At 69.4% G+C, this 52,754-nt stretch carries 72 protein-coding genes and 1 pseudogene (3 of these 73 running past the window's edge); 6 read left to right on the top strand and 67 right to left on the bottom strand.

Features of this window, described 5'->3' with window-relative positions; all coding sequences use genetic code 11:
- Positions 1-3 carry the 5' end (the start) of a hypothetical protein gene (locus tag N5079_RS19855; protein ID WP_261585430.1) on the bottom strand. The gene continues 390 nt to the left of window position 1, outside the view, so 3 of the gene's 393 nt are visible here — the first part of the coding sequence; it begins with the start codon at positions 1-3; the stop codon falls past the left edge of the window.
- Positions 1-809 carry the 5' portion of an N-acetylmuramoyl-L-alanine amidase gene (locus tag N5079_RS19850; RefSeq protein ID WP_261585429.1) on the bottom strand. 1 nt of this gene lie to the left of the window's left edge, so 809 of the gene's 810 nt are visible here — the first part of the coding sequence; its start codon is at positions 807-809; only part of the stop codon is in view: it crosses the left edge, with 2 bases visible at positions 1-2. The genes N5079_RS19855 and N5079_RS19850 overlap by 4 nt, the downstream gene beginning before the upstream one ends.
- Before the next feature lie 563 nt (positions 810-1,372).
- Positions 1,373-1,693, bottom strand: a complete 321-nt coding sequence (locus N5079_RS19845) for a hypothetical protein (protein WP_261585428.1) — start codon at positions 1,691-1,693, stop codon at positions 1,373-1,375.
- Positions 1,694-1,768: 75 nt separating this feature from the next.
- Positions 1,769-2,299, bottom strand: coding sequence for a hypothetical protein (locus N5079_RS19840; RefSeq protein ID WP_261585427.1), 531 nt, complete (start codon positions 2,297-2,299; stop codon positions 1,769-1,771).
- Positions 2,300-2,761: a hypothetical protein gene (locus tag N5079_RS19835; RefSeq protein WP_261585426.1), complete on the bottom strand. Its 462-nt coding sequence runs from the start codon at positions 2,759-2,761 to the stop codon at positions 2,300-2,302.
- Complete coding sequence (locus N5079_RS19830) at positions 2,755-5,151, bottom strand: LamG domain-containing protein (protein ID WP_261585425.1); 2,397 nt, start codon at positions 5,149-5,151, stop codon at positions 2,755-2,757. Before N5079_RS19830 ends, N5079_RS19835 begins: the two co-directional genes overlap by 7 nt.
- Before the next feature lie 5 nt (positions 5,152-5,156).
- Positions 5,157-8,114, bottom strand: a complete 2,958-nt coding sequence (locus N5079_RS19825) for a hypothetical protein (protein ID WP_261585424.1) — start codon at positions 8,112-8,114, stop codon at positions 5,157-5,159.
- 168 nt (positions 8,115-8,282) lie between these two features.
- On the bottom strand, positions 8,283-8,588 hold the full coding sequence (locus N5079_RS19820; protein WP_261585423.1) for a hypothetical protein: 306 nt from the start codon (positions 8,586-8,588) through the stop codon (positions 8,283-8,285).
- Position 8,589: 1 nt separating this feature from the next.
- Complete coding sequence (locus N5079_RS19815) at positions 8,590-9,156, bottom strand: hypothetical protein (RefSeq protein WP_261585422.1); 567 nt, start codon at positions 9,154-9,156, stop codon at positions 8,590-8,592.
- Positions 9,153-10,178 carry a phage tail tube protein gene (locus tag N5079_RS19810; RefSeq protein WP_261585421.1) on the bottom strand — a complete coding sequence of 342 codons (1,026 nt, stop codon included), beginning with the start codon at positions 10,176-10,178 and terminating at the stop codon, positions 9,153-9,155. The genes N5079_RS19815 and N5079_RS19810 overlap by 4 nt, the downstream gene beginning before the upstream one ends.
- 3 nt (positions 10,179-10,181) lie before the next feature.
- The gene (locus N5079_RS19805; RefSeq protein ID WP_261585420.1) at positions 10,182-10,394 is read right to left on the bottom strand and encodes a hypothetical protein; all 213 of its coding nucleotides are present in this window, start codon (positions 10,392-10,394) and stop codon (positions 10,182-10,184) included.
- A 9-nt stretch (positions 10,395-10,403) separates the two neighbouring features.
- Entirely contained in the window at positions 10,404-10,865 is a 462-nt protein-coding gene (locus N5079_RS19800) for a hypothetical protein (RefSeq protein WP_261585419.1), read from the bottom strand.
- A complete protein-coding gene (locus N5079_RS19795; protein ID WP_261585418.1) occupies positions 10,865-11,962 on the bottom strand; it encodes a head-tail connector protein in 1,098 nt (365 codons plus the stop codon). The genes N5079_RS19800 and N5079_RS19795 overlap by 1 nt, the downstream gene beginning before the upstream one ends.
- Complete coding sequence (locus N5079_RS19790; RefSeq protein WP_261585417.1) at positions 11,959-12,174, bottom strand: hypothetical protein; 216 nt, start codon at positions 12,172-12,174, stop codon at positions 11,959-11,961. Before N5079_RS19790 ends, N5079_RS19795 begins: the two co-directional genes overlap by 4 nt.
- A 12-nt stretch (positions 12,175-12,186) precedes the next feature.
- On the bottom strand, positions 12,187-13,728 hold the full coding sequence (locus N5079_RS19785) for a hypothetical protein (protein WP_261585416.1): 1,542 nt from the start codon (positions 13,726-13,728) through the stop codon (positions 12,187-12,189).
- Positions 13,729-13,762: 34 nt separating this feature from the next.
- Positions 13,763-14,137 (bottom strand): hypothetical protein, encoded by a 375-nt coding sequence (locus N5079_RS19780; protein ID WP_261585415.1) that lies wholly within the window; start codon positions 14,135-14,137, stop codon positions 13,763-13,765.
- Positions 14,138-14,475: 338 nt separating this feature from the next.
- A complete protein-coding gene (locus N5079_RS19775) occupies positions 14,476-14,943 on the bottom strand; it encodes a hypothetical protein (RefSeq protein WP_261585414.1) in 468 nt (155 codons plus the stop codon).
- A 13-nt stretch (positions 14,944-14,956) separates the two neighbouring features.
- Positions 14,957-15,649 (bottom strand): hypothetical protein, encoded by a 693-nt coding sequence (locus tag N5079_RS19770; RefSeq protein ID WP_261585413.1) that lies wholly within the window; start codon positions 15,647-15,649, stop codon positions 14,957-14,959.
- Positions 15,650-15,718: 69 nt separating this feature from the next.
- Positions 15,719-16,009, bottom strand: a complete 291-nt coding sequence (locus N5079_RS19765) for a hypothetical protein (protein ID WP_261585412.1) — start codon at positions 16,007-16,009, stop codon at positions 15,719-15,721.
- Positions 16,010-16,021: 12 nt separating this feature from the next.
- Entirely contained in the window at positions 16,022-16,429 is a 408-nt protein-coding gene (locus tag N5079_RS19760; RefSeq protein ID WP_261585411.1) for a hypothetical protein, read from the bottom strand.
- Positions 16,430-16,490: 61 nt separating this feature from the next.
- Positions 16,491-17,951 (bottom strand): phage major capsid protein, encoded by a 1,461-nt coding sequence (locus N5079_RS19755; protein WP_261585410.1) that lies wholly within the window; start codon positions 17,949-17,951, stop codon positions 16,491-16,493.
- Positions 17,952-18,902 carry an HK97 family phage prohead protease gene (locus N5079_RS19750; protein ID WP_261585409.1) on the bottom strand — a complete coding sequence of 317 codons (951 nt, stop codon included), beginning with the start codon at positions 18,900-18,902 and terminating at the stop codon, positions 17,952-17,954.
- Positions 18,903-18,919: 17 nt separating this feature from the next.
- Entirely contained in the window at positions 18,920-20,278 is a 1,359-nt protein-coding gene (locus tag N5079_RS19745) for a phage portal protein (protein ID WP_261585408.1), read from the bottom strand.
- A complete protein-coding gene (locus N5079_RS19740) occupies positions 20,275-20,463 on the bottom strand; it encodes a hypothetical protein (RefSeq protein ID WP_261585407.1) in 189 nt (62 codons plus the stop codon). Before N5079_RS19740 ends, N5079_RS19745 begins: the two co-directional genes overlap by 4 nt.
- A gap of 23 nt (positions 20,464-20,486) precedes the next feature.
- Positions 20,487-22,016 carry a hypothetical protein gene (locus tag N5079_RS19735; RefSeq protein ID WP_261585406.1) on the bottom strand — a complete coding sequence of 510 codons (1,530 nt, stop codon included), beginning with the start codon at positions 22,014-22,016 and terminating at the stop codon, positions 20,487-20,489.
- Complete coding sequence (locus N5079_RS19730) at positions 22,013-22,294, bottom strand: hypothetical protein (RefSeq protein ID WP_261585405.1); 282 nt, start codon at positions 22,292-22,294, stop codon at positions 22,013-22,015. The genes N5079_RS19735 and N5079_RS19730 overlap by 4 nt, the downstream gene beginning before the upstream one ends.
- A 283-nt stretch (positions 22,295-22,577) precedes the next feature.
- Positions 22,578-23,015, bottom strand: a complete 438-nt coding sequence (locus N5079_RS19725; RefSeq protein WP_261585404.1) for an ATP-binding protein — start codon at positions 23,013-23,015, stop codon at positions 22,578-22,580.
- Positions 23,016-23,308: 293 nt separating this feature from the next.
- Positions 23,309-23,443: a hypothetical protein gene (locus N5079_RS19720; protein WP_261585403.1), complete on the bottom strand. Its 135-nt coding sequence runs from the start codon at positions 23,441-23,443 to the stop codon at positions 23,309-23,311.
- Positions 23,444-23,600: 157 nt separating this feature from the next.
- Here N5079_RS19720 and N5079_RS19715 point away from each other — a divergent pair, with 157 nt between their 5' ends.
- Positions 23,601-23,960 carry a hypothetical protein gene (locus tag N5079_RS19715; RefSeq protein ID WP_261585402.1) on the top strand — a complete coding sequence of 120 codons (360 nt, stop codon included), beginning with the start codon at positions 23,601-23,603 and terminating at the stop codon, positions 23,958-23,960.
- On the opposite strand, the gene N5079_RS19710 is transcribed toward N5079_RS19715, so the two are convergent.
- From N5079_RS19710 to N5079_RS35590, 33 genes are all read right to left on the bottom strand, one after another.
- Complete coding sequence (locus N5079_RS19710; protein ID WP_261585401.1) at positions 23,942-24,181, bottom strand: hypothetical protein; 240 nt, start codon at positions 24,179-24,181, stop codon at positions 23,942-23,944. The genes N5079_RS19715 and N5079_RS19710 overlap by 19 nt on opposite strands.
- A 71-nt stretch (positions 24,182-24,252) precedes the next feature.
- The gene (locus N5079_RS19705) at positions 24,253-25,134 is read right to left on the bottom strand and encodes a PIN domain-containing protein (protein WP_261585400.1); all 882 of its coding nucleotides are present in this window, start codon (positions 25,132-25,134) and stop codon (positions 24,253-24,255) included.
- A gap of 56 nt (positions 25,135-25,190) precedes the next feature.
- A complete protein-coding gene (locus tag N5079_RS19700) occupies positions 25,191-25,952 on the bottom strand; it encodes a hypothetical protein (RefSeq protein ID WP_261585399.1) in 762 nt (253 codons plus the stop codon).
- Between the two features lie 176 nt (positions 25,953-26,128).
- Positions 26,129-26,533 carry a hypothetical protein gene (locus N5079_RS19695; protein ID WP_261585398.1) on the bottom strand — a complete coding sequence of 135 codons (405 nt, stop codon included), beginning with the start codon at positions 26,531-26,533 and terminating at the stop codon, positions 26,129-26,131.
- A 208-nt stretch (positions 26,534-26,741) separates the two neighbouring features.
- Complete coding sequence (locus N5079_RS19690) at positions 26,742-27,236, bottom strand: hypothetical protein (RefSeq protein ID WP_261585397.1); 495 nt, start codon at positions 27,234-27,236, stop codon at positions 26,742-26,744.
- Positions 27,233-27,517 carry a hypothetical protein gene (locus N5079_RS19685; protein ID WP_261585396.1) on the bottom strand — a complete coding sequence of 95 codons (285 nt, stop codon included), beginning with the start codon at positions 27,515-27,517 and terminating at the stop codon, positions 27,233-27,235. The genes N5079_RS19690 and N5079_RS19685 overlap by 4 nt, the downstream gene beginning before the upstream one ends.
- Positions 27,510-27,734: a hypothetical protein gene (locus N5079_RS19680; RefSeq protein WP_261585395.1), complete on the bottom strand. Its 225-nt coding sequence runs from the start codon at positions 27,732-27,734 to the stop codon at positions 27,510-27,512. The genes N5079_RS19685 and N5079_RS19680 overlap by 8 nt, the downstream gene beginning before the upstream one ends.
- Positions 27,727-28,404, bottom strand: coding sequence for a hypothetical protein (locus N5079_RS19675; protein ID WP_261585394.1), 678 nt, complete (start codon positions 28,402-28,404; stop codon positions 27,727-27,729). Before N5079_RS19675 ends, N5079_RS19680 begins: the two co-directional genes overlap by 8 nt.
- Entirely contained in the window at positions 28,397-28,738 is a 342-nt protein-coding gene (locus tag N5079_RS19670; RefSeq protein WP_261585393.1) for a DUF4326 domain-containing protein, read from the bottom strand. Before N5079_RS19670 ends, N5079_RS19675 begins: the two co-directional genes overlap by 8 nt.
- Positions 28,731-29,612, bottom strand: a complete 882-nt coding sequence (locus N5079_RS19665) for a DUF5131 family protein (protein WP_261585392.1) — start codon at positions 29,610-29,612, stop codon at positions 28,731-28,733. Before N5079_RS19665 ends, N5079_RS19670 begins: the two co-directional genes overlap by 8 nt.
- A gap of 1 nt (position 29,613) precedes the next feature.
- Entirely contained in the window at positions 29,614-29,946 is a 333-nt protein-coding gene (locus N5079_RS19660; RefSeq protein ID WP_261585391.1) for a hypothetical protein, read from the bottom strand.
- On the bottom strand, positions 29,943-30,338 hold the full coding sequence (locus N5079_RS19655) for a hypothetical protein (RefSeq protein ID WP_261585390.1): 396 nt from the start codon (positions 30,336-30,338) through the stop codon (positions 29,943-29,945). Before N5079_RS19655 ends, N5079_RS19660 begins: the two co-directional genes overlap by 4 nt.
- A gap of 26 nt (positions 30,339-30,364) precedes the next feature.
- A complete protein-coding gene (locus N5079_RS19650) occupies positions 30,365-31,699 on the bottom strand; it encodes a replicative DNA helicase (RefSeq protein WP_261585389.1) in 1,335 nt (444 codons plus the stop codon).
- Complete coding sequence (locus N5079_RS19645) at positions 31,696-32,295, bottom strand: ATP-binding protein (RefSeq protein WP_261585388.1); 600 nt, start codon at positions 32,293-32,295, stop codon at positions 31,696-31,698. Before N5079_RS19645 ends, N5079_RS19650 begins: the two co-directional genes overlap by 4 nt.
- The gene (locus N5079_RS19640) at positions 32,292-33,149 is read right to left on the bottom strand and encodes a hypothetical protein (RefSeq protein WP_261585387.1); all 858 of its coding nucleotides are present in this window, start codon (positions 33,147-33,149) and stop codon (positions 32,292-32,294) included. Before N5079_RS19640 ends, N5079_RS19645 begins: the two co-directional genes overlap by 4 nt.
- Before the next feature lie 77 nt (positions 33,150-33,226).
- Positions 33,227-33,418 carry a hypothetical protein gene (locus tag N5079_RS19635; RefSeq protein WP_261585386.1) on the bottom strand — a complete coding sequence of 64 codons (192 nt, stop codon included), beginning with the start codon at positions 33,416-33,418 and terminating at the stop codon, positions 33,227-33,229.
- Positions 33,418-33,762, bottom strand: coding sequence for a hypothetical protein (locus N5079_RS19630; RefSeq protein ID WP_261585385.1), 345 nt, complete (start codon positions 33,760-33,762; stop codon positions 33,418-33,420). Before N5079_RS19630 ends, N5079_RS19635 begins: the two co-directional genes overlap by 1 nt.
- Entirely contained in the window at positions 33,762-33,983 is a 222-nt protein-coding gene (locus N5079_RS19625) for a helix-turn-helix domain-containing protein (RefSeq protein ID WP_261585384.1), read from the bottom strand. Before N5079_RS19625 ends, N5079_RS19630 begins: the two co-directional genes overlap by 1 nt.
- Positions 33,980-34,396, bottom strand: coding sequence for a WhiB family transcriptional regulator (locus tag N5079_RS19620; protein ID WP_261585383.1), 417 nt, complete (start codon positions 34,394-34,396; stop codon positions 33,980-33,982). Before N5079_RS19620 ends, N5079_RS19625 begins: the two co-directional genes overlap by 4 nt.
- Positions 34,393-34,836: a helix-turn-helix domain-containing protein gene (locus tag N5079_RS19615; RefSeq protein ID WP_261585382.1), complete on the bottom strand. Its 444-nt coding sequence runs from the start codon at positions 34,834-34,836 to the stop codon at positions 34,393-34,395. Before N5079_RS19615 ends, N5079_RS19620 begins: the two co-directional genes overlap by 4 nt.
- Positions 34,836-36,794: a DNA cytosine methyltransferase gene (locus N5079_RS19610; protein WP_261585381.1), complete on the bottom strand. Its 1,959-nt coding sequence runs from the start codon at positions 36,792-36,794 to the stop codon at positions 34,836-34,838. The genes N5079_RS19615 and N5079_RS19610 overlap by 1 nt, the downstream gene beginning before the upstream one ends.
- On the bottom strand, positions 36,794-36,994 hold the full coding sequence (locus tag N5079_RS19605; RefSeq protein ID WP_261585380.1) for a hypothetical protein: 201 nt from the start codon (positions 36,992-36,994) through the stop codon (positions 36,794-36,796). The genes N5079_RS19610 and N5079_RS19605 overlap by 1 nt, the downstream gene beginning before the upstream one ends.
- On the bottom strand, positions 36,991-37,146 hold the full coding sequence (locus N5079_RS19600) for a hypothetical protein (RefSeq protein ID WP_261585379.1): 156 nt from the start codon (positions 37,144-37,146) through the stop codon (positions 36,991-36,993). Before N5079_RS19600 ends, N5079_RS19605 begins: the two co-directional genes overlap by 4 nt.
- Positions 37,147-37,488 carry a hypothetical protein gene (locus tag N5079_RS19595; protein WP_261585378.1) on the bottom strand — a complete coding sequence of 114 codons (342 nt, stop codon included), beginning with the start codon at positions 37,486-37,488 and terminating at the stop codon, positions 37,147-37,149.
- Positions 37,485-37,697: a hypothetical protein gene (locus N5079_RS19590; protein ID WP_261585377.1), complete on the bottom strand. Its 213-nt coding sequence runs from the start codon at positions 37,695-37,697 to the stop codon at positions 37,485-37,487. Before N5079_RS19590 ends, N5079_RS19595 begins: the two co-directional genes overlap by 4 nt.
- Positions 37,694-37,876, bottom strand: coding sequence for a hypothetical protein (locus N5079_RS19585; RefSeq protein ID WP_261585376.1), 183 nt, complete (start codon positions 37,874-37,876; stop codon positions 37,694-37,696). Before N5079_RS19585 ends, N5079_RS19590 begins: the two co-directional genes overlap by 4 nt.
- Positions 37,873-38,508 (bottom strand): HNH endonuclease, encoded by a 636-nt coding sequence (locus N5079_RS19580; protein WP_261585375.1) that lies wholly within the window; start codon positions 38,506-38,508, stop codon positions 37,873-37,875. Before N5079_RS19580 ends, N5079_RS19585 begins: the two co-directional genes overlap by 4 nt.
- A complete protein-coding gene (locus N5079_RS19575) occupies positions 38,505-39,098 on the bottom strand; it encodes a hypothetical protein (protein ID WP_261585374.1) in 594 nt (197 codons plus the stop codon). Before N5079_RS19575 ends, N5079_RS19580 begins: the two co-directional genes overlap by 4 nt.
- Positions 39,095-40,111, bottom strand: a complete 1,017-nt coding sequence (locus tag N5079_RS19570) for an ATP-binding protein (RefSeq protein ID WP_261585373.1) — start codon at positions 40,109-40,111, stop codon at positions 39,095-39,097. Before N5079_RS19570 ends, N5079_RS19575 begins: the two co-directional genes overlap by 4 nt.
- On the bottom strand, positions 40,108-40,242 hold the full coding sequence (locus tag N5079_RS19565; RefSeq protein WP_261585372.1) for a hypothetical protein: 135 nt from the start codon (positions 40,240-40,242) through the stop codon (positions 40,108-40,110). The genes N5079_RS19570 and N5079_RS19565 overlap by 4 nt, the downstream gene beginning before the upstream one ends.
- Positions 40,239-40,415 carry a hypothetical protein gene (locus tag N5079_RS19560; RefSeq protein WP_261585371.1) on the bottom strand — a complete coding sequence of 59 codons (177 nt, stop codon included), beginning with the start codon at positions 40,413-40,415 and terminating at the stop codon, positions 40,239-40,241. Before N5079_RS19560 ends, N5079_RS19565 begins: the two co-directional genes overlap by 4 nt.
- Positions 40,412-40,984: a hypothetical protein gene (locus N5079_RS19555; RefSeq protein ID WP_261585370.1), complete on the bottom strand. Its 573-nt coding sequence runs from the start codon at positions 40,982-40,984 to the stop codon at positions 40,412-40,414. Before N5079_RS19555 ends, N5079_RS19560 begins: the two co-directional genes overlap by 4 nt.
- A gap of 348 nt (positions 40,985-41,332) precedes the next feature.
- Positions 41,333-41,596 carry a helix-turn-helix domain-containing protein gene (locus N5079_RS35590; protein ID WP_410007808.1) on the bottom strand — a complete coding sequence of 88 codons (264 nt, stop codon included), beginning with the start codon at positions 41,594-41,596 and terminating at the stop codon, positions 41,333-41,335.
- Positions 41,597-41,729: 133 nt separating this feature from the next.
- Here N5079_RS35590 and N5079_RS19550 point away from each other — a divergent pair, with 133 nt between their 5' ends.
- Positions 41,730-42,227 (top strand): helix-turn-helix domain-containing protein, encoded by a 498-nt coding sequence (locus N5079_RS19550; protein WP_261585369.1) that lies wholly within the window; start codon positions 41,730-41,732, stop codon positions 42,225-42,227.
- A gap of 31 nt (positions 42,228-42,258) precedes the next feature.
- On the opposite strand, the gene N5079_RS19545 is transcribed toward N5079_RS19550, so the two are convergent.
- The 6 genes and pseudogenes from N5079_RS19545 to N5079_RS19520 all read right to left on the bottom strand — a co-directional run bounded on the left by N5079_RS19545 (position 42,259) and on the right by N5079_RS19520 (position 48,418).
- Positions 42,259-42,648 carry a hypothetical protein gene (locus N5079_RS19545; protein WP_261585368.1) on the bottom strand — a complete coding sequence of 130 codons (390 nt, stop codon included), beginning with the start codon at positions 42,646-42,648 and terminating at the stop codon, positions 42,259-42,261.
- Between the two features lie 553 nt (positions 42,649-43,201).
- The gene (locus N5079_RS19540; RefSeq protein WP_261585367.1) at positions 43,202-43,597 is read right to left on the bottom strand and encodes a GntR family transcriptional regulator; all 396 of its coding nucleotides are present in this window, start codon (positions 43,595-43,597) and stop codon (positions 43,202-43,204) included.
- Between the two features lie 92 nt (positions 43,598-43,689).
- A complete protein-coding gene (locus N5079_RS19535; RefSeq protein ID WP_261585366.1) occupies positions 43,690-45,129 on the bottom strand; it encodes a recombinase family protein in 1,440 nt (479 codons plus the stop codon).
- 30 nt (positions 45,130-45,159) lie between these two features.
- Positions 45,160-45,972, bottom strand: a pseudogene (locus tag N5079_RS19530) (TadA family conjugal transfer-associated ATPase); the annotation flags it as partial.
- On the bottom strand, positions 45,969-47,009 hold the full coding sequence (ssd, locus tag N5079_RS19525; protein WP_261585365.1) for a septum site-determining protein Ssd: 1,041 nt from the start codon (positions 47,007-47,009) through the stop codon (positions 45,969-45,971). The pseudogene N5079_RS19530 and the gene ssd, both read right to left, overlap by 4 nt.
- A gap of 632 nt (positions 47,010-47,641) precedes the next feature.
- Complete coding sequence (locus N5079_RS19520; protein WP_261585364.1) at positions 47,642-48,418, bottom strand: Fic family protein; 777 nt, start codon at positions 48,416-48,418, stop codon at positions 47,642-47,644.
- A 210-nt stretch (positions 48,419-48,628) separates the two neighbouring features.
- Here N5079_RS19520 and acs point away from each other — a divergent pair, with 210 nt between their 5' ends.
- The 4 genes from acs to N5079_RS19500 form a co-directional block, all read left to right on the top strand.
- Positions 48,629-50,605, top strand: a complete 1,977-nt coding sequence (gene acs, locus N5079_RS19515; RefSeq protein ID WP_261585363.1) for an acetate--CoA ligase — start codon at positions 48,629-48,631, stop codon at positions 50,603-50,605.
- 106 nt (positions 50,606-50,711) lie between these two features.
- On the top strand, positions 50,712-51,929 hold the full coding sequence (nhaA, locus tag N5079_RS19510) for a Na+/H+ antiporter NhaA (protein WP_261585362.1): 1,218 nt from the start codon (positions 50,712-50,714) through the stop codon (positions 51,927-51,929).
- Between the two features lie 23 nt (positions 51,930-51,952).
- Complete coding sequence (locus N5079_RS19505) at positions 51,953-52,417, top strand: phage holin family protein (RefSeq protein WP_261585361.1); 465 nt, start codon at positions 51,953-51,955, stop codon at positions 52,415-52,417.
- A protein-coding gene (locus N5079_RS19500; RefSeq protein ID WP_261585360.1) for an alpha/beta fold hydrolase crosses the window boundary here: on the top strand, positions 52,407-52,754 show its start. The gene runs 573 nt beyond the window's last position; 348 of the gene's 921 nt are visible here — the first part of the coding sequence; its start codon is at positions 52,407-52,409; its stop codon lies beyond the right edge, outside the window. The genes N5079_RS19505 and N5079_RS19500 overlap by 11 nt, the downstream gene beginning before the upstream one ends.

The following is a 52,754-nucleotide window of genomic DNA, read 5'->3' as shown; positions in this document are numbered from 1 at the left end:
CACGATGATTTCTCCTTCGTGGTGTCCGGCTCCCAGACCCACGTCAGGAGCCAGGTTTCCGCGTCGACCACGCCCGTCACGGGCATGCCGACCTCGCGCTGGATCGCCTCGCACGCCCGCCGGGAGTCCGCGCCGTACCAGCCGTCCACGGCCAGCGACGGGGAGAACCGGCGGGCCTTGGCCTGCCACGTCTTGACGTCGTCGCCGCGCAGCATCGGCGAGGCCACGCGCAGCGTCCGCTCGAACTCCGGCACCGGGTTGTCGTCGTGCTCGGGCGTCGGGACGGGCTTTGGCTCCTCCCCCTTCACCAGGTCCATGAAGTGGTCCCAGGGGAACGCCTCACCCGGGTCGGTGTGGTCGGTCTTGCGGAAGGCCTTGCTCACATCGGCGTGCCCGCAGATTCCGCGGCGGCCGGCCTTCACGTCGGCCACGCTCAGCTGGCGCAGCGGGACGTCCCAGCGGGCCGCGATCTGCCGTACAAGGCGGGCCGCCTGCTGCAGCATCGCCTCGTGGGCGGCATCACCCCAACGCGACCCCGGGCCCTTCTGTGGGTCGCACAACTCCACACCGATCGACCCGGTATTCGGGGGCGCGTGCCAGCAGATGGTCCGCTCCGTGTAGCACTGGATGACCTCGCCCGGGTCCACGACGTAGTGGGCGCTGCCACCGGCGCTGTCCGACTGGAAGAACACGGCGACCGAGCGGGCGCCGCCCCTGACGCAGGGGGACACGGTGGCGTGGATGACGATCCGGTTCACAGCAGACTGCTGGCCGGAGGTGTGCCGCGGGTTGCCTGCGATCATCTTCATGGGTCACGTCCCATCCGCTCGGCAGGTGTAGGTGGTGGATCCCGGACTGGCCGGCGTGCACGTCCAGGTGACCCCGGCAAGGGTGTACGTCCATGAGGACGGCGGCGGCCCCTGCTCGCCGCGAGGCCCCGGGTCGCCCTTCTCACCCTGGGGTCCGCGGTCCCCCGCTGGACCTGTAGGTCCCGGCGGTCCGCTGGGGCCCGCCGGCCCGGGACTTCCCTGCGGGCCCGGCACACCAGGGCGGCCGGGAAGACCAGACGCCCCCGCTTTGCCTGTCGGCCCCGGAGAGCCGGCCACGCCCTGCGGCCCGCGCGGTCCCATCACACCCTGCGGCCCCTGAGGGCCAGCGTCGCCACGCGCCCCGGGAGGGCCGGGGCTCACCCTCGGCACGCCACCAAGCTGGGTGACCTGCCGGGCCAAAACCTCACGGTCCGCCTCGGCCTGCCGCAACCGGTCGCTGAGCGACCCCACCTGGGTTGAGACGTAGAAGAACAGGACGCCGAAGCCCAACACAGCGACCACGACCACCCAGTACCGGCGGACGCGCCTTGCATGTTCCGCCATCACGGGCCTTTCAGTGCGATCCAGATCTGCACGGCGATCCCCAGCAGCACCAGGACGGCGGGCAGCAACCCCGCGTACACGGCCTGACGGGCGTTGGTGCCCCGTTTCTCGGCGGCGGCGTCGATGCTGCGTCGCAGCGCCTTCATCTCCTCGGTGAGGGTCCTGCCGAGCTCGGCTACGTCTTTCTCGATCTCGGCGAAGCGGCGGTCGTCGTAGCGCCGGTCGGCGGCGTACTCGGTGCGTGTGACGAGTTGCGCGGTCACGGCGGTCAGGCCATCGATGCGGCGGAGGAGTTCACCGGCTGACGGCTCATCGGCCACATCGCCCCCTTGTCTGCTGGAGAGGTGCCTGACATCCCTGCGTGGTGGTGTGGGCCTGCGAGCTGTGCGCAGCGGCTAGGGGTTCATCCACCGGATGTAGAAGTAGTTGACTGTCGTGTCGATGGTCCTGTTCCAGGTCAGGGACCCGCCTGTGTCCTGGTAGGCGAGCACCTCGACGTAATCGTTGACGGCCAACTGGACGACAGCAGACGTGATCAGGGACGCGACACCATTGGACGCCATGCCGTCCAGCAGTTCGCCGTAGTCGGTGGTGCCGTTCTTCCTGAACTTGAGGCCTCGCAACGTGCCCGACGTGCTGCTGTTGAACGAGCCTGTGGTTATGAGCTTGTACCAGCCCGCCGTCTGAGCGGTGAACCTGCTGGGGTTGGTGCTGTTGCTGTGGCCGCCGTCGTTGTCGTACTGCTCACTCGCCCACGAAATGGCCCCCCATGTGGCATGCGTGAGGGACTGGTCTGCGCTCGCCCACAGAAGCGCGGTCGGCGGCGATAGCAGGAAGTTCAGGTTGTCGCGGAGTTCCGCGTTCAGCTTCGCCCCGGTGAGAAGCTCGCCGACCGTCCAGGTGCGGGGGTTAGGGAGGGTGGCCACTTAGACCTCCAGCCCCTGCATGCCTCGACATGACGGGCACACGCCCGCACCGTCCGCCAGGTGAGGGCGGCACGCCGCGCACGGCCAGAACTGCAGAGTCGTCGGCAGCGACTCCAAGTTCACCGTGAGACGCTCCGCGCCTTCCGGCCATACCAGCGCGACCGTGTGGCCCTGCCCTCCCCCAGCGCACTCGGTGCACCAAAACCACGTCGAGTTCGCCGGGAGGTTGAATGCCGCACCGCACCCGTGCGGGCAGTCCGCGATCCACCGCCCGTCGTCTACCCGCGCCCACGCCGAGATGGTGGGGTTGTGCCCGGTCGGGCGGGGCACAGGCGGCTGCCCAGTCATCGCCTTGCGAGAGTCGGCGAGCGCCCAGTACGCCTCCCACGACGTGAGCGGCCGAGGGGCGAAAATCGCCTGGTCGAGGAACCGCAAGGGGGCGCGGACGACCACGTTCACCATCCCAGGTAGTTAGCGTCGAGCGTCCCGTACACCGGGTCGTCGAGGATGAACAGCGAGGTGTTCCGGACGGGCGAGGTGTCGAAGGTGAAGCTCCACGTCTGATCCGTGATGGACTCGGCGACGCCCTCACACCACAGGTCCAGGCTGCTCGCAGGGGCCTCGCTGGGCAGGCTGGTCACCTGCAAGCGCTGGCCGATCTCGCTGGCGAGCATCTGCGGCCACACTGTGCCGATGAAATGGGCGTCCACCCGGATCTGTCCGGCCCTTGGCTGCGGCGTGCCGTACGTGGACAGCGTGTAATTGGCCCTGTCGATCGCCTCACTGTCGGTGTAGAGCAAGGTGTCGATGGATGCGGTGTAGGAGCCCTCGTTTGCGCTGATCGACGCCTGGTTGATCGCTCTGGTGACGGTCTTGCCGCTCCGCGACACCTGCAAGTCGTTGATCAGGAGCTGGTCGTCCATGGTGAAGTTGAGGTCGTCGCCGCATTGGTCGGCGGTGAGTGTGAAGGTTGGCGTAGACGGGAGTTGCCGCCGTGACCGGCCGTGCATGGTCGCCGTGTCGTCCCCAGAGATGAAGAAAATTCCGCCTTCGGACTTGGCGACCATCTTGAACGCCGCCAGGGGCGACTGCTCCGTGGAGGGGTGGCGGTCCATCTGCGAGGACCCGACGTCGAACGCTGTCCTGGTTACGCCCGACCAGGTGGCGATCCGCCCCGCCCGGGCCCCGGACAGTTCACCCGCGAAGGCGGTCCGTGCCCCGTACATGTTGGTGACCTGAGCGGCAGACAGGACGGTGTTCCATCCGGCCACGCTCGCCAACAGCCCCTTCATGAGCTGCGGCGGGTCCAGAGCGGTTCCGGGGAGCCCGCCCACTCGGACGCGCGGTAGGGACGGCCACACGGTGACGGGCGTGGCGTTGGTCGTGTTGATCGCGAGGGTGCCGTCAACATACGCCTTGATCAGTATGTTGCCGCCGGTCAGCTGCAGTGTCACCACGACAAGATGCAGGCTGTTTTCAAGGTTGAACGACGTGGTGGTGGACACGTAGGAGCCGGACGCTGTGCGGACGCCGACTGTCAGGGTGTCGCTCGACGGGTTGTAGTTCACCCGCACGTGGGTGGTGTCCGACCCGTCGTCGGCGTAGATGATCCGGGAGTCGATGCTCCACGGGGTGATGAAGTTGACCCAGGCCGCGAGGGACATGCCGGCGGTACCGCCCAGGGCGGTGTACAGCATCGGAACGCCGAGAAGCTTCCCGTCCGTGGTGGTGGCCGGGTTGAGCATCACTCCGGTGCTGGCGTCTGGTCCGCCCTTCGTCTCGAAGGTGAGCGCATCCTCGACCGCGATGCCGGTCGTCTGAGTAATCAAGTCCGGCTGATTCACGATGGCGAGGTTTCCCGCGCTCGTGGCATCCTCGGGCTCTCCCAGCGGGTAGTAGAACACCGGGCTTGCCGACAGGATCTCCTCGGCCAGCGCGCCCCGAAGTTTGTCGCGAGAGAGCAGCTTCTGCCGGTCCGTCGCCGAGATCTGTACTACGCCCAGCACCCCGTTGGACCACGAGTGCGGCCACTTGTCGACGAACCCGGTGAACCGGATGTACTGCTGGCCGGGGTCCACCCAGGCCGTCGGTGACGCGGCCTGCTCGAACTGCCACGCCCCCGTGTAGATGACAACCGCGCCGCCCGTGGATGCGGTGGAGACCAGCACGATGCGGGCCCACACAGCCCCCGCCGGGGCGGTCGGCGAGTAGGTGATCACCTGAAACGACGTGGTGAGCGTGACCCCAGTCCCGGTCGTGTCGGAGATCTGCGCGCCGTTCTTGTCATACCAGCGCACCCGCAACGCCATCGTGGCCGCGAAACTGGCGTCCCGCCGGGCCTGGCACTGGATCGAGTACGTCACCCCGGCGGTGACGTTGTACGCCTCATCCGTCGGGGAAGCGATGCTCTTCGTCCCGATACGCAGGAACGTGCCGTTCGAAAGGGTGCCCGCGATCCACCGGATCGAGGTCGTTTGCCCCGCCGGGAACACACCCGTGTCCACCACCAGGCTTCCCTGGCTGCCGGAGAACAGGCTGATGTCGCTGCCCTTGGCCTGCCCGGACAGCAGCAGGTTGACCCCGCCCGGCCACTTCGCGCGGATGCGGATCATCCGGTTCAGCTTCACGTTCGGGTAGTACGGCGAGGCGGCGCGCCCAGCCGTGAACCGGCCATCGGTGTTATCCAGGGCGAGCGCGAGCGTCCCCGGCTGCACCTCGTCCAGTTCGTGCGAGCGGCGGCGGGAGATCCGCACCCCGTTCCACCACTGCACGTACTGGGTAACGTCTGTCCACAGCGGCGACCCGTCGGCGGTGTCCTTCGTGAACGCGATCTCACAAAACAACTGCGGCATCACCGTCAGCCCACCACCCCGAGGTTGAACCCGCGCGCCGGGGCCTGGTTGATCGCCCTGACGACCATGCGGATGATGTCGTCCTCGCCGACCAGCGGCTGCCCGCCGAAGTTGACGTTGATGATGGTTGGCGAGCCGCCGGCCGCCACCACCGGCACCTGGGAGGCGGCCAACGCCGGGGTGATAGTCGCACCGATGGACGCCATCCCGACCATCCGCTCGGCGGCGGACCGCACCAGCCCGGATGCCCTGCCCATGCCCTCCGCCAGGCCCTCACCCAGCGACATGCCGGAGTACAGCGTCCACCCGCGCCCGCTGAACGGGCCTTCCTTGGCTGGGGAGAACGGGAACAAGCTGCGGATCTGGTTGAGAATGTCCGCCGCCGCGTTGTACGCGCCCTGCAGCATGCTGTACAGCCCGTCGATCAGGCCCTGGATGATGCTGCGGCCGCTGTTGTACAGCAGTGAGCCGAGGTTGCCCAGGGCGCTCACGATGGCGCCCGGGATGCCGCGAACCGAATTGACCAATTCACCGAACTTCCCGATCGCGGCGTCCTTGGCGTTGCCAAACCAGTTGGCGAGCATCCCTGGTAGGTTGCCGAACCAGGCGAGCGCGTTGCCGATCCAGTCGACGCCGTTGCGGAACCACTGCGTCATCCCGTTGATCAGGTCCGGGATGATCGAGTGTCCGACGAGGGTGTCGTACAGCCATTGGAACGCCCCGACGACCTTGTCGACGAGCCACTTCACGGCGTCCACGAACAAGCTGGTCGCCCAGGTGTTGGCCTGGATGGCGGTCGTGAGGATGGGCATGACCGCCGTAGCGATGTTCGTCAGCAGCCGGATGACGTCCGTCGCGATCGGGATCAGCGGGACCAGGGCCTTCACCAGCTCCAGCACGGGCGGGATCAGCGGCGTGAGCGCGACGAGCAGTTCACCGAATGCGGTCACCATGTCCGGCAGGTACGGGGCGATCATTTCCAGGATCCGCAGGAGTTGCTCCCCGGCCGCCTTCGCGACCTGCACGATCACCGGGATGAGGGGGGTTAGCGCCGGGAGTAGACCCGTCACCAGGTGCGTGACCAGGGTGGCGATCTGCGGGAGCAGCGGAGCCAGGGCGGGCACCAGCTGGTTGATCAGGGTGGCCCCGAGTGTCACCACGGCGGGGATGATGGGCTCCAGGGCGCGGAGGGCCTGGGCGAGCGCGCCCACCAGGACCTGAATCGACGGCATCACCGCCTGCAGCCCCGACGCGAACGACGTCGCGATCAGGGCCGCCACCTGGGCGACCACCGGGACCAGCGGGGTGACCGCCTTAACAAGGTCGACGAACGCCGCCGCCAGCGGCGCCAACGCGGGAGCCAGGATCGCGACCACCTTCGCCGCCAGATCCGCGAAGATTGGCAGCAGCGGCGACACCACCGCCACCACCCGCCCTATGGCCTGCCCCAGCGGGACGAATGCCGGGCCCAGCTCGGCGACCGCCCGGCCGAGCTCCCGCATCAGCACCACCAGGCCGGGAACCGCCGCCGCGACCCCCCGCGCGAGCTGGGGGATCACCGGGGCGACCGCGGAGAACAGGCCAGAAAACGCCCGCCCCACCTCCAGCAGCGACGGGCCCAGCAGTTGCACGCCTCTGCCGACGCCGGCGAACAGGTCCAACAGCCCCGGCCCCAACGCCTGCAGGGCGGGCACCACCGCGGTGATGGCGGCGGTCAGCACCGGCCCGATCGCCGTGGCGAGGGACGCCACTGTGGGAGCCAGGGCGCCGATCCCCGACGCGAGCGCGGTGACAACGGGCAGGAACGCCTGCCCCACCTGGTGCAGCGACTGGAACACCGTGACCAGGGTCTGCTGGCCTTGCGCGGAGTGGACCCACTGGTTCATGCCGTCGAGCAGCTGCCCGAGCACCCCGAGAGCGCCCGCGCCGCTGGCTTTCATCGCGTCGAGGACGCCGCCGATGATGCCGCCGAGGTCCTTGGCGATGGCCCCGAGCTGCTTGAACACCTCGACCGCGGACTTCATCCACTCCATGGCTTGGCCGGAGCGGGCGATCTCGCTCATCCACTGCCCGAACGAGGTCAGCGTGTCACGGAGGCCGCCCTGGAAACCGCTCAGGAAGTCGCTGCCGACGACGGCCAGGTCCAGGAAGCCTTGCAGCAACGGCCGCAACCCCGCACGCAGGCCGGTGACGAGGCTGGAGGTGTCCGACAGGATCGTGTTGAACCCCTGAATGCTGGTGCTGGCGGTCGCCCACTCCGCGAACGTCCGGACAACGGCGCCCATGTTGACCGCGAGCCCATAGATCCACGGCTGGGTGCCCCGGAGAAGGTCAACGAAGTGCGCCAAGCTCCCGTTCAGCTCGGAGAAGAACCCCGTCTGAGCGGCCTGCTGGAACGTCTTCATCGCCGGGACGGTGTCGAGGAACTCCTTCGCGAACGACTGGGCCGTCGGGGTGAGCTTCGCCAGGTCTTCCTCGAACTTCTTCATGTCGCCCTCGTAGGCGTGCTTCATCGCGTCGCTGACGCCGTAGAGGGAGAGCTTGAGAACGGTGTTGGCGGCTGCGAACGCCGCCACCGCGCCCGGGAGGGCGGCCAACGCCCCCGCGGCCGGCGCGAGAGCGGCGACGAGCCCGCCGACGCTTGACGCGGTGGAAGCCGCCGCAGCGGCCAGCGTCGCCAGCTTCCCCGCCGCCACGGCGATGGTCGCGCCGACCTGCCCGACCTGCCCGACGAGGGTGGCGAAGTGCCCGCCGAGGTTTCGCAGGTGGCCGGCCAGGGTGGCGGTGTGGCCGCCGAGGGCTTGCAGGTGGGCGCCGAGCGCTGCGGTGTGGCCGCGCAGCGCGTCCGTCGCCCCGCCGAGCCCGTCAATCTTCTTGCCTGCGCGTTCGGCCTCGTCGCCCAGTTTCCTGAATGCTCGGCTGGCGTGGTCGCGGGCGAAGATGTCGAACGACAGGGAGGCCACAGCACCTCCCCGTCAGGGCGTATTCAGGTCACGACGACTCGGAGTGCTGCTTGTTGATGCGGTCCACTTCCGCGCAGAACAGGTCGAACTCGACGACTGTCAGCTGATCCACGTCGCTCGGTGTCAGGTGGAAGTGGTAGGCGAGGGCGGTCAGGTAGCGGAGCCGCTTCAGGGCGAGGCGTTCGCCCCTGCGGCGGGCGTAGGGTCCGGCTCCTCATCCGTCTCGATCCTGATCGACATGATGTCGATCGGGTACCGGCCTTCGGTGATGTCCGCGAAGGTCACGTCCTTGCCCATACGCCTCAGGGCGATCCACGCGAGCGCAGCGACCGCCTTCAGGTCGCCCTTTGCCATCGCGTCGCCGACCTCGGTCACCCGCCAGCCCGTCGCGTCCTGAATGGCGATGCCCTCGTGCAGCGCCAGACGGCTCAGGTCGAACTCCGCCGACTCGTCGCCGATGACGATCCTTGGCACGTCACACTCCTCTTTCGATCTCGTTGGCGATCTCATCCATCGCCTTCAACACGGCGGACCGCACCTCCGCGAGGTGGCGGCGGATCGTGGTCTCGAACCACGGTCGGCCCTGCTGGTGCGTCCACGGGTCACGGCCGAACGTCGGGTGACGCCACCCGTTGGGCGAGTCCAGGTGGCGTGGCAACGTCCGCTGATCCGGCGGCAGTTGCTTCTCGTCCACCAGGATCCGCACCGCGGCCGTCTTCGCCCCGGTTCTGATCTGCACCTTGATGGCGCCCGCGATCGTCCTGCGCAGCCCCGACCGTCGGCGTGCGCTGGTTCGCCGCTTCTCCTCGTCCTTGCCCTTCGAGCGCTCGAAGTGGTGGGACTGCCGCTGCGACCGGCCCCCGCCGCGGGCGTTCTTCACCGGGATGGCAAGCACCGCCGCCTTCGTGGCTCGCACTGCGGGTTTGGCGCCGTCCCGGATGCCCTTGCGCAGCTTCGCCGGGAGCTTCTTGTTGGCTTCCCTGAGCTTCCGGTTGAGCTCGTACAGCTGGTGCGCGCCCGTGACCTTGACGTCGAGGGTCACAGTGTGGAGTCCGCCGAGATGACCATCACCTGGATCGGGGCGTTGGTTTCGTCGTCGTAGGCTTCCCATTCGACGTCCATGGACACGATGTCCGGGCCGTCGACCGTGGGTGTCGCGGACTTGATTTTGATGGCCGGGCAGATGATCGACAGGGTGTCATTGGACCCAGATGCGCCGATCGCGGCGCCGGTCATCACGAACTCCATGGCAAGCGTCGTGTTCGCCTTGAACACGTCATACAGCTCGACCTTCGAGAACTCGGCGCCGAACTTGCCCGTGATGCCCGGGAAGTCGTTCTCCAACTGCTCGGACTTCACCCCGGCGTTGCCCACGCCGTACCGCTCGGTCGCCATCGGGGTGGAGTACTTCACGCTGAAGTCCTTGATGACGGTGGCGACCTGGACGCCGGACGCCACGCTCATCAGGCCGGTCGTCGTGGACGCCGTCCCGCCGAGCTTCAGCACCGCCTGGGAGAAGGAGTACAGGTTCGCGCTGGTGTAGGAGGACGTGGCGAGCGCGGTCGCCAGGGTCTCGTCCCAGCCGTCCACGCTCAGCTTGAGCTTGGCCACCTCGCCGTCCGAAAGCGAGAACTCCCAGTCGGAGATCTTGCAGCCCCGGAACGTGAACGGCCGCACCGTGCCGCTCGCCGGCTCCGGCCTACCCACCTGGATCGTCAGGCCGAGGCCCTGCATCCCGACCGGGGTGTGCACCTGCCGGAACGCCGTACCCGAGATGACCGTTGGCGTGGCCGTGGAGCCCAGAGCGTGCTTCCACAGCAGCCCCATGCCGCGCGAGGCCACCTGCAGCTCAATGTCGCCCGACACCGACTTGCGGGACTGGACGACCCGGGACGCCCGCTTGAACTTCCGACCCACCCGCAGCCCGGTCGGCTCCAGGAACCCCGCGTCGAACTGCAAGCCTTCCTTGTCGAACTCGACGAACTTCGTCACGGTGACGCCGGTGCCCACGGTGGACTCCGCCGCGAACCCCAGCTGGGCGTCAAGGCCCGATCCGGTAGCCATGTGTTACTCCGCCTTCCTGGTCTTCGCCTCGGAGACCAGCTCCCACGTCTCCTTAGGCCACGCCCTCGCGTCGTCTCCCTCGCCGACGATGTAGGCGTCGTCGAGCTCCTCCACCACGCCGCCGTCGATGCTGGTGACGTCGCCTGCCCGTACGACGGGCCCGTCCGCGCGGCCGACGTGGCGGTCATCGCCGGAGATGTTTTTGAATCTGGCCACGCTGTCTCCTCAGATGCGGGTCTGGACTGCGACGGTGAACACCACACGGGCCTCCGCGCCGCCGTCTGTCTGGCGCTGGTAGGCGTTGCCGGTCGCGAAAGCGACCGTTGTGGGTGGCGGGAACCCCAGCGACGGATCGGAGCGGAGCGCTGTCTCCACCTCACCCACGAGGGCGTACGCGCGGTCCCGCACCGGCTTGACGTCTGTTTCGCCGCGCCACGCGATGGCCGCGCAGGTGATCAGGAGGGTTTCGTCCTTGGACTTGGCGCCGAGCCCCGCCCACGCCTGGTCGGACTGGACGGCTTCGTCGTTGTCGTCGTCGCCGTCCCAGCCCACCGTGATGAGGTCACGGATGCTGGCCGCGGTGACGGTCGGCCCGTCGAACACGGTCACCCCAGACAGGCCCGGCGCAGCCTGGAGAAGGGCCACCAGCGCGTCGATGACGGCGGGGGCCCGCGATGTGGTGCCCATCAGCCGACCAGCGGCATGGGGTCGCCCAGCAACTCCAAGGCTCTGCGGGGGATGGAGAACCCCTTGCGCGGGTCCCAGGGCTCCTCCGAGGAGCGCCCCCGGACCGTGCCCATCTGGCCGCGCTGGGTGTCCCACACGTGCTGCAGGATGATGAGCGCCGCCTGCCGGATGTCAGGCGGGACCTCAGTCCGGCCGGCCACGTAGGAGACCCGGAACGGGCCCCGCATGTACCGGCCGTCCTTCCGCTGGACAATCCCTGTCGGGCCGTCCAGGTCGAGGTCGGCCACCTCCTGGTCAACCCCGCCGGTTTCCACCGCTGCGACGGAGGTCAGGGACAGGACCGGCGCCCAGGCCAGGGCGATGCCATACCCGCCGCGGTGCTTCTCGACATGGGTCCGGCGGACGATCGCGCCGGCATAGCGTTCGCAGATCGCCGTCACCGACCGGATGAACCCGGAGATCTCCTCGTCATCGGTGGTGTCCGTTGAGGCGATGTTCAGTTGGGCTTTGGCCTCCGCCAGGGAGATGATGCCCGCCTCGGACCAGGTGGCGAAGACCTCGAACGGTTCCTCGTCCATCCCCGACGGTGTGGTGGTGACCCACCGGGCGATATGCCGCCCGGCCATGGCCGGGGTGTAGTCGTAGTGGTAGGTGCCGGCGCTGTCACGCACGCCGGTGAATGGCCCCAGCGTGGTGCCGTCCGGCTGGAGAACGGTCACCGTGACCGTGGCAGGGTCGACGGGTGTTCCGCCGCTGCTGACCGTGGTCGTGAGCCGCGTTAAGGGATAGGTCACGCCGTCGCTGCCGGCCACGGTGACCAGCTCGGTCGCGGTGACGGCGTCGGATTGGGGGTCGGTGCCGGACCACACGACCAGGTAGTCGCCGATGGGCTGAGCTGCGGGGACCGGCCAAGTGTAGGTGTAGACGCCGGTCGCAGGGTGGCCGACACCGGCCGAGGTGGGGCCGACGACCACGGCCGAGTCGGACACCCTCCTGATGGTGATCGTCACACCGGCTACGTCGGCGGGCGGGCCGCCGGCGTAGTCGTACCACTGGGCCAGCAGGGTGATCGGCTGGCCCGCCACGGCGATCGTCATGACCTGGTCTCCTCGCCGCCGGGCTGCGGCCTGCCCTCGGGTTCGGGGGCAGCCGGGGGGCGGGTGAGCTGGGCGAGCTGTTCGTCGCGCTCGTGGAGCATCTCGGCCTGGCGCCGGTTGATCAGCGTCAGCTCGGCGACGTGGTACTGGAGCGGGAACAGCTCGCGGACCGTGAGGAGCAGTTCGTCCGGCGTGGTGGGGATCGGGGGCATGTGGTCGTACTCCTACGCCGTGGTGCTGTCGGTGATGAGGCCGAGAGCGGCCATCTGTGTGAGGAAGGAGGCCAGAGCGGCGTTGCCGCCGCGGGAACCGGTCACAGTCGGCCGGGCGATCGCCGCGGCGTTGTAGAAGCCCAGGCTCGTGCCGAGGTGCCGGAAGGTCGTGCCGACGTGGAAGGAGTCGTCGGTCTTGAGGGTGTCCGCGGCAGCCCGGTAGATGTTGGTGTCCGCGGTGGTCCCGTCGCCGAAGATGATCGTCCCCGAGCTGGACGCGGAGGCGTCCATGCGGATCCTGGAGACGCTGTCACCGGTCAACCTGTAGTCGAAGGCCCGCTTGGTGACGTCGTTCGTCTCGATCGCGAGCACGGAGCGGCTGGCCGTACCGAGGGCGCTCGCCTTAAGCAGCGCCGCGGAGATCGTGCCGTCCGTGGTCACAGCAATGGCATCTGAGCCGAGCGCCTGCCCGACCGCGAGCCGCGCACCGACCACGAGAGAGTCATCGGTCTTCAACTGGTCGGTGCCGTTGCGGTAGAGGTTGGTGTCCCGCGATGCCGTGCCGGAGCCCCACTCATGCTTGCCGTCGGCGAACACAACGGCTCTGGCGACCGTGTCTCCGGAAATCTGCCCCCGCACGACCGACGACGTCACGTCGGCAGCCGTCACAGCCATGCCGGTACCGCCCGTGCCGGTGTGCGCAATCGTAATGGCGGATGCTGAGGCGGCATTGCGGTTGATCGTCAGCCCAGCTCCGGAGCCGCTACTACCTCCGATGGTGATGCGGCCGTTCTGGCGAGTGATGACCAGCGGGGAGTCCTGCGCCACGCCGCTGTCATTGAACCGGACGAGCTCCAGGTCGCTGCCGGCGTTGCTGCCGCCCTCGGCGCTGCCGTCCGTACGTAGTTGCCACCGGATGCCAGAGACCTGGCCGACGTCGGAGTTGGACCATTCGATGGGCTTCTTGTCGAGCACGCCGCCGGACAGGCGGAGGACGGCACTGTTGGTGCATCTGACCTGAAAGTCCGCTGCGTTCGTGCGGATCAGCGTCTTGTCCATGCCGTAAGCGCCGCTGACCGGGTCCCAGATCGCGAATTCGAGCCGTGTCCGGAGCGCGGTCAGCGTGTCCGGGGTCTCGATGGACAGGTGCCCGTGGACCGCGTCCCCCTCGGTCGACAGGTAGTGGGCTCCGATCCACGCCCAGCCCTCGTCCTGCCCGATCGGGTCGCCGCCGGTGTCCGTCGCCGCGTTGTAGGGCGTGTAGGCGGTGGGGCCGTACCAGGCGAACATCTGCTTGGACCGAGCGCGGCGGGAGCGGACCCGGATGACCTCCCCATACCCGTTCGTCTGGGCCCGCTGGTAGGACTCCAGCTCGATACGGGAGGTGGAGTCGAAGTGGGCTGGCCCGCCGTCGTCGTCGCCGCCCGTGTAGGACGAACGGAGGATGAGCTGGCGGGACGCAGCCCCCGTGCCCAGCGTCAGGTTGCCGTCGACCGTGTCGCCCGACTTGCTGACCTTCGTCGGGTCGCCCGACGTGTAGCCGGTAGCGGACACCCTCACCCCTCCCTCGCCTACGTGCACAGGACCTTCAGATGGCGCTTGCCCGCACGGTGGCCTCGGCGGGCGGGCCGCCCACCGACCCGGACCTGAGCGAGACCAGCGCCGCCGCGGCGGATGACAGGTGCGCGGGCGGCGGCGGAATGGCAGGCGTGAGGGCCGGCCACACCTGGGCGATGAGCGGCCGCGCCGGCAGCACGCCGATGCGGTATCGCGCCCTCAGGAACCCAGGGACGAACACGGGCGGCGGGACCAGCGGCCAGGGGGGCGAGAAGGCCCGCCCCCTGCGGCCCGCTGGGAGCCGCCACGGGCCCCGGACGACACCGGGCGGGACCGGCGGCGGAGGCTGGGGTGCCAGCCCCGCCACGGGCACGGGCAGGAACCCGCCGCCCCGCCGAGCACCCACAGCGCCCCTGCGCGGCCGCACCATGGGCAGGGGCGGCGCCTGGGGCGGGACGGCGGGTGGAGGCCACGCCACCGGCCAGAACCCGCCGCACCGCGGCGGGAGCAGGTGCCGGGGCCGCGCCCTGCGCATCCCTGCAGGCGGAAGACCCGGCGACGGTACCGGCGGGAAGAACCTGCCGCGCCGGGCCGGCACGTGCAGGGCCGTCGCTCTCCGCCGAAGCCCCGGCGGCGGCGCCGGGGTCGGCCAGACGGGTTCGCTGAACCGGCCACGGGCCACCCGGGGGTGACGCCACCTCCTGGCCATGCCTCACCCCTCGCGATCAGCCCCGGCGGGAAAGGTCACTCCTCCCATTCGACGGACAGGACGTACTTGTGGGAGGCCGGGAGGGCGTTGTCGCGGTTGATGAACGCCAGGCCGTTGGCCGTGCCGAGCGCGACCGCGAACTCCTCCAGCAGCTCCCACGGCAGGTCCACACCCGACTGGGAGTTGAACGGGATCCGGAACTGGTCGCTGGAGGAGTTCGTCGGCGGCGAGGAGTACCCGGTGTTCCACACGGCCCCAGCCGCCGCGCTGTTGGGGTCCAGCTTGCCCGGCGTCATCCCCGCCGTCGGGGTGGTGCCCGCCGACGTAACACGGTTGATGCCGACGACAAGCTGCTGGGAGGTCGGAGTGGTCGCGCCAGCCACGCATCCGAGCGTCGCCCGGCGGAGCTTGAAGCCGTTGTTCGCCGACGCCATGAGCCACGCGAAGCCGGTGTCGACGGCGAGCGCCGCCGAAGACTCCACCTGTGCGGCGTATCGGGCCATGGTGAGGTTCCTTTCAGAAGTATCCGCCGTACTGGCTGATAAGCCGGGGGGCCACCACGACCACACCGCCCCCGGCGGCAGGCCTGAACGTGGCGACCAGAAGCGTCTGGTTGTTCGTGGAGTGGGTCCATGCCACGTTGGGCGACTCGGCGGCCGTCCCGGCGTCGTAGCGGTCGGCCACGAACAGGTGCTGGTCGGTCGCGGCGTTCCCCGCCGTCTGGCCGTCGAGCCGGCCGGTGTACCCAGACGACCAGACAGGGGACAGCTGGTTTTGGCCTTGCAGCCCGCCCAGGCAGGCCGCGGCGATGCTCAGCTCGCCCGCCTCAGCCAGGGCCCCGGTCGTGGCCGCTGGGGTAGTCGTGTTGGACACCGTCGACCGGGCCGCGACCGTGACGTCGAGCGGTGAGGACGTCCTGCCGCCCGAGTAGCTCAAATAGCCGATCTCGGTGTTCGCGTTGCCGTTGGTCGTGACCGTGACGCTGACACCCTCGGACGCTGCGACCTTGTAGAAGATGTAGGCGCCGATGTTGCCGACGTCGCTCACCGCGATGGACCAGCCTGGGGGCGGGTTCACAGTGGTGTCGGAGGTGACCGCCAGGGCCAGCAGACTGCCGTTCGGCGGGGCGCCGCCAGGGAAGGTGTAGGGGTGGCCGCTCCCACCGTCGGCAAAACCGGCGACCCCCGAGTCGAGAAGCGCCCACGACATGCCGCCACCTCACTCCAGCGCGGCGGAGGGGGCCGCACCGGCGCGGGACGCCCCCCCCGGATGGTTCGGCTACTTTTCGTCCGCCTTGGGCTGCGTCTTGGCCCCCGACGCTCGGCCAGTGGCCCTCACCGTCCGCTTCTCGCCCGGCTCTGCCGTGGCCTGCTCAACCGGCCGGCCCTCTGCGGCTGCTCGACGCCCGGCCTGCTCGTCGACGTGCACCTCGATGTCCTCGAAGTGCTCTGCCGTGGCGTCGCTGTACACCGGGTCGTCTGTGCTCACCAGTTCGCCTGCGGCGATGACCCGTGTGATGCCGTTGTGCTCGGTCGCGAAAGCGGTCTTGCACCGCTTGATCTCCGCCATGCGATTTCTCCCTTAGTGGACGGCCGGTCGGCGGCGGGCGCCCCACATGACGGCGGTCGCGCCGAAGGTGCCGCCCGTGGTTGCTCCGGAGGTCGTGGCGACGATGCGGACGTACCGCTGTGGGCCGGTGTAGCCGATCTCGAAAGTCTTGTCGTCGTCGGTCGAGGCGATGGTCGGCAGCGAGCCCTGGACGTAGGAGGCGTCGACCGCCGTCCAGGTCGAGTTGTCGGGGCTGTCCTGCATGGTGACCGCGACCGAGCCGTCCGTCATCGTCCCGGAGTGGACGATGAACATGACCGACCGGAAGGCGTTGTTCTGGTAGTGCTTGTCGACCGTCAGCCCGTTGACGGCGCCGTTCGTGCGGGTTGCGACGGCCAGCGCCGGGCGGGCGACGCACTCGTTGTAGACGCTCCTGCGCATGTTCTCTCCTTCGATGCCACCACCGGCCCCACGAGGTGAGGCCGGTGGTGGAGCGTCTTCGTCAGCCGACCTTGTTCATCCGGAAGGCGCCGTCGTTCACGCTGTCGGCGCCGACGCGGTAGTAGGCGTACCAGCCGCGCTGGCCGGTCGGTCGCCGGTTGGACCCGACGAGGTGCGGGATGAACTCCACCGTCATGCCGACCCTGTCGGCGATGACGTAGTTGGAGAAGTCGCCGTAGATGAGGTTCCGCGAGCCGGTCGTGACCGTGCTCGTCATCGCCTCGGCCTCGTAGGTCGACCGGCCCAGCAGCTGGGGCGGCTGGTCGTCACGCAGCTGCACCCACATGCCGGCGCCGCCCGCGGTGTCGAACTGGCGCACCACGTTGTAGATCTTGCGGTGTCCCAGCCAGGACGCGTTCATTCGGTACCGGGCGGGCAGGTTGTCGTCCAGGCCGTACACCGACGTGATCGGCATGGTGTTCGTGCCCTGGGTGAGCTCGGCCGAGGTGCCGGTCAGTGCGGTCACGATGCCGAACGGCTCATTGCTGCCCGAGCCGGCGATGAACTTGCTGGCCTCCAGCTCCTCGCGGCCGAACGCCAGCAGGCGGGCGACCTCCGAGGTGACGTTCGCTTCGTCCTGCAGCGCCTCGATGCTGATCGGGACGAAGCCCTGCGCCTTGAACAGCTGCACGGATGGCTGCGCGAACGCGGGGGCGTTGTCACCGGCCTCCGTCGCCTCCTGGGCGAACGCCCAAGTCACCGAGCCCGCGCTGACACCGTTCCACACGTCGCCGGTCGCGACGACCTGCCGGGCGATCCGGCGGATCTGGTTCAGCGACCCGTTCGCAGTGATGATGACCGTCGGGTCGAGCTGGAACGGCACCAGGTAGCCGCCCGCGGAGTCGGTGAGGGACATGGCCCGCTCCAGGGCGTCCCGCTCGTCCGGTGAGATCATGTGTCCCACGCCGCGGGCGACCTTGCTCCAGGCCCGCAGGTACTCGGGCGAGGACGTGGCCAGGCACAGCTTGGCGATGCGGGACTCGTTGTCGTCCCACTGCTCGATGATGTCGGTCGCGGCTGACCGAACCCGGTCGTTCGCGCCCTGCATCTTCTCGATCGCCGACAGGGCCCGGGACCGCAGTTCCTGGCCGACCTCTTCCTTGCTCCGGCCGAACGTACGGACGTCGCGCAGGTCCCAGGGGTTGCGGAACCGGCGGTCCTCCACCGAGTCTGGGTTGAGGACGGGGTCCAGGTCGTAACCGTCCGAACCGTACGGGGTGCCCGCCTGCACCTTCAGCGCGGCCGGTCCGCGCTGCGTCGCGGTCGTGGCCGAACGGACCCGCTCCAGCGCCGCCTTACGCTCCAGCTGGCGCCGGTGGTTGTCGACCTCGGCGAACTCGCGGGTCAGCTCGTCGAAGGACGACTCGTCCTCGGCCGTCAGTTCCGGCTTGTCGCCGAGCCGCTCCAGCTCTTCCTTGATGTTCTGCAGGCGGATGACCGCCTGGCCGTGGGAAAGCTCCACTTACTTCTCCTCGATGGTCGCCAGCCGCTCCGCCATCAGCCCCGCGATCTCGCGGATCTGGCTTCGCAGCCGGTCATTGCTCGTCGTTGTCGCCGACGGGTGCCCATCGAGGGGCGGCGCGTCGGTGTCCTTCGGCGGGTGCCCGGTGGGCGGCGCGCCTTCGGACCGTGTTTCATCAGCGGACGGGTGCCCCAAGGGCGGCGCGTCCGAAGTCTTGGTGTCGCCGAACAGGAGCGCGCGAGCCACCTCGCGACGCGTCTCCGGGTCGGCCAGGTCGTCGGCCTCGGCCTCTGGTACGGCTCCCGCGTCCCGGGCCAGGCCCGACCGGACCTCCCGCTGCAACCCGCGGTCGCGGGAGATCAGTGACGCGACCTCGCGGGCACGGACACCGACAGACGTCCCCTCGTAAGCCGGCCACACCACCGGGCCCAGCTCGGCGCAGCGGATCTCGATCAGCTCGCGCTGCAGCGGCCCCCGGTCGCCCGGATCCCAGAGGAGGCGCCCGAGATCTTCGGGCTTGACGAGCTTGCCGTCCTTGTCGCGCCACTCCTCCCGCACGACTGTGAAGCGGAAGCTCATCCCGTCCACGGCCTCGTCGCGGATGGCGTCGCGGACCGGCTCGACCAGCCAGTTGTCCGACAGCCGCGCTGAGACGTACAGGCCCTGGTCGTCCTCGCGGAGGTCCTGGATCTTGCCGATCGGGATGGATCCGACGAGCGGGTGGCGTCCGTGGTCGAACTGCAGGACCGGCGTCCGCTCCCGGATCGACTTGCGGAACGCGCCCTTGCGGATCGACTCGTCGAAGGTGCCTTCCCAGGAGTCGATGCGGGTCGGCTGGCCGAAGACGGCGGCGTAGCCCTCCAGTGTCAGCCCGTCGCCCTCGGCGACGCCGACGGCGCGCACGATTTGGAACGGGACCGACCGAAGCAGCCCCTCGCGTACAGCGGTCACGGATCCCTCCGGGGTTGTCACGGGCCTTGGTTCCCGTTCGTCTGAGCAGGCGCCGAAGCGTGCGCGCCTGGCGGTTGGAGCTGGACGGAGAACAGGCCGGAGTGCTTCAGGAGCGAGAAGTCTTCGGCGTTGACGGCGGCGATGATGGAATCGGCTGTGTAGCCGGACTGGATCAGCTGGCTGATCGTGGCCGCCTTACGCCCCTGGATCTCCGCGCTGTCCCTGGCGTCCTCACGGAGGAACGGCACGTCTCGGGCGTCATACCAGAGCCGTGTCGCCGGCGGTGTCGGGACGATCTGCTGCAGGCTGCCGGCTGCGTTCTGCCACAGCGGGTGCATGGTGCCGTCGGCGAACCGGCGGCGCGCCTGCGAGTAGTTCCCCGCGTTAAGCGAGGACCCCTGCAATCCCTCGGAGAAGCCGACCACCGTGACCGGCACCCCCGCGGCCGCCGCCAGCCGGGTCTCTCCGCGGCCCTGGGTGGCGGAGAACGACATCTGCTGGAAGTCCGCACCGACCACGGTCACATCGGCCCCGCCGCCCAGGAACAAGCTCTTGTAGGCGTTCTCCACGCCCCTGTGCTCCACGTTGAACAGCTCCTTGAACTTCTTGAACTTCTCGACGTCGATCGACGCGTCCAAGGAGACGACCAGGTTCGGGGTGGCGCCGTTCTCGAAGAACTTCCGCTGGTGCCAGCTCATCAGCTTGTCGTTCTGCAGCTCCCTGATCACAGGGGTCAGCCAGGACATGCCGCGGTAGGTCGCCAGCGGGTCCGGGTACGGGGCGAAGTGCGCGACCTCGTCGGGGAGCAGCGGAATCCCACCGTCGCCGAACCCCAGCCCGCCTTCCTCGTACAGGTAGCCGATCCGGCGGTACCCGAGAATCCCGCCGCGGAACCGGCGGGGTTCCAGCACGATTGACACCCAGTCTGGGCGGAGCCGCACCAGTTCGCCGTTCACCTTGGTCAGGTAGGCGTTCCCGGCCAGGTCTATGTCCAGGATCATCGACGTGAGCAGGTCCTGCGTTGTCCCGCCGGTCCAGGGCGTCTCCAGCAGCGCCAAGTCGGCGTTGCCGAACAGGTCTCCTGGCCGGCCGCTGGACAGGCGCTGGAACTGGAAGCGGATCGCGGAGAACACCAGCATCCGGACGGCCATCAGCGCGAACACTGGCCCGTTGGACGCGTACGCCGCGGTGGCGTACCCGGTGAGGTCGTTGGGGATCCGCTCGGCCTGCCCGCCGACGAGGGTCTGCTGGATCCCGAGCCCGCCGTAGGTGTTGCCGTTGAACATGAACGACTGCAAGGCCAAGGCGTAGTCGTCGATGGTGTCGATGGACCGCGCCTGACGGCGGGACGCGACCGCGCGCTGCAGGAGGTTCACCGGCCGCCGCCCGGCTTACGGAGCTCGCCCACCTCGACCAGCAGCAGACATGACACGGCCAGGAGCCCACCGCCGACCATGAGAGCCGCAGCTACATCGACCGCCATGCCCAGGCCGACGCATCCGACCAGGCACCCGACGGCGTAGCCTAGGCGCGCCCATGCCAGCCGTGACAGACGGATCACCGCGGGCCTCCCGTTCTGCTTGATCACACCCACGCGGCCCACGGCTCCACGGACTCCTCTTCGATGTGGCCACGCGTCGCGAACCCCCACGCCGCCTGGGTCACCGCCACGAGCGGGCAGATGTCCACACTGGCGGCCTTGGAGTCCCACGCCTTCGCATCGCCGAGCGGCCGGGTCACCGCGCCGGCCACCGCCGCGTCGAGGGCCGGATGCGGCAGTACCCGGATGGTCGGGTCGCCCTCCTCGGGCATCACGCCGTCGACCAGCTGGCCGAATGCGTGACCCACCTCACGTGCGGTCGGCTTGGTGATCTCCAGCTTTGCGACCTCGCCGTCCGGCTTCTTGGCCTTCACCGCTTCGAGGTCCGCGATCAGCGACCCCGCCGGCGACCCGGCGTCCACCACCCACGCGCACGGCTCCCACCGCTCCTGGAGCTGCTTGGCCCGCTCCGGAACCCACTTCGTCCCTGCCCGGTAGTCGATGACCTCCAGGTGCAGGAGACCGTCAGCGCGCCGCCCCGCCGCGGCGATGGCCGCCCAAGAGCGGTCAGGCGAGACGTGGATTGCGAACGCGACCTTCCCGACCGCCTCGCTGTGCTCATCGGCGACCGCCCGCCACTTCGCCTCAGGAATGACCGCCCACTGGTCCGCGGCGTCCGACGGCCAGTTGCCCACACCCAGGCGCTCACGGGCGAAGCCCTTCACGCCCATGGACGCGTGCTCGCGGGCCACATGCTCGACGGAGATGCGGATCCCGAGCGCGGGGTTGGCTTTCGCCCACGCCGCCTCGGAGTTCGGGTCATCGTGAACCGTACAGAGGATGCGGCCGTTCTCATCCCGGGCGCACTGGTCGGTGTGCGGGTCGATTGACCACTCGGCGTAGAACAGCGACGGGTCGTCGCCCCGGATCCCACGCTGCCGCACCCGGCCCAGCTGGTCACATGGGGCGATCGTCTTGTCCCCGGGCGACGAGCCGTACCACAGTTGCGGGTTCGGGCGTGCCGACATGGTCGGCATGAGCGCGTCCACGCTGGAGTCCGGCAGGTTGTAGGCCTCGTTGAGGATGACGCAGTCGCCGGAGAATCCACGCCCCGACCCAGTCGAGCGGGCCACGAAGCGCAGCCGCTGCCCCGTGAGGAGCTCCACGCCTTCCTCGCCGTGCGAGGTGCGGACCCGCTTCACGCGCCGGCGGAACGCGTCGGTGTTCTCCAGGAGGAACAGGATCCGGCGGAAGTGCTCCTGGGCTGTCTTGAACTCGTGCGCGGAATGGAGGATGAGCTGCTCACCAAGCAGGAACAGCCCGCCTAGTTCCCGCGCCTCGAACAGCGCGTCCTTGCCGTTCTGCCGGGACACGACGACGCCGCACTCGAACGCCGCCCACCTGCCGTCCTCGCGTTCCCCCAGGCCGTGGTGGAGGCAGAACTGCTGCCACGGGTCGAGGACCAGACCTGCGGTCGCGGCGAGCTCGATGACCTCCTGGCCGGCCGAAGAGACGTACGGCGGAATCGACGAGATCCGCGGCGTCTGAACGCCCAGCATGGTCGCAGTGGTCATGCGCGCTGCCGCCGCTCCTCGCGGCGCGCCTGCAGCTCGTCCACCGGGTCGCCTTCCTTGGCCTCCGGAGTGGCCAGCTTCGCCAGTTCGAGCAGCGTCGAACGAAGCTGCGCGTGCAGCATCGCCGCCGCGGCCGGGCGCACGTCCGGCACGGACAGGCGTTCGGCGAGGTCCAGCGCGGTCGCGGCCATGCCCGAGTCCTCAGTGATCCCCCATCGGCGGAGGTCGGCGCGAACGGCCGCGACCATGCCGCCCTCAACGTGACTACCTTCCGTCACCACAGCCTCCTCACGCTCTGTGACCATGGAGCTGGTTACGCTGGGTGACTCATCACTTTGGGCGGTGGGGAGAGAAAAGGGCGACTGGGCGCAGGGTCACCCGGCCTGTCTGGTTCCCGTTGGAGGGGTGCCCCCCTGCCCCTTGAAAGCCGACCGGCTGTGACCTGCGGTTATGTCCGTCTTGTTGGTGTGTTTTGTCGTGGTGTGCGTGACGGTGCGTGGTGGGGAGCGTGGCTGCTGTGGCTGTGGTCACTGTTCGTCACACGTTCGTGTGTGCGTTGCGTCACCATGACCGTGATGACTGCGCTTGCGTTGACGTTGTGTGATCACGGTGGGCGTACCAGCGTTGAGCTACAGCGACCATCGCGTGTGGGCGCATCGTGCGGATGCGTTGCATGACGACGTCGCGGCCTGGGTCGATCTCGACTATGTGTGCGTCGTGGTCTTCGTAGCGTGCTCGCGCGTGCTCGGACGGGATCGAGTGGATGACGTACACGTCGACCGTGTTCGTGTGGTTGAGCGCTTCTGTGACAGCGGCGGCCCGGGCCCGGTAGGCCACGTCCCGCAAGACCTTGGGGTGGGCGTTGAGGTCGGCCCCTGGTGCTGTGAGCGCGGCGGCCAGGAGGTCGTAGTCGATGACGATGTCCCCGGGTTTCGCGTGCCCGCGGACCCAGGTTGACTTACCTGCTGCGGGTGGCCCGGTGATGACGTACAGGCCCACGGTCTCACCACGCCCGGGAGTTGCGGGCCGGCGGCGCTGCGGGGCGGTCGCCTTTCTCCTGGTTGCATTTGCGCCCGCAGGTGGGGCACCCGGTCACGCCGTGGGCGGGGCGTAGGTAGCGCGGGTCGCAAGGGTCGAGCCCGAGCGTTTCCAGGGTCTTGAGGGCGGGCTCGTGGTCGGCGTCGGTGGAGCCGTCGTGTCCGCATAGCCAGCAGATGGTCGACTCGGCGAGGAGTTGGGCGCGAGCTCGGCGCCAGCGCCTGCCTGATCGGCCTTTGCTGCGCGGCACAGCGTTAGAGGCCGAGGGCGGGGTTCGCGGCCAGGATGACGAGCAGCACCGCGACCGCGAGCAGTAGGAGCGGCCAGGCGCGTTCGATGGCGGACCAGACGCCGACGACGAGGGCGAGGATCAGGGCGGCGGTGAGCACGAGCCTCCCCCTTCCATGGTCAGGTGGGTCGGGTGCGGGTCTTACCGCAGCGGGAGCAGCGTTGGGTGCGGACACGCCCGATGGTTTCGACGGTGACCCAGTGGTGGAGGTGCACGGCCGGTGACCCCCGCTAACGGCTGTTCGATATTGTTCGAATGTGGAGCCGCAGCGTGTACGCCCGTCGAACTGGCCGGACGACCTGAGCGTGGTCGGCGGGTGGGTCGAACCCCTAGGAGAGCAGGTCGACCGGTGGACGATCACCGCAGTGCACGCCCGGTATGTCGCCCCGGCTGTGACCCGGCCGTACGTGGACGGGTGGGGGCGCGAGTCCGCCACGGTGGTGAGGCCGGAGCTGCGGGCCTACCTCGTGGACTTGGCCGGCCGGTACGCGCTGCCCGACATGGCGGGTGTGCTGATCTACCAGACGCCCAAGCGGTGGTGGATGCTCCGGGAAGCGGACCCTGAGACGCTCCAGCGGTACGAGCAGTACCGGGTGGGTCAGGCCGCGGCGGAGTAGGACGCGCGCAGGGCGTCACGCGCCTCAGGTGTGGCCGGCACGGTCTGGCCTCGGTGGATACACGCCTCGATCGTGGCGAGATCGGCGTAGTCGTACAGGACTCCGTCAGGGCCTGACCATTTGCGCACCCGGTAGCGGGTGGCCCACGAGTAGATCGTGCGCGGCGCCTTGCCGAGGCGGGCGGCAGCCTCGTTCACGCTCACGGGTTCCGGGCGGGTCATGGTCACCCCCGGCATGCGAAACCCCCGGCGCCGTGGCGTCCGGGGGCGAGGATCATGCGATCGTACGGTGCCTAGTTTGCGCCCTGGTCAGAGAGTTGCGCAAGTTGTGGCTGCTGCTCGTCCTCTGGGGGTGCGCTCAGGACGGCGTGCGGCTTGCGGTACTTCTCCGGCAGCGCCAGCGTCTTCAGGCCCAGGTGGAGCGCGCGCAGCCGCATGTTGGTGTCGTTCGTCAGGACCCGCGTGCCCGCCTCGGGGTGGAGTTGGTCGAGGTCGGCGGCGCACATGAGGATGCGCCAGTCGGCGTCCATCGCCGCCCGGTCGCGGACGGAGTCGATGGCGACCTCCAGCGTCGCGCTCTTCGCGAGCGGCACCGCCGCCCCGGGGTCGGACCCGGTGAGCCTTCGGTCCAGGTAGCGGATGGCCTTGGCCGCGCGCTGGGCGAGGACGCCGTCGCCGTACTTCTGCCGGTCGAGCTCGTCGATGACAACGATGGGCACCACGAGGCGCACCGCGGCGGCCTCGATCCCTTGCTCGGCCAGTACACCGCGCCAGTCGATGTCGCCGGGCTGTGCCCACCACACCAGGATGTTGGTGTCCACGACGACCGGCAGGCCCGGTCGCGCCGCGAGCGCCTTCACCTTCCCGAGCTCCTGCTTGGCAGCCTCAAGGACCTTGAGCTGCGTGGCGGCTTCGCGGGACGTAGCCTGCGTGAGGTTCGACGGCGTCGCGCTGCCCTGGAAGATCTGCCAGTACGTCGGTGTGAGCAGGCTGGCGGCAAGGTCGGGCTCGGCGAACGACTGGGCCAGCAAGGGAAGGGCGTTGCCCACCGCCCTCAGGTATGTAAGCCACAGCTCCTCGTGCGGCTGTCCCGACCGGGCGTCCGTGATCTGGTCAATGGCGTACTGGAGGTCCTTCTCGGCACCCTCCAGGGTGCGTCCCGCCTTGATTCTCATGGCGATCATCGTCCCAGAACGGCGAGGCCACCCAGACGGATCGTCACCGCCCCCGGTCATGACGCCTCGTGCGCAAGTTCGGCGGCCTCCTGAGCGGCGGCTTGCTCGTCGAACTCCCGGTCGTGCTCCTCCTGCGACATGAGCCGGCCGCAGACCCGGCATTTGAAGTAGCCGTCGTCTTCGCGGCGCATGCGGACCTCGCCGCAGCGGGGGCAGCGGACGGGGCGGTCTCCTACTGGGTCGGACTTGGTGAGCGCACGCAGTCGTCGCTGCCACGCGAGGGTGGCCCTGCCGAACTGGACGCTGCCGGGGTGGGTGAGGATCGCGTCGAGCTCGTCCAGCAGCCACGTTACCGACAGGCGGCGGGCGTGCCCGTTCCGTGCCCGCTGGGGGCGGGCGCCGTACCCGCGGTAGTCCCGCCAGTCGTCCTCAACCTTGACCAGGGCGCCGTACAGCTCGTCCAGGGTGTCGCCGATTGACGACGGGGACGGCGCGGACGCGCCCTTCACGGCCGGGCCGGTCTTCCCGTGGCGTGCGCCGGCTCCCCTGTGGCCGTCGCTCACGGCCGCGAGGAGCGAGGCGAGGTCGTCCAGCTCGGCCAGGGCGGCGCGGATGAGTCGGGCGCACCGGCCGCAGAACACCGGATCCCCCCAGGTCACCGCCTCGTCCGGCTCCTGAGGCTCGACCGGCCAGCGGAGCGGGACCCTCCATTCGGCCATGGCGGTGGTGTGATCCTCCATGGCCTGGTCGTAGGCGTCCCACGCCTCGCGGGCTCGCCGGTTGCACGGGCCGGGGCAGGTGTTCGCGTCTATGGGCATGTGCCGGGCTCCTCCGGGTTGGTACCGTGCGGGGAGACCCCTTGTGGCGATGAGGTGTCGGGATGGGCGGCTCCCCCAGATGTGCAGTCAGGGGGAGCCGCTTCGCGTCTGCGGGTCTCGGGAATCCCGGGGTTTATGAGTGCGTCCCGTAATCACCGCAGTTGGGGTGATTACGGTCAGTCGTAGTCGTAGCGGTCGGGGTCGAGGTCTTCGCCGGCTACCCAGGAGCCGACCCGGAGCCGGGCCCGGCGGACCCGCGCCTGGGCGGCCCACCGGACGCGGCGACGCCACGGGATGACGACCGGGGGCCGGGTGTCCGGGATGAGGCCGTACTCCATGGCGAGCTCGTTGCTCATCGGGAAGTAGGCCGCGATCTTCTTGACCTCGATCCGTGGTCCTTCGGCCGTGGCGGCTGGGCAGTCCTCGTCCATGCGTTCCGGCTGGCAGTGGACGCAGAACGACGTGCTGCACCTGGTGCATCGGGGCCCGGCGCACCCCCCGCCGCTGTAGGCGGCCATGAAGGTCTCGCCCCACTCGGCGAGCTCGAAGTCGTGCTTCACCGTGTCGGGCTCCTTCGGCACGAGTTGCGATCCACCCACCGGGATGGCTGGTCGAGGGCGATCGCCCCGCAAGCGCACCGGTAGACCCGCAAGCCCTTGTCGAGCGCTCGGGTCTGCGGGCGGCACCGGTGCCACCAGCGTGGGGTTGGTGCGTCGAACCAGGGGATGCCGTCGGCGTGTTCGATGGTGAGGTCAGGGGTGGAGTTCGGGTCGACGACCCACGCGGCGCTCAAGGTGTCGGCTCCTCCTGAGAAGGAGCCCCGGACTCGGCTTCGTTCCACTCGCGAAGGAACTCGGCGAGGGCATCCCGGATGACGCGGGCGTTGTCCACCGTCAGGTGGGGACTCGGGTTCTCGTCGCGATCGTTCTTCGCGAAGATCCAAACGCAGTCCTCGGTGGCCAGGCTCGACTCCTGTACGGACACGCGGGAGCCGTACCGGTCGGTGACCTCGGCGTAGATGCGGAACCCGCGGGGCGTGTACTTCCGTTCCGCGTCAGGGGCCGACGCGGTGTCGAGCCACACAAAGCGGGTCGCGCCGTTGTGCCCGTGGATGGCCTCGGCGTCGTCGAGGCGGTCCCAGTGGACAGCGGAGGGGCGTGGGCCTCTCCAGCGTAGGTCGGCGGTGCCGTCGGGCCACAGAACGCCGTCGGCGACGATGCCCGTCCCAGAGACGCCGGAGATATCTTGGTCGCGGTGGAGCTGGAAGCGGCGCGGCTCGGTCATCGGTTGCCTTCCTCGGTGGTGGTGGTGGGGTCGTTGTAGGCGCTCCAGTTCACCGGCCCGAACCGCTGGTCGAAGTCCTTCTGCATGTAGATCGACAGGTGCCCGCCCTTGATCCGCTTGGCGAACCACGCCAGCGCCTCCGACCATGCAGGGGCGTCAGGTGCGGTGCTGGTCTTCAGGTGCTCCGCGAGCGTTTCGGCGATTTGGCGGCACCAGGCTTTGGCTTCGATCTCCGCCTTGACGATCCGGTCTTCTGTCGTGAGCTGCTGCTCGTCAGCCATGGTTGGTCTCCTCGGTGGTGGTTGCGGGCGGGAAGCCGCCCCCGGACTGCTCCCAAACGGGCTGGTTGCATACGCAGGCCACGCGCCGGACGTAGAAGCCGACGGGGAGTGCTGCAGCGTGCGCGTTGGCCTCGCTGGCGTGGTGGTAGCCGCTGACGGGCTGGCAGTCGCGGTCGAGGACGACCCAGCAGCCCCCGTCCCAGCCGTGGTTACTCATCGGCCCCGCCTCCGGTCTGCTCCTCGGAGACGGCACCCGGACCGTCCAGCACGGCGATCCACGTCCGGCAGGGCCAGAACGTCATGCACGTGCCGCACCAGGGCCCGTGCGGGCTGCTGTCATCGCGGGAGTGCAGCTCCCGAGCGCGGGCGAGGGCGGCCTCGGCCCTCTCGGCGCGCTCCAGCTCCGGGCCGACGACGCCGAACACCGCGTCGAGGATCTCCAGCCACCCGTCGGGGTCGGCGTCGCTGATCTCCAGGAGGCGGTCGGCTACCCGTTGGCGAAGCGCTGAAATGGCCCCAGAGCCGTCCGACCATCCGGTGATACCAGGAATCCCCTCTGCGTCGCCCTGAGGGGCCTCTGAGGGCCGCACAGAGGGCATTGCGTCCGACCGCTCCCCCACAGGGAACGCCCCACGGGCGATCGTCATGCACCTGCCGACCGCGTCCACCCCGTACGTGGTGTGGTGCGCGACGGCGACTTCCCGCGTCCACTCCCACACCGGGACGAGCTGGCGGGCGATGTGCTCAGCGATGAACGGGGCGGCGGCCTCCGTGACGCGGTGGGCCATCGTGCGGCTGGGGATGTGTCCGCGCGGTCCAGCAGCGCGCCGGACGGCGCGCACGGCTGCTTGGGCCGCGTCTACGGCTTCCGCTGGGATTTCAGGCATCGGCGGTCACCTCGTTGGCGACGGGCAGCAGGACGGTCGCGTGGCAGTGGTCCGGCTCTCCCTGGTTCGGGAGCGGGCACCAGCACGCGAGGTCCCGGCCGCCGAGCTCGCGGCGGATCTCCTCATCGCTTGGGTAGGCGAGCACGTCCGTCCACCCTGGGGTCGGGTTGCGTCGGACGATCAGGTACGTCTCGAAGCGGGCCGCGCACTCCTCGCGGGTGTAGCCCTGCTTCGTCGTGAACGGGTTGCCGAACCGCGTGCTGCGGTCGACGATCACGGCCCCTTTGGGGAGCCGCCAGCCCTTCGTACGTCGGCGCTGGATCCGCTCAGGCATTGGCCACCGCCAGCGCTCCAGCGGTCTCCGGGATGCTGGGGTACTCCCTCGGGAAAGCCTCGGGCCATTCGGCGGAGTCGTGGCCTTTGCGGTCGGAGCAGCCCCATTCCTTCGCCAGGACGGCCCCGGCCTGCTTCATGAAGAACGCAACGTTGGCGGCCTGGCACTGGTCGCGTAGCGATCTGACCCAGTCGGGGTGCATGGGCCGCGCGCCGGGACCGGACTCGCCGCCGACGATGACCCAGTCGATCCCGTCATGCCAGTACGGCTTGGCCGGAACGGACTTGGCCAGGTCCACCGGGCCAAGCAGCGGCTCGCAGGACAGGAAACGCACGGCGGCGGGGGTTTCCAGCAGGGCGGGGATGCGGAGGTCCGCCCACTTCTGGTCCTCGACGGAGACGCCGAGCCAGACGTTCGGTAGCGGCATGGAGGGCCACATCGAGACTGCTTGTGCGCCGACGCCAGGAGCACGCTTGTCGACCTCGCCCCACACCTTCGCTACGAAATGTCCGCTGTTGAGTAGAGACCGCATCCGTCCATGCCGCTTGGTGAGGATCTGGTACGTGTGCTGCGGTGTGAGGGCCATGAGGGCGAAGACGCGGGCGATGTAGTCATCCGGCACGTCCTTGTGGAACAGGTCGCTCATCGAGTTGACGAAGATCCGGCGCGGCTTCTTCCAGCGGAGCGGCTGGTCCAGCTTGTCCGGGCGAAGCTGGACGTCGAAACCGTTCTCGAAGTAGTGCCCCTTCGTGCCGCGCCACCGCTCGGCGAACGTCTCGGCGTAGCAGCGGTCGCAACCAGGGCTGACCTTCGTGCACCCGGTCACGGGATTCCAAGTCGCGTCTGTCCACTCGATGCTGCTGCGGTCGCTCATGTCAGGTGGTCCTTTCGTGGTTGGGGTGGAACACGGTTTTGGCGGCCTCCCACGGGCCGTGATCAGCGGTCAGGACCGCCAGCTGGGCGAGCACCCGCTCCTCCGCCTGCACGTCGACCCGGGCGAGCTTGTACGTGGTCGTGTAGGGCTGCTGGGCGGCCACACGGGCGCGCATCTGCTCCATGAACTCGGCCTGACGGTCCGCGAACACCTCGCGAGGGTCCGGGTCCGCAGGAACCGCGGGGATCGGCTCAGTGAGCGGCTCCTCAACCTGCACAGGCACAACCGGGGCTGTGCCGTACCAAGACGACAGGTAGTCCAGAAGGAACCTCACGACGCCTCCCGCATGGCCCCGCGGGTCACCCGACGGCCACCACCAGACGCCGCAGACTCCAACAGGGCAGCCCAGTCCGTGGAGGCGAACCAGGTCTTGGACATCAGCCGGGCCGTCGTGGACGCCAGGCGCGGCCACGTGCGGACCTGGGCGACGGGCACGTCGTAGTCGTCGTCGCCAACGTCCGGGCAGCACCGGGTGTGATGCGCCTGCCAGCGGGGTGTGTCCGGCAGGCCGAACAGCGCCTCCAGCGACAAGGCGGGAGCGTCGGGGTTAACCTTGTCGTCCTGGCTGGCCATGACCTGGATCATGCTGACGTGCAGGAAACCGTCGCCGTCCGCGATCGCCTGCTGGCATCTGTCGCAGATGACGAGGAGACGTTCCTGGTCCATGGGGGCTCCTTCTCGAGGGGTGGGGGTCATCTCGCGCTCGAGGGCTCGTCGGCGGCCATGTCGGAGATGCGGGCGTAGTGGCCCTGGAACGCCGCCGTGATCGTGGCCGTGGGGCCCTGCCGGTGCTTGTCGACGATCAGGTCGATCTCGCCGCGTCTCGGGGAGTCCGGCTCGTACACGTCCTCCCGGTGCAGCAGGATCACGACGTCGGCGTCCTGCTCGATCGCCCCGGACTCGCGCAGGTCGGCCTTCGTCGGCCGCTTGCTGACGCGCTTTTCCGACTCCCGGTTCAACTGGCACCCGGCGACGATCGGGACCTCGAACTCTTTGGCGAGCAGCTTCAACTGCCTCGAGTAGGTGGAGATTTCTTGCTGGCGGGACTCCACCTTCTGCGAGGTGGACATCAACTGCAGGTAGTCCACGAACACGACCGCCGGGGGGCGGCCGGCGCGGCGCATCGCTGAGAGCTTGCCCCGCAGTTTCGCGACGGTCATCTCGGTGTCGTCGTCGATGACGAAGTGCTCGGCGGCGGCCATCTCCGCGGCGCGCTTGCCGACCCGCTCCCAGGCGTCCTCGTCCAGGCGCTTGTTCAGCAGCGCGTGCAGGTTGACCTTGGCCCGGTTGGCGAATATGCGGTCCAGCAGTTCGTCTTCGCTCATCTCGAGGGTGCAGAACAGGACCGGCTGGTTCAGCTTGAGCCCGACGTGCAGGGCCATGTTGACCATCAGGACGGACTTGCCCATGCCGGGGCGGGCGCCGATGACGATGAACTGGCCGGGGCGGACCTTCACCAGCAGCGCGTCGAGGTCGTGCCAGCCGGTGGTGACGCCGGGCTGCGGCGTCTTGTCCTCGAGCCGGTCGAGGTACGGGTACACCAGCTCGGCGAGAGACCTGCCGGAGGTGTGCTGCGGGACGCCGGCGGCCCGCTCGAGCACCTGGTACGCCTGCGCTGCCACGTCGTCCCGCTCGAGGTCGGTCCGGTAGCCGAGGCGGGTCAGGGCGCCGCCCTCGAGGATGAGGGCCCTGCGGTAGCGGAGGTCCTCAAGCCGGTCGAGGTACACCGTGATGTGGTTGGCGGAGATGACCGACTCGACCATCTCGAGCAGCGTGGCGGGGTCAACGACCTCGCGCTCCTGTGAGCGGCGGTGCTCAAGTTGAGCCTTCACCGACAGCGGCTCAACCACCTTCGACTGGTTGAGCAGCTCCGCGATCGCCTCGAACACCACCTGGTGCGCCGGACGGTAGAAGTGCCGGGGGGTGAGCTTCTCCACCACCAAGGCCGCCGAGTCAGACGACAGCATCGCCGCCCCCAGGCACGCCATCTCGGCCTCGAGGTCATGCGGCAGCTCGAGATTCGTCATCGGCCCGACCTCCGGTCGTCCCCGCCGAGGACCACCGACGCCGCGCCGTCACGCAGCCGGGACGCCAGCCGCTCCCCGAGGGTGTCGCCGAGCTTCCGCACGTTCGACGTGACAATCGTCGGGCGGGCGTGCTGCCACCGCTCGTCGATGACGCCGAACAGGCACTCCAACTGCCAGTCGTTGACGCGGCTCGAGCCCAGGTCGTCCAGCACGAGCAGGTCGACGGCCCGCATGCGGCGGAGATGGTCCCGGTCCGGGGGTGGGGCGATGGCGTCCTGCCACTCGGCGGCGGTCGCGAAGTGCCACGACCCGGCGTACCCGGCGGCGATGGCCTGCTCGAGCACCTCCCACGCGGACCAGGTCTTGGTGCGGCCGACCTCGCCGACGATGACGAGGTTCCCTGCGCTACCGGCGACAAGGGTCTTGCCCCAGTCGGCTATGGGCGGGGCGAGGGGGCCGGCGTCGCGGAGCCGCTCGGGTCGCGCGTTGCGGACGACGTTGAGCCGGTGGCTGATGCGGTCGGCCCGCCACTCGTCGTCGAGGTCGGGCTCGTTGCCGGTCGGCTCGTCGTTGTTGGGGTCGTTGTTGATGGTCACCAGATGTCCTCTTCGGAGATGGGGCCCGCAGCACGCGGGCCGGAAGTGGGGCCGTGTCCGTCGGTGCCGGTGGGGCGAAGCTGCCGCACACCGTTCGCGTTCATGACGCCGTTGACGAAGCTGGCCAGCGTCGAGGGGTGGGCGTTGCGGGTCATCCATTCGGCGACGCCACGGCGGACATGGTCGGGGTTGATGCCCTCGTCGAGCAGGCCCTTTATCTCTTTGCTGAGCTGGCCGATGACCCGGTTTGGGGGTCTGTTCTGGCAGCGGTCGAGCCACTCGCCGATGATCGTCTGGGAGGTGACTGGGTCACCGGCCTGCGGCGCGGCAGCGCCCGCCGAAGGCGGAACGTCTGCCTCTGTTCGGGAAGTACGAAGTACTTCCTCTGTATCTGTATCTGGGGTCGCCTTTGCTTCAGCAGACCCGTGGCTACCGCCTAGCAAGTTGCTAGGCGTTTGCTTCGGATGCCCCTTAGCGTTTGCCGCCTTCCGAGTCCCGCCCTTGCTACCCGCAACCGCCCTCTTACCTTTGATTTCTTCGACTTTGGCGGCAGAGCGCTGGTGCTCGAGGTAGTCGTGGATCAGGTACTCGCCGGCTCCCGGCTGCGGGCATCGGGGGCAGTCATGGCCCGCCTTGTGCCAGAGCCCGACCTCGATCAGTTTCGCCGCGAGTTTCGTCGGCTGCTTGCGATCGGACAGCCGGGACACGACCCCTTCGGGGATAAGCCCGTCGGTGAGGTTGCGCGACGCGTAGGCCAACGCGCAGACGTGCAGCCATGCGGCGTCACCTCCTGCCGCGACGACCTTCCGGTTCTCCGGGAAGCCGTCGTGCAGCTTCAGGTACGTGTCGGCCATCTCTCTCGCTTTCAGGGCATGCGTGGGGTGTGGGGGTCAGGGTGAGGGCGGGGCCTGTAATCGGCCCTCAGGAGGTCTCAGCGCCGCCTGCCGGGCTTGTGGCCGACGTGGAAGCCCCCGTCGCAGTGGGGGCACTCGTACACGGTCAGCCAGTCCTTGAAAGCCCCCTTGCGGACGAGCCGCTGAAGCGCAGCCGCCGCGGCCTCCCGGGAGTCGTGGCGGCGTTTCCCGTCGCACGCGCGGCCCTTGGTACCGGTCTTCGCGGCCATCACGCCGCCTCACCGCCGCTCTGGGCGGACGACGCGACCAGATGAGCGGCCCCCGGTACGGCCTGGGCCATCTCGTGAGCTGGCCACCCCTCAGGGGGTCCGTCCTGGGTGCGCTTCCACGCGTCGACGGCGATCCGGTCGGCAAGGTCGGGTGCGACCATCCGCAGAGACCTGAGCAGGAAGGCCATGCCGTCCAACGCGGTGGCGGCTACGTCCGCGGTAGCGTCCCCGGGAGCCCGGTTGGCATGCCAATCGGCGGCAGCCTCCTGTAGCGAGCGCGCGAGGCTGTCAGCGGTCACCTCAGACGCGACGACCGGATACGGGGCCAACTCGTCGGCGGTCATCACGCCGCCACCCCCTCGGCCGCAACAGGGACCAACGCGAGGCGGTATCCGTACAGGGCCGCCAGGCGGTCGATGTCCTCAAGCCGTGGTTGGGTCCGCCCGGTCTCCCAGAACGACAGCGTGGTGTGGCAGATGTGCAGGTGGACAGCCACCGTTGCCTGGGTCAGGTGGCGGGCCCGGCGCTCGTCGCCGAGCTGGGCAAGGATCGGGTGCGGGATCATGCGGCCTCCTCGGCTCGCTGCGAAGTGGGGGAACCAGTCGGCCGGGAGGCGGCGACGCAGGACTTGCACACGGCCCGCTGCCCGTGCTTGCCGGCCAGGGAGAACTTGTCGCGCGGGCGGACCAGCCAGCAGGCGCGGCACACCCTGCGGTCGGGGTCCTTACCGGTGCGCTCCGCGTGGGTGGTCCCGGCGAGGACATCGCCCGGGTCGGTCCTGGGGGTGAGGGTGGACATCCACGCCCTGCAGTCGGTGAGGACGGGGCAGCCCCAGCAGACCTGGCGGGCGTGGAGCACGGCGGCGGGGTTGTCGGGGCGGGGGTTCATCAGCTTCGCCTTGCCGACGCACGCCCCGAGAGGGAACGTCGGCACGTTCGCCGGGCGGGGCGTGCCGTACACGGAGTTCTTGCCGGTCACGCCGCCACCCCCCGACTGTCGGCGGCGTCCACGACGGCCAACCGGATGTTGAGGGCGGCCAGGTGGTCCTCCACCGTGGCCAGGTACGGGCGGCGGGCGCAGGCTTCGAGCTGCGCGATGGCCGCTTTGGCTGTGCAGCGGAGGTCCGCGACCGCCTTCTGGGTCAGCCCGGCCGCCTCGCGCCAGGTAGCGAAACCGGCGGGGATGTCGTCGCCCACTGCGAGGACGCGGCCGTGGGCGTCCACCGCCACGATCTGGGTGCCGAGGTGGGCGGCCCAAGCGACCACGCTCGGGAAGTGCGGTGACCTCTGGCCGTTACGCCACTGGGAGACCGAGTGGCCGCCCACGCCCAGCGCCTGGGCGAGGTCCACGCCCCTGATGAGCTGGGCGCGGGTGCGGAGGTCCAGAGACTTCACAATGGGGCTGGTCTTGGCGGCCATCACGCCACCTCCTCGGCGTGAAGGACGGCACGGAGTCGGCTGCCGATCCAGTGCCCGACTGGAGGGCTGACGGCGTTGCCGAACCCGTCGACCTGGTCGCGTGCGGAGCCCCAGACGATGAAGGTGCCCTTGTGATCGGCGAAGTCGACGTCGAAGCCACAGCCGCGGCCGACCTCGTGCGAGGCCATCATGCGGAAGTAGCAGTCGTTGAGCGTCACGTTGGCGAGGACCTCGCGCCATTGGGCACGGAGCAGTGCCTCGGGGTCCGGCGCGGATCCGTTCTGCTCGTACCAGCCGGAGAACAGAAGGCCGTGCCCGGCACCATCAGCGACCACCGTGTTCAGCGGCTGATCGACACCTGCTACGCGGCGGTTGGTTCCTTGCCGGAACTGCACCGTCCCGGCGGCGGTGATCAGGCCGGGGATCTGGTCCGACGTGACGGTCGGCATGGCCTCGGCGTGTGACGTCGGGGTGGTGTTCTTCCGGAACGGCAGGACCCCGGCCGAAAGCAGCGACAGGGGTTCCGAGCCGCCCTGGGTGGGGAGCGCCTCATCAGCGCCGCGAGGTGCGCCCTGGAAGTTGTTCACCGCGAGCAGGACCGCTTTCTCGTGCGTGCTCGTGACCGTGTCCATCGGCTGGGTGATGTGCTTGCCGTCGCCGTTGTGCCGGTGCGCGACCATGACCTGTCCGGTCACCAGGGCGGCCGGGGGTGTGAAGAGTGCCTGGGTGTTGGTGGCGGTCTGCGAAGGCAGAGGCTTGCCCAGGTCGCGGGTGCGGCAGTCGGAGCCGGGGCGTTCGTAGGTGTTGCCTGCGGCGGCCATGAGCGCGCCGGTCGAGAGGATCGAGGTTTCCTGCTGGCTGGTCTGCGTGACGAGGGGCTGCCACGGGTGGCGTTCGGACCCGCGCTGGGACTTGGCTGGCATGAGCACGGCGGGGAAGTCGGCGAACCGCTGCCTGCACCGCTCGGCCCTGGCCATGGTGGCTGGTGCGAGGGGGCTGCGGATGATCTCGCCGGTGTTCTTGTCCTTGAACTCGCGAAGCGGTTTGTCGCCGATCCTGCTGCCGAGGTTGGAGAGGTCGAGCGCGTGCAGCGACGGCGCGAACGGGGGGATCACGACACATCGGCAGGAGGGGCACCGGTACTCGTACTGCTTGCCGTAGCGGACGCTACCGGTGGGCGGTATCCCGGTCTTCCAGGTCCATACGGCCTGCACGGGGGTGTCGCAGAAGGAGCACCACGACTCGGGCCGGTGGTCGAGGTCCGGGGTGGGCAGGCGCTCGTCCCAGAAAGCCCAGTAAGCGCGGTCGCGGGACTGCGCGACGTCGAAGAACATCGAGTTGAGGTAGAGGACGCGGTGCTTGTAGCCCAAGATGCCGAACTGCTTGAGCCACCACCGGTACGTGGAACCATCGCCGTACTTCTTGCCCGGCACCGCCGGGCCCCACGAGGTGAGCTCGGTGGTGCACTCGACGAGGATCATCCGAGGGTGATGCTGGGCGGCATAATGCAGCACGCAGTTCGCCGTGGCGCGGTCGCGCTCCGATCTGGTGACGCGCTCCTCGAATTCGGGATCGTCGAGGTCGAAGAGCGACAGGCGCTGCTCGTAGGCTTTCTTGGTGTTGGCCTGCGAGTGGTTCACGCAGCTGACGCCGGCGACAAGGAGATCAGCAGGGGGAAGGTCCCTGGCGGAGTGGTAGTCGGACGACTCCGGGTCGACCAGGTCCGCGATCCAGTGCTCGGCGTGCGGGTGGTTAGCCTCGTGGACCTCGACCTTGTAGGCGTTGTGGTTCGCCGCCAAGATCGTGGTGAACCCCGCGAGCTCGATGCCCTGCGTGAGCCCGCCGAAGCCGGAGAACAGGTCGACAGCGATGAGCTCGTCGTGGCGGAACCGGCGCCGGCGTACGGCGGGGCGATGTGTCGCAACGCTGCGCTGCTGCGAAGGTCGGCGAGTGCTCATCACGGCCACCTCCACTCGGTGGCCAGCCCGTCCGCGAGCGTTGGGTCGGCGGTGACGGCGTCCCGGATGGCCGGGCCAAGCACGGCCCGGTCGTAGCGGGCACGCTGCCAGCGGTGCCACTCCGACTTGAGCATGTGGACAGCCACGAGGGAGCACCCGACGACCGCCCAGACGGCGAGGAAGGCCAGGAGCCCCTTCATGACGGGCTCCCCTCAGGGCGTCGCTGGTAGACGGGTCGCGGGCCCTTCGGCAGGGCCTCCAGCCAGGCCTGGTACTCGGCCCGGACGGTCACGGGCTCAACAGACCAGGGGAGGCAGTCGGTCGGGTGCAGCTCGGCGCGTGTCTTGGCCATCTACGCCACCTCCCCGTCGTCCTCGCCGCCGTCGTCCGGGATGCTGGTGATCCGCTGCACCCGCTCGTCCGTCCGGTCCGCCCACTCCGGGGCGTTCGCGTACGGGTCCCTGCCGACAGGGGCGCGGCCCAGTCGGAGCACGTCCAGCGGCTGCCCGGCGCGGCCCTCCACGTCGGCGACCATCAGCCGCATCTGGGCTTTGGTCTCCTCGTGCTCCTTGTCCATCCGGGCGATCTCCGCCTCGACCAGCACGGCGAGGCGGGCGGCCAGCTCCGAGGAGTAGGCCAGCGTGTCCCCCGTCGCCGTGGCGGCGGGGAGTTCCCTGGTGTCGGTGTTGCTCACGGGGTGTCTCCGTTCTCGGGGTTGTCGGTGTCGGGGCGGGGGCCGTACCGGGGGTCGGCCTCCTGGAGGCCAAGACAGGACTCGCAGGTCCCGCACGGGTCGCCGCTCTCGGTCGGGCAGGGCGGCGGGGCGAACGGGCAGGCGTGGCCCTCCGGCACATGGGAGCGGCACCACTGGCACCACTCGATCGGCAGTACCGGGCCGGTCATGACGCGGACTCCAGCCAGCGGCGCATCCACGGCGGCGTCTCCCCGGGGTGACGCCGCGTCCAGGACGACCCGCGCACCGGCTCCTGCGTCTCCACCTGGTGGGTGGAGCGGCGGCCCTTTGAAACGCCTCTGAGGGCGTCGCGCTGGGTCTTCCGCCACACCTTCGCCTCGGGCCTCATGACGCCTCCCGAGCCCACTCGGCGGCCAGCTCGCACTGGCACGGCCCACACGACCGGCACACCCCGCACTCGGGGCAGGCCATCACCTGGCCGTGAGCGCAGCAGTCCTCGCCGACACCGGGGGCGCGGCCGTACTCCTGCAGGGTGACCCACCGCCCATCAGCGGTGGGGTAGCGCCAGCCTTGGCCGGCCACGGCGACGGGGACGTCGGCCGGGTCGATGCCGGTCTCGACGAGGTAGCCGAGGCGGTAGGCGGCTGCGCGGTTCTTCTCGACCCAGCCGTGGCAGCCGGTCGTCCCCGAACCGTCCAGCAGGATCAGGTTCTCGGCGGTGTTGCCGCCGCCGCGTCCCCTGGGGAGGCGGTGGTGCAGGGAGTCGCCGTCGCGGGCGGTGGGCTTGCCGCAGCGGACGCACCGGTTGCTGTCGCGGGCTTCCACGAGGGCGCGGAGCTTGTCCGACGGGCCGGTCTGCTTCGTCGGGAAGCGCAGGTGCCAGCCGCGCATGCACCGCTCCACGTCGATCGGCAGGACGCTGCGCAGGCCGAGGGTGTGCATCCGGTCGAGACGGCGCTGAGCCTCCTCTCGGGTGGCGAACGTCTCCCGGTTGCAGCAGGACGGGACGCGGGTCTTCACCGGTCCTCACCCGCCTCGATGGCCGGGCGGAACAGTTCACCGATGACCGGCTGGAGTTCCCCGGACGCCCAGGCCGCCCACACGGCCTCGCGGGCGCCGGGGGCGGACGTGTAGGCGAACTTGCCGGTCGGCTCCCCCCGGGTGATCTCAGCGACCTTGATGCGGGTCCCTGCGGCGTCCTTCAGGTAGCCGTTGACGTCGACCCGCTTGAACAGCTTCTTCAGGTGGTCGTCGTTGATCCGCATGTGCAGCAGGTGCGGCATGTGGTCGCGGACGAACGTCAGCAGGGCGGGGTCGGTCAGCGCTTCCGGCTTGAGCTGCTCCTCGAACGCGTCGGGGTTGTCGTTCGCGACGATCGCCGCGATGGCCGACATGTTGAACTTCCGCTGCGCCGGCCCGGCGAGGATGGCGACGTCGCCCAGCTCGGTCCCGTCCGGGAGCGCGACGTTGAGGGACTTCGCGCCCTCGCTGATGCGGAGGTCGGCGAAGACCGGTTCGGCTTCCTTGCGGAGGTTCTCGTGGGCCTCGGCGGCGATGTCGGCGAGGACGCGGGACGCCGCGACTTTGAGGGCGTGGACCTTGGCGCTCACGCTGCGGCCCCCTTGTCCTGGCCCATCTCGGCCTTGAGCTGGTTGACGCGGTTGGCGACCCGGTCGGCCTCCGGACGGGTGATCTCGTCGGCCTTGAGGGCGGGGCCGATGGCCGACCACACCTTGCCGAGGTCGGTGACGGTTGCGGCGTCCTCCGCCTGCTGGAGCAGTTCGGCAGCCTTCGGCGACAGCTCCGTGTCGGGCTCGTCACCGGGCTTCATCGGGGTCAGGTCCCGCACCCTGGCTGTGGTCGGGTCGCACTTCAGCAGGTCGAAGACGAGCCGCTCCAGCGAGAAGTCGTGGATCGGCTGCGGCTTGTCCACCCCGGGCCGGAGACCGGCGTGGACGGAACGGGCGCCGACGACGAGGGGGGCGTGGTCGCGGGACATCCGCACCCACACCGACGCGTCGAAGCACAGGTTCTTGTGGCCTTCGACCTTGTAGTCCTTGGACCCCTCCACGGGGCGGCCGTTGGAGTCGAGGGAGGCGACGTCCTTGCCGCGGGCGGTCATGACGACGACGCCGGGGAAGGTCATGAGGACGGTCATCAACCGGCGGTGGCGGGCGGTCGCGTCGTTCCACAGGTTCATTGGGACCTGGATCTCCGCGTGGGGGTCCTGCCGGAGCCGCTTCTGGTTGGTCTGCGACCCCTTCGCCCGGTTGGCCGCCCAGTCCTTCAACATGTCCCACTCGGCGGTCATGGAGTCGATGACCAGCACGACGGGGGGTTCGCCGGCGTCTGCGGCGCGGCGGGCTTCGTCGCGGACGGCGACGACGGAGGCCATGATGTCGGCCCAGGTGCCGTCGTGCTCGATGACGAGGTAGCGGGCGCCGGGGATCGCACCGTACTCGTCGGCGGCGCCCTCGCTGAGGTCGAGCCAGTAGGTCTGGCCGACCTTGTCGGAGGCGGACAGTTCGGCGCACGCCCAGGACTTCCCGGCCTTCTCGCCGCCTTCGAGGAGGATCAGCGGCCACGGGACGGCCCCGGTCGGCTTGCGGGTCTTCAACGTCACGGGTCGTTCCTTTCGGCGTTGTAGATGGCGTCGTCCCAGGCGTCCATCAGGTGTTCGGCGGGGTTGGACGGGTCACGCCACACGGGTCGGGGGCGCTGGGCGGCGGCGGGGGCGATCGGCTGGGCGGTCAAAGTCCCCCCTCACGCAGAAGCCGGGTGAGCTCCTGCTCGGCGCGCTTGTAAGCGGCGGCCCGCTCGGCGTCCCGCACGGCCTGGACGGGGTCGTCCAGCTCTATGTCCGTGATCAGGGCGTCGGCGGAGGCCAGGTAGTCCCATGCGGAGGGGCCATGGTCGGGTGCGCTCACCGGGCACCTCCCGCGTGGTCGTGCTCCGCCATCACGTCGGCCGTCAGGCCGGCGCACTCGGAGGACCACACGCCGTTGTGGCGGACCACCGGGACATCTGCGTCGCACCGGCACGGCCAGCACACGGCGGGGCCGCAGGGAAGACGGTCCCGGTCCACGGGCTGCACCGTGACCTTGCTCCACCCGAACTGGTCGGGGGTCTTGGGCTGGTCGAGGACCAAGCCCAACGATCCGTGGGGGCGGATCAGGTCGCCCCGGGTGAGGTCGGCGAAGGCGGTCATAGCGCACCCGCCCCCGGACTGCTCGGAGTCGGCGGCGCGGGCAGCGGCGATCAGCAAGTCACGGGCCATGCCCGCCTGCTTCACCCGGTCGTCGAACGCGTCGTACATGGCCAAGTCGATGGCCGCAGCGGTGTCCACGTCGTGGAAGTCAGCGATCAGCGCGGCCAGCAGGCCGGTACGGAGGGACAAGCCCTCGGTTTCGGCGGCGGCCAGGGTCTTGAAGACGCGGCCCACGCGGTTGGCGGCGTGCTGGGTGGACGTCCGGGCGGGATCTGCGATGATGGTCATCAGTCCCGGCTCCTTCCTCAGTCGAAATTGGGTTGTTGAGCTGGGCGGTTTTCGAGGTCCTCGCTGGCGGCATCCGGCGGGGGCCTCGCTCGTTCACTGGCTAGGCCGCGCTCTCTTCGACCGCCTCGGACGCGCGGGCCTCTGCGGCAGCGACGGAACGGCGGATCGACGGGCCGAGCAGCGCGGCGATGCGGGTTCGCTGCGAAGGTGTGAGCGGTGGGTCGTTCTTCCCGTCCTCCCACCCGGCCTGGAAGCACTCCTGCGGGGTCCGGCAGAGGCGCGCAGGCTTCCGCTGAGGAGACTTGGTTGTCACTTGTGAGCGATCCGGATTGATCTTTTGAGCGCTCATCAGGCAGACTCTCGGGTGACTTCGCCCGCCGATGTCAAGAGCTCGTTAACAGTGCAGTTGAGGACCTCAAGAAACGCGTCCAGCACGTCTGGGTGCGGCAGGTTCTTGCAGCTCTCCGCTCTCACTACCTGGAACCGGGAGACAGGGGTGCCGTTGTCTGTGCAGCGTTGCGCCAGCTGTTCCTGGGTGAGCCGTGCCCGCCGTCGGGCTGCGCGGAGTCGCCTTCCGTCAAAGGGGAGGTCGAGTAGAGGTGTTCGGGCCATGAGCGCACATTATCGCTCATCGCTAATGAGCGCTAGTGACCGCTCAAGATTTTTCCCCTCGGCCGAGCTTCATGTGTGCCGACCAGCCCGTGTGCGCTAATGTGCGCTTATCTCTGAGCGAGGGAACATGCTGATGACCGCCACCAGCAGCACCGACCGCCTCACCGAGGCGAGTAGACGGGCACTCGACGCCCGCATGCACGACCTCCGGCTGCTCTACAAGGACGTCGCAGAAAAGGCCGGCATGTCGGTCGCCCATCTGCGCCGCATCCTCAACGGTGACCAGCCCATCAGCCCGGCCAAGGCCGCAGGGCTCGAAGACGCCCTCAAGCTCCAGCGCGGGGCGATAGCCGCCCTCCTAGCTGGTGAGCCCCTTGCCATCGTGGGGGATGCCAGGGACCAGGGCCACGGCAAGAGCCTCGCCCAACTGCTCGTGGAGCGCGGCCTGGCCAAGCCCGATGAGGTAACTCTGGTCGACGAGGTCATCGATCCCGGCATCTGGGAAATCCTGGACATGGGCGAGCTGTCTGAGGCGGCGAAAGACAACTTCCTCCGGGCGTACATGCTGATGCGCCGGTCGATTTTCGATTTCGATGCCCTGCGCGCTGAAACCAAGAAGCCGCGAGGGTAACCCTCGCGGCTTCATGCCCTCGATGCCTGCGTCAGTTACGGACGATGGGGAACGGTCCGGTGTCGGACCAGAACCGAGATTGAGCCTTGTCCATTACCGCTGTCGCTTGCCCCCTCGCCAGCGCTTCCACCACCCGCTCCACGGTCTGCTCCTGCGCTTGCGCGGCGTGGTGCGCTGCGGCGCGTTCCATCTGTTCCCCGAGCGCGGTCAACCCAGCCGTTAGGGCGGCTTGCATTTGCTCGCTGTGACGCCGGGTTTCGGCGCGGATCGTCGCGATAACCAGTGGTACGGCTGCGGTGACGCACATGAGCGCCGTGGCTTCCGCGCTGAGGAAGTCGTAGTCGGCGAACCCCTCGATCGCTAGCGCCGCCACGGCGGCGAGTCCGATGGTGATGAGGATCCCGTTGGTGAACCGCCCCATTCCTGATGACCTTTCCCGGACCACGGCGATGTGGCCCTTCTAGCGTGCGGCCCGTACCCCCCGGGCGATAGAGCTTGACACTTTAGTTCTCAACTACTCGCACCAAAAGGCGCACTGGGGGCCGATATTTCTTGATCATCAGCGTTAGGCCGCTAAATTTGTCACCGGGCGAATGGCGGGTTACGGCCTGCGCAGGTCGAGGCGTCAGTATGTTCGGATTGGCCCGTTATGCCGCGCCAGTCTAGGTAAGTAAACGGTGCCGTTCAAGTTAGGCATAACTGGGCGTCACGACCTCGCAGAGCCACAATGGGCGGCAGCAGACACAACTGGGAACCATGTCTCAGAGTGTCCCCTTTTGTTGATGACAGCGGGACATTGATCCACTACTATCCGGGAAACACGCTGATCATACGGCGAGGACTGATCGGCCACACGATCACATGTCCGACCCCCCGGGCGTGATCGTGTGGTCCCGAGAGGGGAGGGGCGGCCCCGGGCAGTCAAAGTGCCCGGGGTCGCCGTCCCGGCGGCGGAGGGAAGGTACCCGCCCAGCTCATTTCACGATCAAGGCTTTCCGGTCCGCCGGCAGCACCGCGACCTCCCGGCCATCACGCTCTACCACGAGGAGTGGCACCCCCGGCGTCATATCCAGCTGCCGCATCTCCTCATCGGTCGGCATACGGGCGATGATCCGGGCGCCTTTAGTCACCGGCTCGTCGTCGCGGTCGAATGTCTCGCGAACCTGGCTGCCCACGCCCCGGATGGTGACAACCTCACCCGTTGAGCGCAAGACCGCCAGGGCGCTCCGGACCGTTTCCCGGCCGACTCCGTGTATCTGGATCAGGCGGTTTTCTGAGGGCAGCAGCGAGCCCGGCGGGTACTCGCCCGCCTTGATGTCCTGCCGGATGAGGCGGATCAGTCGGCGGTACGCAGGCTCGTATACCGTCACGATCTTGGACCCTAGGGGCCGCCTATGCCCCTATGGCCTTATGCCCCTGTCCCCCTAACCCCATAAGTGCCTCTGAACTGGTATTACGTGCGTCAGCCGTCCACCGGCTCCAGGTGGACACTGCCCGGGTCGAACCCGGGACCCCGCCACGTCGCCGGCAGCACCACCACCCGGAACAGCGCCTTCACCGTGGCCGCCCGCACATCGAGCGGCGTCTCATCCCACTGCTCAGCGGTGATCCCCGCCATCCGGGCCAGCAGCCGCTGCCGGGCGTTCGACGCGTGCCGGGACCGCAGGTCCTGGATCCTCCGGTTGGCCTCCGTCAGTTGGCCGGCCATCACCTCCGGGTCCAGGTCAGGGTGGTCCAGCAGCTTCGCGAACTTCGCCTTCAGCTCGTCCCGGCGCCGCTCCAACGCGACAATGTCCGCGGCCACGCTCGGCTCCGCGGCAAGGAGCTCGTCCATCAGCGCAGGATCGCCGAGCCGGCCGACCACGCGGCCCGCCACGTACCGGTCCAGGTGCTCGACGTTCCTTGACACAGGCGCCGGGCACTCGCGGTTCCAGCAGTAGTACAGGCGGGTGTCCTTCCTGTTCCGGCCGCCGGACGGTTTGGTCCGCATCGGCTTCCCGCAGCCGGAGCACTCGGCGATCCCCGACAGCAGGTACTTGCGTTCCCGGCCGGCGTACCCGTGCTCTTGGGCGCTCTGCCGCATGACGAGCTTCACGTCTTCCCACTCCTCCATGGTCAAGATGGGCTCCCAAACGGCCTTGTGGAGCGTGCCGTGATGCTCGACCAACCCGGCGATCCGTGGGGAGACGAGCAGGTTCTTGAGCGACTTCCCCACCCACGGCTTGCCCTGAGAGGTCGTGGAGCGCTCATTCATCCACCGAATCACGCCACCCTGGGTTTGCCCCGCAATCAGCCTGCGGGCGGCCTCACGGAGAATCTCAGCCTCTCCAGGGACCATCTGGGTGGTGTCGTACAGCGGCTTGCCCGTCCGGCCCAGCTTCCCGGTAGGGACGCCGTACCCGAACGGGCGCTTCCCCCCGCCCACCGCACGGCCGGCCTCGGCCCGCGACTGCCAGCCACGCCGCACCCGGCGGGAGGTGTCGGCCGACTGCTTACACGCCTGAGCGGCCTCGATCCGAAGGATGAACCGGTCGTCCTCACTCATCAGGTCCCGCACCCCGGACACGCTGGCGAGGTGCAGGTGCCGGTCGTCGGCGAGCTTCAGCAGCAACTCCAGGTCCCACGGCTGCCTGATCAACCTATCGCCGTGGTAGACGAGGACCGCGTCGACCTCCCGCGCTTCGATGACCTCCAGGAGCTTGTCCCACCCGGGACGCTTGCGGTTCCGCTGCCACGCGGACCGAGAGTTGTCCTTGAAGATGTACCGCTCATCGACAGGCCAGGCGAGGCGGTCGGCCAGTTTCCGGCAGTCGTCCTCTTGCCGCTCGACCTTCTCCAGAGACCCGTCGGGGGCGTAGGAAAGACGGCAGTAGATGGCCGCGTTTTGGACCTGGTTGAGCATGCCGGAGAGTATAGGTGTTTAACCGGTTTTGAGCTCCACGACCTCGGACCCGCGCACCTCTCCGACCACGAGACGGTCGGGGCGCATGCGCAGGGCCTGCCGTACGAGGTCGCGGAGGCCGACCCCGCCCGCGCCTTCGAGGTTGGGGGGCCGCGCTTCGAGACGCACCACGTGAGGATGCCGGGGATGCAGCTCGGCGGAGTCCTCGACCAGCAGCAGGCGCTCACCGGGGTCGGCCAGGGACAGCATCGCCGAGAGCATGGTCGTCTTGCCGGTGCCGGTCCCGCCCGTGACGAGGAAGGCGAGCCGGGCCGCCATGATGGCGCGGAGCACTGCCGCCCCGGGGCCGGGGACGAGTTCCTCCATCGTGAAGGTGCGGCGTGGCGGCAGCCGGAGCGAAAGGCACGTGCCCTCGGGGGCGATCGGCGGCAGTACGGCATGCAGCCGCACCCCGCCCGCCAGACGGGCGTCCACGTAGGGGCAGGCATCGTCGAGACGCCGTCCGGCCGCCGCGGCGAGGCGCTGGGCGAGACGGCGCACGTCGTCGTCACGGGGGAAGGTCACGCCGGTGCGGCGCAGCCCTTGGCCGTCGTCGACCCAGACCTCCCCCGGTCCGTTGACCAGCACATCGGTGACCCCGGGTGCGGCCAGCAGCCCTTCGAGCGGACCGGCTCCGATGAGATCGGCCCGGAGGGTGCGCGCGATGGCCAGGACCTCGGCATCGCCGAGCACCGCCCGCTCGGCGCGCAGGGCGGCCGCCACCTGGGCGGCGGTGGGCGGCGCCCCCGCGCGCGACAGCCGTACCCGGACGGCCTCGACCAGCTCCGCCGAGACCACGCTCACGGTGCGCCGGCCAGGGTGGAGAGCAACTGGGCGCAGAACCGGCCGAGCGGGGCGCGGCCGAGCGGAGGGGGGTCGCCCCGGTCGAGCGTCCGGGCCAGTCCGCGCAGCTCGGGAAGCACCCCCGCGCAGGGAACGCCGACCGAGGCGGCGACGACGTCCGGGGCCATGCTCCCCGTGCGGAGCACCGCCCGGAGGTCACCGGTGTGGCGGCGGAGAATCGCGAGCGTCTGGGTGGCGGCGAGCGCTCCCCTGACGTCGGCCTGGATCACCACGAGGGTGGACGTCGCCCGGGAGAGTGCCTCCGACTCGCCGTCGCCCACATGCCGCGGCAGATCGACGATCACGAGGTCGCACCCGCGCCGCCCCGCGTCGAGAACGGCCCGCATCGCCTCGCGGGGAATGGGCGCGGGTTCGCCGCGATGCCAGGACAGCACGGTCAGATCGCCGAATGTCGGCAGCGCGTCCTGGAGGGCGGTGAAGCTGACCCTGCCCTCCCGGCCGGCGATGTCCGGCCAGCGGGCTCCCGTGGCCTGCTCCTGGCCCAGGACGACGTCGATGCCGCCGCCCAGCGGGTCGGCGTCGATCAGGAGCGTCCGAAGCCCGTGGCGGGAGGCGGTGAGGGCCAGCGAGGCCGACAGAACCGTGGCTCCCACGCCTCCCCGGCCGCCGGCGACGCACAGGACCGTGCCCGCCCTCGTCGCGGGCTCGGCGGCTTCCCCCAGCTCCTCGACGAGCAGCCGCTCGGCCTCGGGAAGCTCCAGCACGGTGTGCGCGCCGACGGCCACGCACCTGCGCCAGATGTCCGGGTCGCCGGGCCCGCGCGTGACCAGCAGCACGTTGCGCCGAGGTGAGGGGCCGGTGGCCGCGAGGTCGTCGGCGAGGTCCGCGCCGACGACCACCAGCGGGGCCTGGCTCCAGTACGGCCGGGCATGGGCCGCCGCATGGGCGACGTCGATGTCCACCCCCGCCGCGGCGGCGATGCGGAGCAGATCGTCGAGGAGTTCCTGATCGTCGGTGATGGCCAAGGGCCGGTGCATCGGTGTCTCCCAGTAGCTCGGGGAGACCACCTTGCGCGAGTCCGCGACCGCCGCCCGCTCCCGAACGCGGCTCTGGGGATGAACGCCAGGCTGTGGACAAAGAGGGGCGACCCCCGCCGGGGGGGAGAGCGGGGGTCGCCGACCGGTCCGGCTCTGGGGGGGTAGAGCCGGTCCCGTATTAGAAGAAAGCTTTAATCACTGGACGGGGGCCTGGCAAGGGTTTGGCAAAGGCCCAGTGGAGACACACCGTATGCTGCCTGATCGATGTGACCTTCGTCGAGCACCATCCCCGCATCCGAGTCAGTTTTTTTCATTGAGTCAGTGATGCGTGTGGACGGCGGGCCCTCGGCTCCCCTAAGGCAACCCCCGGTAAAGGTCTTGTTCCGCAGGGTTTTCAACCGCCGGAATCGGACGTAGAAAGGGGTTACGGACTTTTAGGTCCGCGTACGGACACCGGGCACCCACGCGCGACCAGCCGCGGGAGGCGTGTCGAGACGGGCTTGACCCGCTCCGACAAATTTGAGGTGCACGCTTGGTAACCCGGTGACACGTGCGGGCAGCGGCGTTCCATCCCAGGGACGCCGTCTGCTGTCTCCAGGCCATGTTTCAGCGGTTCGGAGCGACGGTTCGGGCTAGCGCGACAGCGCCTCGCAGATCGCCGTGGTCTCGCGGGCCCCCAGGACGACGGCCGCCGCGCAGTGCTTCACCCACCCGCCCACGCCCTCCGCCGTTCCCTTGAGGTAGGCCCGCAGGCTCTCGGCGTACGCGTCGCCGAGATCGACGTGGCCCACCTCGACCGCGACGAGCGATTTGGGATCCAGCCCGTGCTCCACGAGGGTGAGCCGTTCGGCCGCCCGGGCGACGACGCCGTCAGCCGTCCCGAACGGCCGGAGCACGGCCAGCTCGGCGTGTGCTGTCGCGGCGAGAACCAGGGCCGGCGCCTTCGTGGTGCCGGTGAGAAGGCCGGCCAGAGCGGACATCCGTACGGCGGTCTCCTCCGGACCGGGGGCGGGCCCCAGCCCGAGCGGGTCGGCACCGGTGGGCGCGGTGCGCGGCCTGCCGGGCTCGGCGCTCAGGCCGGCCGCGGCCAGCGTGTGGAGCCGCGCGAGGACCTGGCGCGGCGCCGATCGCCACGTCTTGCCCAGCCGTCCCAGCTCGGCGGAGACCCGCAGCGCTCCCTGGACGACCGGGTCGGACACCTCGCCGAGCCTCACCGGCTCAAGCGGCACGTCGACGCCTTCCAGCGCGGCGGAGGCACGCGCGCCGCGCAGAGCGGACTCCGCCGAGACCTCGGGGCTCCGCCGCCGCAGCACCCGATGCCCATAGAGACGGTCGACGGCCTCGCGGGCCTCCTGTACGGCTTCCGGCACTCCGGGGAGTTCGGCGATGGCAGCCAGTGAGTCATTCACAGAAACCGACCTTACCGGCGGGTAAGGAACCTCCCGCCGCTGGCCGACTTCTCACCAGTCACTACATTGCCCAGTTATAGCGCCATTCCCACCGGCGACATGGCAACCGCTCACGACCGCCCGATTACTTGTACTTGACGCCCTTGGCCTGGTGAAGTGGGACACGCAAACTTGGCCGAGGCGGCCGACAGAAACGTAAAGGAGTACGGAGTGGCCACGGAGACCCCCGGTCAGGAGACACAGGAGACTCTGTCGAACCTGCTGAACGAGACGCGGCGGTTCGCCCCACCAGCCGGCCTGGCAGCGGCCGCGAATGTCACGGCCGGCGTCTACGAGGAGGGGGCCGAGGACCGGCTCGCCTTCTGGGAGCGCGCCGCAGAACGGCTGGCATGGGCCCAGCGCTGGGAGACCACGCTGGAGTGGAAGGCCCCCTTCGCCAAGTGGTTCGTCGGCGGCAAACTGAACGTCGCCTACAACTGCGTCGACCGCCACGTCGAGGCCGGCAGGGGTGACAAGGTCGCCTACTACTGGGAGGGCGAGCCCGAGGGCGACAGCCGTACGATCACGTACGCGGACCTCCAGAAGGAGGTCTCCAAGGCGGCGAACGCCCTGGAGGAGCTGGGCGTCCGCAAGGGCGACCGGGTCGCCATCTACATGCCGATGATCCCCGAGCTGCCCATCTCGCTGCTGGCCTGCGCCCGCATCGGCGCGATCCACTCGGTGGTGTTCGGCGGCTTCTCGGCGGCGGCGCTCAAGAGCCGCATCGACGACGCCGACGCGAAGATCGTCATCACGGCCGACGGCGGCTACCGGCGCGGGGCGCCCAGCGCGCTCAAGCCGACGGTGGACGAGGCGGTCGCGGAGTGCCCGGGAGTCGAGCACGTGCTCGTCGTCCGCAGGACCGGGCAGGACGTCGCGACGACAGGCAAGGACGTGTGGTGGCACGACCTCGTGGACCGGCAGCCCGCCGAGCACGAGGCGGTCCCGCACGACGCCGAGGACCCGCTGTACATCCTCTACACCAGCGGCACCACCGGAAAGCCGAAGGGCATCCTCCACACCACGGGCGGCTACCTCACCCAGACGGCTTGGACCCACCACGCGGTCTTCGACCTCAAGCCCGAGACCGACATCTACTGGTGCACGGCCGACATCGGCTGGGTGACCGGACACTCCTACATCGTGTACGGCCCGCTCGCCAACGGGGCGACCAGCGTCATCTACGAGGGCACCCCGGACACGCCGCACAAGGGGCGGTTCTGGGAGGTCGTGCAGAAGTACAAGGTCACGATCCTCTACACGGCGCCGACCGCCATCCGGACGTTCATGAAGTGGGGCGACGACATCCCCGCCAAGTTCGACATGTCGTCTCTCCGGGTGCTCGGGTCGGTCGGCGAGCCGATCAACCCCGAGGCGTACGTCTGGTATCGGGAGCACATCGGCGGCAGCCGCTGCCCGGTGGTGGACACCTGGTGGCAGACCGAGACGGGCGCCATGATGATCAGCCCGCTCCCCGGCGTCACCGAGGCCAAGCCGGGCGCCGCCATGCGGCCGCTTCCCGGCATCGTGGCCGACGTGGTCGACGACGAGGGCAGGTCCGTCCCCAACGGCGGTGGCGGCTTCCTGGTCGTACGGGAGCCGTGGCCGTCCATGCTCCGCACGATCTGGGGCGACGACCAGCGCTACATCGACACCTACTGGTCGCGCTTCGAGGGGATGTACTTCCCCGGCGACGGCGCCAAGCGCGACTCGGACGGCGACCTGTGGCTCCTCGGCCGGGTCGACGACGTCATGCTGGTCTCCGGCCACAACATCTCGACCACCGAGGTCGAGAGCGCGCTGGTCAGCCACCCCAAGGTGGCCGAGGCGGCCGTGGTGGGCGCGACCGACCCGGTGACCGGCCAGGCCATCGTGGCGTTCGTGATCCTGCGCGGCAGCGCGGAGGAGAGCGCGGACATCGCGGCCGAGTTGCGCGCCCACGTGGCGAAGACGCTGGGCCCGATCGCCAAGCCGCGCCAGATCATGGTCGTGCCCGAGCTGCCCAAGACCCGCTCCGGAAAGATCATGCGCCGTCTGCTGCGCGACGTGGCGGAGAACCGCTCCCTCGGTGACGTGACGACGCTGACGGACAGCTCGGTCATGAGCCTCATCTCCGAGAAGCTGCCGACCGCCAAGAGCGAGGACTGACGAGAGAAGGCGCGGGCGCCTGTGGCGCCCGCGCCTTTCGCGTACCCGGGTAGCCTTGTGGCCAGGTGTGCCGGGAAGTCTGGTCGGCGAGCAGGCAAGTCGCCCCATGACGTCCCACGCCACCGAGGAGATCATGCGCCGCACCGCCAAGAACTGGCCGCTGAGACCCACCGTCTGGTACGCCCGCCAGCTCGCGGAGGCCCTCCGCACCGAGACGATCGGCGGCGTGATCATGCTGATCGCGACGGCCGCCGCGCTCATCTGGGCCAACTCGCCCTGGTCGGCCGCGTACGAGTCGCTCAGGCCGGCCGTCCCGGGCCCATTGGGTCTCACGGTGTACCAATGGGCCGCGGACGGGCTGCTCGCGATCTTCTTCTTCGTCGCCGGGATCGAGGTCAAGGAGGAGTTCGCCCACGGGAAGCTGCGAGACGCCGTCCTGCCGATCGTGGCGGCCGTGGCCGGCATGGCCGTACCCGCGATCCTCTATCTGGCGGTGAGCCACGGCGTCCCCGGGGCCGCGAGGGGCTGGGCGATCCCGACGGCCACGGACATCGCGTTCGCGCTGGCCGTGCTGGCCGTGACGGCCTCGGCGATGCCGGACGCGTTGCGGGCGTTCCTCCTCACGCTCGCCGTCGTGGACGACATCGGGGCGATCAGCATCATCGCCCTCTTCTACAGCGAACAGATCCATCTCGTTCCGTTGCTCGGGGCGGCGGTCGTTCTCGCGGTCTACTGGTTCCTGCAGCGCAGGCGGCTGAGGAGCCCCCTGGTGTTCATCGCGCTCGGGGTGGGCGCATGGGTGCTGCTGCACGAGAGCGGCGTGCACCCGACGGTCGCCGGCGTGCTGTGCGGGCTGCTGACGAGCGTCCACGGCGACGATGACGGGGAACTCTCCCCCGCCGCACGGGCCGACCACGTCGTCCGGCCGATCTCCGCGGGGGTGGCCGTGCCGGTCTTCGCCTTCCTCGCGGCCGGAGTACGGCTCGACCCGCAGTCACTGGGGTCCGTCTTCACCGACAGGATCGCCCTCGGTGTCATAGTGGGCCTTCTCGTGGGCAAGTTCATCGGAGTGTTCGGCGGCGCCTGGTTGTCGGTGCGGCTCGGCTTCGCGAGGATCAGCGAGGACCTCTACTGGCGCGATCTGGCGGCGGCCTCCGTGCTCGCCGGGATCGGCTTCACGGTCTCCCTGCTCATCGGGGACAGGGCCTTCCAGGGAGCGCACCGGGTGACCACGGCGGTGCTGATCTCCAGCTTCGCCGCCTCGGTGCTGGCCGCGGCGCTGCTTCACGTGCGCGTGCGCAGGCGGACACGAGATGATGTCTGATAGTCGCAGATAGGAGATCGCCGATGCCCGAGGAAGAATCGCTCGGTGCGCTGGTCGCCCAGGCCAGTCATCATGTCTCGACCCTCGTCCGCGCCGAGATCGAGCTGGCCAAGGCCGAGCTCAAGTTCGACGCCAAGCGGGTCGGCATGGCGGCCGGGCTTTTCGGCGCCGCCGCCTTCATCGCGCACCTGTGCCTGATCCTGGCCTCGTTCGCGATCGCGTACGGCCTGGTGGCGCTCAGGCTGGCGCCATGGCTCGCGTTTCTCATCGTCACCGTGTTCTACCTGGTCGTGGCCGCGCTCCTGGTGTTCGTCGGCTACCGCCGCCTCAAGGGGCTGGCCGGGATGAAGCGCACCGCCCGGACCCTGAAGAGCCTCAAGACGGGCGTCGAGGAAGAGGTCGCCGAGCTGGGCGCGCCGAAGCCGCCCGCCCCGCCGACCGCCGGGCAGGTGGGCGCCCACCGAGAGTCCGTGACCGATGCCACTTGACGAGTCGGTCGTAGAGGTCGAGGGCCCCTGGACCCACCGCGCCGTCCACGCCGGGGGCACCCGGTTCCACGTGGTCGAGGCGGGCGAGGGCCCCCTCGTGCTGCTGCTGCACGGCTTTCCCCAGTTCTGGTGGACCTGGCGGCACCAGCTCGTCTCGCTGCCGAAGGCGGGCTTCCGCGCGGTGGCGGCCGACCTGCGGGGATACGGCGCGAGCGACAAGCCGCCGCGGGGGTATGACCTGCCGACCCTCGCCGTGGACGCCGCCGGGCTGGTCCGCGCCCTCGGCGAGACGGGGGCCGTCGTGGTCGGCCACGACTGGGGCGGGCTGCTGGCCTGG

Source organism: Planotetraspora sp. A-T 1434 (assembly GCF_025420585.1).
Lineage (GTDB): Bacteria > Actinomycetota > Actinomycetes > Streptosporangiales > Streptosporangiaceae > JAOEGB01.
The sequence above is the reverse complement of the archived record's forward strand: the minus strand, read 5'-3'. Positions and strand labels throughout refer to the sequence as shown.

Coding starts and splice junctions, on each gene's coding strand:
- N5079_RS19835 (WP_261585426.1), bottom strand. CDS start 2,761: ATGGTGAACGTGGTCGTCCGCGCCCCCTTGCGGTTCCTCGACCAGGCG.
- N5079_RS19830 (WP_261585425.1), bottom strand. CDS start 5,151: ATGCCGCAGTTGTTTTGTGAGATCGCGTTCACGAAGGACACCGCCGAC.
- N5079_RS19810 (WP_261585421.1), bottom strand. CDS start 10,178: ATGGCTACCGGATCGGGCCTTGACGCCCAGCTGGGGTTCGCGGCGGAG.
- N5079_RS19800 (WP_261585419.1), bottom strand. CDS start 10,865: ATGGGCACCACATCGCGGGCCCCCGCCGTCATCGACGCGCTGGTGGCC.
- N5079_RS19795 (WP_261585418.1), bottom strand. CDS start 11,962: ATGACGATCGCCGTGGCGGGCCAGCCGATCACCCTGCTGGCCCAGTGG.
- N5079_RS19790 (WP_261585417.1), bottom strand. CDS start 12,174: ATGCCCCCGATCCCCACCACGCCGGACGAACTGCTCCTCACGGTCCGC.
- N5079_RS19775 (WP_261585414.1), bottom strand. CDS start 14,943: ATGGCCCGATACGCCGCACAGGTGGAGTCTTCGGCGGCGCTCGCCGTC.
- N5079_RS19770 (WP_261585413.1), bottom strand. CDS start 15,649: ATGTCGTGGGCGCTTCTCGACTCGGGGGTCGCCGGTTTTGCCGACGGT.
- N5079_RS19765 (WP_261585412.1), bottom strand. CDS start 16,009: ATGGCGGAGATCAAGCGGTGCAAGACCGCTTTCGCGACCGAGCACAAC.
- N5079_RS19760 (WP_261585411.1), bottom strand. CDS start 16,429: ATGCGCAGGAGCGTCTACAACGAGTGCGTCGCCCGCCCGGCGCTGGCC.
- N5079_RS19735 (WP_261585406.1), bottom strand. CDS start 22,016: ATGACCACTGCGACCATGCTGGGCGTTCAGACGCCGCGGATCTCGTCG.
- N5079_RS19710 (WP_261585401.1), bottom strand. CDS start 24,181: ATGACCCGCCCGGAACCCGTGAGCGTGAACGAGGCTGCCGCCCGCCTC.
- N5079_RS19705 (WP_261585400.1), bottom strand. CDS start 25,134: ATGAGAATCAAGGCGGGACGCACCCTGGAGGGTGCCGAGAAGGACCTC.
- N5079_RS19700 (WP_261585399.1), bottom strand. CDS start 25,952: ATGCCCATAGACGCGAACACCTGCCCCGGCCCGTGCAACCGGCGAGCC.
- N5079_RS19690 (WP_261585397.1), bottom strand. CDS start 27,236: ATGACCGAGCCGCGCCGCTTCCAGCTCCACCGCGACCAAGATATCTCC.
- N5079_RS19685 (WP_261585396.1), bottom strand. CDS start 27,517: ATGGCTGACGAGCAGCAGCTCACGACAGAAGACCGGATCGTCAAGGCG.
- N5079_RS19680 (WP_261585395.1), bottom strand. CDS start 27,734: ATGAGTAACCACGGCTGGGACGGGGGCTGCTGGGTCGTCCTCGACCGC.
- N5079_RS19675 (WP_261585394.1), bottom strand. CDS start 28,404: ATGCCTGAAATCCCAGCGGAAGCCGTAGACGCGGCCCAAGCAGCCGTG.
- N5079_RS19670 (WP_261585393.1), bottom strand. CDS start 28,738: ATGCCTGAGCGGATCCAGCGCCGACGTACGAAGGGCTGGCGGCTCCCC.
- N5079_RS19665 (WP_261585392.1), bottom strand. CDS start 29,612: ATGAGCGACCGCAGCAGCATCGAGTGGACAGACGCGACTTGGAATCCC.
- N5079_RS19655 (WP_261585390.1), bottom strand. CDS start 30,338: ATGGACCAGGAACGTCTCCTCGTCATCTGCGACAGATGCCAGCAGGCG.
- N5079_RS19650 (WP_261585389.1), bottom strand. CDS start 31,699: ATGACGAATCTCGAGCTGCCGCATGACCTCGAGGCCGAGATGGCGTGC.
- N5079_RS19640 (WP_261585387.1), bottom strand. CDS start 33,149: ATGGCCGACACGTACCTGAAGCTGCACGACGGCTTCCCGGAGAACCGG.
- N5079_RS19635 (WP_261585386.1), bottom strand. CDS start 33,418: ATGGCCGCGAAGACCGGTACCAAGGGCCGCGCGTGCGACGGGAAACGC.
- N5079_RS19630 (WP_261585385.1), bottom strand. CDS start 33,762: ATGACCGCCGACGAGTTGGCCCCGTATCCGGTCGTCGCGTCTGAGGTG.
- N5079_RS19625 (WP_261585384.1), bottom strand. CDS start 33,983: ATGATCCCGCACCCGATCCTTGCCCAGCTCGGCGACGAGCGCCGGGCC.
- N5079_RS19615 (WP_261585382.1), bottom strand. CDS start 34,836: ATGGCCGCCAAGACCAGCCCCATTGTGAAGTCTCTGGACCTCCGCACC.
- N5079_RS19610 (WP_261585381.1), bottom strand. CDS start 36,794: ATGAGCACTCGCCGACCTTCGCAGCAGCGCAGCGTTGCGACACATCGC.
- N5079_RS19605 (WP_261585380.1), bottom strand. CDS start 36,994: ATGAAGGGGCTCCTGGCCTTCCTCGCCGTCTGGGCGGTCGTCGGGTGC.
- N5079_RS19600 (WP_261585379.1), bottom strand. CDS start 37,146: ATGGCCAAGACACGCGCCGAGCTGCACCCGACCGACTGCCTCCCCTGG.
- N5079_RS19590 (WP_261585377.1), bottom strand. CDS start 37,697: ATGACCGGCCCGGTACTGCCGATCGAGTGGTGCCAGTGGTGCCGCTCC.
- N5079_RS19585 (WP_261585376.1), bottom strand. CDS start 37,876: ATGAGGCCCGAGGCGAAGGTGTGGCGGAAGACCCAGCGCGACGCCCTC.
- N5079_RS19555 (WP_261585370.1), bottom strand. CDS start 40,984: ATGACCATCATCGCAGATCCCGCCCGGACGTCCACCCAGCACGCCGCC.
- N5079_RS35590 (WP_410007808.1), bottom strand. CDS start 41,596: ATGGCCCGAACACCTCTACTCGACCTCCCCTTTGACGGAAGGCGACTC.
- N5079_RS19550 (WP_261585369.1), top strand. CDS start 41,730: ATGACCGCCACCAGCAGCACCGACCGCCTCACCGAGGCGAGTAGACGG.
- N5079_RS19545 (WP_261585368.1), bottom strand. CDS start 42,648: ATGGGGCGGTTCACCAACGGGATCCTCATCACCATCGGACTCGCCGCC.
- N5079_RS19535 (WP_261585366.1), bottom strand. CDS start 45,129: ATGCTCAACCAGGTCCAAAACGCGGCCATCTACTGCCGTCTTTCCTAC.
- ssd (WP_261585365.1), bottom strand. CDS start 47,009: ATGCACCGGCCCTTGGCCATCACCGACGATCAGGAACTCCTCGACGAT.
- nhaA (WP_261585362.1), top strand. CDS start 50,712: ATGACGTCCCACGCCACCGAGGAGATCATGCGCCGCACCGCCAAGAAC.
- N5079_RS19505 (WP_261585361.1), top strand. CDS start 51,953: ATGCCCGAGGAAGAATCGCTCGGTGCGCTGGTCGCCCAGGCCAGTCAT.